48 protein-coding genes (1 of these 48 running past the window's edge) are annotated in these 50,241 nt (G+C 72.5%); 17 read left to right on the forward strand and 31 right to left on the reverse strand.

The features are described from left to right. The 7 genes from PD653B2_RS14815 to PD653B2_RS14845 form a co-directional block, all read right to left on the reverse strand. On the reverse strand, positions 1-745 hold the 5' end (the start) of the coding sequence (locus PD653B2_RS14815; RefSeq protein WP_085873156.1) for an AMP-binding protein. Its footprint begins 875 nt before the window's first position; only the first 745 of its 1,620 coding nucleotides appear in the window; the start codon lies at positions 743-745; its stop codon lies beyond the left edge, outside the window. Between the two features lie 41 nt (positions 746-786). Beyond that, entirely contained in the window at positions 787-1,344 is a 558-nt protein-coding gene (locus PD653B2_RS14820; protein ID WP_085873157.1) for a dihydrofolate reductase family protein, read from the reverse strand. A 77-nt stretch (positions 1,345-1,421) separates the two neighbouring features. After that, positions 1,422-1,829: an SRPBCC family protein gene (locus PD653B2_RS14825; RefSeq protein ID WP_085873158.1), complete on the reverse strand. Its 408-nt coding sequence runs from the start codon at positions 1,827-1,829 to the stop codon at positions 1,422-1,424. Between the two features lie 93 nt (positions 1,830-1,922). After that, positions 1,923-4,295, reverse strand: a complete 2,373-nt coding sequence (locus PD653B2_RS14830) for an immune inhibitor A domain-containing protein (protein ID WP_165763490.1) — start codon at positions 4,293-4,295, stop codon at positions 1,923-1,925. A gap of 222 nt (positions 4,296-4,517) precedes the next feature. After that, complete coding sequence (locus PD653B2_RS14835) at positions 4,518-5,687, reverse strand: RDD family protein (RefSeq protein WP_085873160.1); 1,170 nt, start codon at positions 5,685-5,687, stop codon at positions 4,518-4,520. Continuing rightward, positions 5,684-6,721 carry an FHA domain-containing protein gene (locus PD653B2_RS14840; RefSeq protein WP_085873161.1) on the reverse strand — a complete coding sequence of 346 codons (1,038 nt, stop codon included), beginning with the start codon at positions 6,719-6,721 and terminating at the stop codon, positions 5,684-5,686. The genes PD653B2_RS14835 and PD653B2_RS14840 overlap by 4 nt, the downstream gene beginning before the upstream one ends. Continuing rightward, positions 6,718-7,542 (reverse strand): PP2C family protein-serine/threonine phosphatase, encoded by an 825-nt coding sequence (locus tag PD653B2_RS14845; protein WP_085873162.1) that lies wholly within the window; start codon positions 7,540-7,542, stop codon positions 6,718-6,720. The genes PD653B2_RS14840 and PD653B2_RS14845 overlap by 4 nt, the downstream gene beginning before the upstream one ends. A gap of 39 nt (positions 7,543-7,581) precedes the next feature. Between PD653B2_RS14845 and PD653B2_RS14850 the strand changes: the two genes are divergently transcribed. The 5 genes from PD653B2_RS14850 (at position 7,582) to PD653B2_RS14865 (ending at position 14,120) form a co-directional block, all read left to right on the forward strand. After that, positions 7,582-9,858 (forward strand): helicase C-terminal domain-containing protein, encoded by a 2,277-nt coding sequence (locus tag PD653B2_RS14850; RefSeq protein ID WP_085873163.1) that lies wholly within the window; start codon positions 7,582-7,584, stop codon positions 9,856-9,858. 170 nt (positions 9,859-10,028) lie between these two features. Then, positions 10,029-10,547, forward strand: coding sequence for a CGNR zinc finger domain-containing protein (locus PD653B2_RS14855; protein WP_085873164.1), 519 nt, complete (start codon positions 10,029-10,031; stop codon positions 10,545-10,547). 58 nt (positions 10,548-10,605) lie between these two features. Further along, positions 10,606-12,246, forward strand: coding sequence for a DNA repair helicase XPB (locus tag PD653B2_RS14860; protein WP_085873165.1), 1,641 nt, complete (start codon positions 10,606-10,608; stop codon positions 12,244-12,246). Positions 12,247-12,566: 320 nt separating this feature from the next. Continuing rightward, entirely contained in the window at positions 12,567-12,734 is a 168-nt protein-coding gene (locus PD653B2_RS25050; RefSeq protein WP_165763491.1) for a hypothetical protein, read from the forward strand. 30 nt (positions 12,735-12,764) lie between these two features. After that, complete coding sequence (locus PD653B2_RS14865) at positions 12,765-14,120, forward strand: TrpB-like pyridoxal phosphate-dependent enzyme (protein WP_085873166.1); 1,356 nt, start codon at positions 12,765-12,767, stop codon at positions 14,118-14,120. An 8-nt stretch (positions 14,121-14,128) separates the two neighbouring features. Here the strand turns inward: PD653B2_RS14865 and PD653B2_RS25055 are convergent, their stop codons facing one another. Further along, entirely contained in the window at positions 14,129-16,852 is a 2,724-nt protein-coding gene (locus PD653B2_RS25055) for a hypothetical protein (RefSeq protein WP_165763492.1), read from the reverse strand. Between the two features lie 115 nt (positions 16,853-16,967). On the opposite strand from PD653B2_RS25055, the gene PD653B2_RS14875 reads away from it, so the two are divergent. From PD653B2_RS14875 to PD653B2_RS14895, 5 genes are all read left to right on the forward strand, one after another. Further along, positions 16,968-17,210: a hypothetical protein gene (locus PD653B2_RS14875; protein ID WP_085873168.1), complete on the forward strand. Its 243-nt coding sequence runs from the start codon at positions 16,968-16,970 to the stop codon at positions 17,208-17,210. 77 nt (positions 17,211-17,287) lie between these two features. Then, entirely contained in the window at positions 17,288-18,487 is a 1,200-nt protein-coding gene (serA, locus tag PD653B2_RS14880; protein ID WP_085873169.1) for a phosphoglycerate dehydrogenase, read from the forward strand. Between the two features lie 192 nt (positions 18,488-18,679). Next, a complete protein-coding gene (locus PD653B2_RS14885; RefSeq protein ID WP_085873170.1) occupies positions 18,680-19,534 on the forward strand; it encodes an oxygenase MpaB family protein in 855 nt (284 codons plus the stop codon). Between the two features lie 57 nt (positions 19,535-19,591). Continuing rightward, positions 19,592-20,860, forward strand: a complete 1,269-nt coding sequence (locus tag PD653B2_RS14890; protein ID WP_085873171.1) for an MSCRAMM family protein — start codon at positions 19,592-19,594, stop codon at positions 20,858-20,860. An 88-nt stretch (positions 20,861-20,948) separates the two neighbouring features. Further along, the gene (locus PD653B2_RS14895) at positions 20,949-22,493 is read left to right on the forward strand and encodes a carboxypeptidase-like regulatory domain-containing protein (protein ID WP_133059002.1); all 1,545 of its coding nucleotides are present in this window, start codon (positions 20,949-20,951) and stop codon (positions 22,491-22,493) included. Here the strand turns inward: PD653B2_RS14895 and PD653B2_RS14900 are convergent. Then, positions 22,483-22,857 carry a nuclear transport factor 2 family protein gene (locus PD653B2_RS14900; RefSeq protein ID WP_085873173.1) on the reverse strand — a complete coding sequence of 125 codons (375 nt, stop codon included), beginning with the start codon at positions 22,855-22,857 and terminating at the stop codon, positions 22,483-22,485. The genes PD653B2_RS14895 and PD653B2_RS14900 overlap by 11 nt on opposite strands. Positions 22,858-22,936: 79 nt before the next feature. Here PD653B2_RS14900 and PD653B2_RS14905 point away from each other — a divergent pair, with 79 nt between their 5' ends. Further along, positions 22,937-23,536, forward strand: a complete 600-nt coding sequence (locus PD653B2_RS14905; protein WP_085873174.1) for a hypothetical protein — start codon at positions 22,937-22,939, stop codon at positions 23,534-23,536. 46 nt (positions 23,537-23,582) lie between these two features. Here the strand turns inward: PD653B2_RS14905 and PD653B2_RS14910 are convergent, their stop codons facing one another. Continuing rightward, a complete protein-coding gene (locus tag PD653B2_RS14910; RefSeq protein ID WP_085873175.1) occupies positions 23,583-23,846 on the reverse strand; it encodes a DUF4031 domain-containing protein in 264 nt (87 codons plus the stop codon). Continuing rightward, positions 23,843-24,574, reverse strand: coding sequence for a copper homeostasis protein CutC (locus PD653B2_RS14915; protein ID WP_085873176.1), 732 nt, complete (start codon positions 24,572-24,574; stop codon positions 23,843-23,845). Before PD653B2_RS14915 ends, PD653B2_RS14910 begins: the two co-directional genes overlap by 4 nt. A 63-nt stretch (positions 24,575-24,637) precedes the next feature. Between PD653B2_RS14915 and PD653B2_RS14920 the strand changes: the two genes are divergently transcribed. After that, positions 24,638-24,982, forward strand: a complete 345-nt coding sequence (locus PD653B2_RS14920) for a hypothetical protein (RefSeq protein ID WP_085873177.1) — start codon at positions 24,638-24,640, stop codon at positions 24,980-24,982. 99 nt (positions 24,983-25,081) lie between these two features. On the opposite strand, the gene PD653B2_RS14925 is transcribed toward PD653B2_RS14920, so the two are convergent. The 3 genes from PD653B2_RS14925 to PD653B2_RS14935 form a co-directional block, all read right to left on the reverse strand. Further along, positions 25,082-25,801 (reverse strand): GntR family transcriptional regulator, encoded by a 720-nt coding sequence (locus PD653B2_RS14925; RefSeq protein WP_242665294.1) that lies wholly within the window; start codon positions 25,799-25,801, stop codon positions 25,082-25,084. Between the two features lie 102 nt (positions 25,802-25,903). Beyond that, positions 25,904-28,465: an ABC transporter permease gene (locus PD653B2_RS14930; RefSeq protein WP_085873178.1), complete on the reverse strand. Its 2,562-nt coding sequence runs from the start codon at positions 28,463-28,465 to the stop codon at positions 25,904-25,906. A gap of 70 nt (positions 28,466-28,535) precedes the next feature. After that, entirely contained in the window at positions 28,536-29,282 is a 747-nt protein-coding gene (locus PD653B2_RS14935) for an ABC transporter ATP-binding protein (RefSeq protein WP_085873179.1), read from the reverse strand. 117 nt (positions 29,283-29,399) lie between these two features. Between PD653B2_RS14935 and PD653B2_RS14940 the strand changes: the two genes are divergently transcribed. The 3 genes from PD653B2_RS14940 to PD653B2_RS14950 all read left to right on the forward strand — a co-directional run bounded on the left by PD653B2_RS14940 (position 29,400) and on the right by PD653B2_RS14950 (position 32,425). Then, positions 29,400-30,014, forward strand: a complete 615-nt coding sequence (locus tag PD653B2_RS14940) for an alpha-ketoglutarate-dependent dioxygenase AlkB (RefSeq protein ID WP_085873180.1) — start codon at positions 29,400-29,402, stop codon at positions 30,012-30,014. Between the two features lie 306 nt (positions 30,015-30,320). Further along, on the forward strand, positions 30,321-31,757 hold the full coding sequence (gene gndA, locus PD653B2_RS14945; RefSeq protein WP_085873181.1) for an NADP-dependent phosphogluconate dehydrogenase: 1,437 nt from the start codon (positions 30,321-30,323) through the stop codon (positions 31,755-31,757). A gap of 35 nt (positions 31,758-31,792) precedes the next feature. Continuing rightward, the gene (locus PD653B2_RS14950; protein WP_085873182.1) at positions 31,793-32,425 is read left to right on the forward strand and encodes a methyltransferase; all 633 of its coding nucleotides are present in this window, start codon (positions 31,793-31,795) and stop codon (positions 32,423-32,425) included. Positions 32,426-32,427: 2 nt separating this feature from the next. Here the strand turns inward: PD653B2_RS14950 and PD653B2_RS14955 are convergent, their stop codons facing one another. Beyond that, on the reverse strand, positions 32,428-32,631 hold the full coding sequence (locus PD653B2_RS14955; protein ID WP_089503978.1) for a CDGSH iron-sulfur domain-containing protein: 204 nt from the start codon (positions 32,629-32,631) through the stop codon (positions 32,428-32,430). Beyond that, entirely contained in the window at positions 32,628-33,596 is a 969-nt protein-coding gene (locus PD653B2_RS14960; RefSeq protein WP_085873184.1) for an iron-containing redox enzyme family protein, read from the reverse strand. Before PD653B2_RS14960 ends, PD653B2_RS14955 begins: the two co-directional genes overlap by 4 nt. Positions 33,597-33,663: 67 nt before the next feature. Here PD653B2_RS14960 and PD653B2_RS14965 point away from each other — a divergent pair, with 67 nt between their 5' ends. Then, positions 33,664-34,542 carry an aldo/keto reductase gene (locus tag PD653B2_RS14965; RefSeq protein ID WP_085873185.1) on the forward strand — a complete coding sequence of 293 codons (879 nt, stop codon included), beginning with the start codon at positions 33,664-33,666 and terminating at the stop codon, positions 34,540-34,542. A 248-nt stretch (positions 34,543-34,790) separates the two neighbouring features. On the opposite strand, the gene PD653B2_RS14970 is transcribed toward PD653B2_RS14965, so the two are convergent. Both PD653B2_RS14970 and PD653B2_RS14975 read right to left on the reverse strand, forming a co-directional pair. Next, positions 34,791-35,351: a LemA family protein gene (locus PD653B2_RS14970; RefSeq protein ID WP_085873186.1), complete on the reverse strand. Its 561-nt coding sequence runs from the start codon at positions 35,349-35,351 to the stop codon at positions 34,791-34,793. A 41-nt stretch (positions 35,352-35,392) separates the two neighbouring features. After that, positions 35,393-37,138 carry a DUF2207 domain-containing protein gene (locus PD653B2_RS14975; RefSeq protein ID WP_085873187.1) on the reverse strand — a complete coding sequence of 582 codons (1,746 nt, stop codon included), beginning with the start codon at positions 37,136-37,138 and terminating at the stop codon, positions 35,393-35,395. An 83-nt stretch (positions 37,139-37,221) separates the two neighbouring features. On the opposite strand from PD653B2_RS14975, the gene PD653B2_RS14980 reads away from it, so the two are divergent. Next, positions 37,222-38,547 (forward strand): MFS transporter, encoded by a 1,326-nt coding sequence (locus PD653B2_RS14980; protein WP_085873188.1) that lies wholly within the window; start codon positions 37,222-37,224, stop codon positions 38,545-38,547. Between the two features lies 1 nt (position 38,548). On the opposite strand, the gene PD653B2_RS14985 is transcribed toward PD653B2_RS14980, so the two are convergent. The 13 genes from PD653B2_RS14985 to PD653B2_RS15045 form a co-directional block, all read right to left on the reverse strand. Continuing rightward, positions 38,549-39,256: an SRPBCC family protein gene (locus PD653B2_RS14985; RefSeq protein WP_085873189.1), complete on the reverse strand. Its 708-nt coding sequence runs from the start codon at positions 39,254-39,256 to the stop codon at positions 38,549-38,551. Positions 39,257-39,262: 6 nt separating this feature from the next. After that, entirely contained in the window at positions 39,263-40,117 is an 855-nt protein-coding gene (locus tag PD653B2_RS14990; RefSeq protein WP_085873190.1) for an FAD binding domain-containing protein, read from the reverse strand. Continuing rightward, positions 40,114-42,609: a xanthine dehydrogenase family protein molybdopterin-binding subunit gene (locus PD653B2_RS14995; RefSeq protein ID WP_085873191.1), complete on the reverse strand. Its 2,496-nt coding sequence runs from the start codon at positions 42,607-42,609 to the stop codon at positions 40,114-40,116. The genes PD653B2_RS14990 and PD653B2_RS14995 overlap by 4 nt, the downstream gene beginning before the upstream one ends. Continuing rightward, a complete protein-coding gene (locus PD653B2_RS15000; RefSeq protein ID WP_085873192.1) occupies positions 42,606-43,076 on the reverse strand; it encodes a (2Fe-2S)-binding protein in 471 nt (156 codons plus the stop codon). Before PD653B2_RS15000 ends, PD653B2_RS14995 begins: the two co-directional genes overlap by 4 nt. 189 nt (positions 43,077-43,265) lie before the next feature. Continuing rightward, on the reverse strand, positions 43,266-44,501 hold the full coding sequence (locus tag PD653B2_RS15005) for a transcriptional regulator (protein WP_085873193.1): 1,236 nt from the start codon (positions 44,499-44,501) through the stop codon (positions 43,266-43,268). Between the two features lie 68 nt (positions 44,502-44,569). Continuing rightward, positions 44,570-44,809, reverse strand: a complete 240-nt coding sequence (locus PD653B2_RS15010; RefSeq protein ID WP_085873194.1) for a hypothetical protein — start codon at positions 44,807-44,809, stop codon at positions 44,570-44,572. 14 nt (positions 44,810-44,823) lie between these two features. Next, positions 44,824-45,951 (reverse strand): XdhC family protein, encoded by a 1,128-nt coding sequence (locus tag PD653B2_RS15015; protein WP_085873195.1) that lies wholly within the window; start codon positions 45,949-45,951, stop codon positions 44,824-44,826. Continuing rightward, entirely contained in the window at positions 45,944-47,059 is a 1,116-nt protein-coding gene (locus PD653B2_RS15020) for a vWA domain-containing protein (protein WP_165763493.1), read from the reverse strand. Before PD653B2_RS15020 ends, PD653B2_RS15015 begins: the two co-directional genes overlap by 8 nt. Further along, on the reverse strand, positions 47,059-47,940 hold the full coding sequence (locus PD653B2_RS15025; protein WP_085873197.1) for an AAA family ATPase: 882 nt from the start codon (positions 47,938-47,940) through the stop codon (positions 47,059-47,061). Before PD653B2_RS15025 ends, PD653B2_RS15020 begins: the two co-directional genes overlap by 1 nt. Before the next feature lie 42 nt (positions 47,941-47,982). Then, positions 47,983-48,534: a nucleotidyltransferase family protein gene (locus PD653B2_RS15030; protein ID WP_085873198.1), complete on the reverse strand. Its 552-nt coding sequence runs from the start codon at positions 48,532-48,534 to the stop codon at positions 47,983-47,985. Between the two features lie 36 nt (positions 48,535-48,570). Beyond that, positions 48,571-49,209, reverse strand: a complete 639-nt coding sequence (locus tag PD653B2_RS15035) for a hypothetical protein (RefSeq protein ID WP_085873199.1) — start codon at positions 49,207-49,209, stop codon at positions 48,571-48,573. Next, complete coding sequence (locus PD653B2_RS15040; RefSeq protein WP_085873200.1) at positions 49,206-49,733, reverse strand: RNA polymerase sigma factor; 528 nt, start codon at positions 49,731-49,733, stop codon at positions 49,206-49,208. The genes PD653B2_RS15035 and PD653B2_RS15040 overlap by 4 nt, the downstream gene beginning before the upstream one ends. A 41-nt stretch (positions 49,734-49,774) precedes the next feature. Next, positions 49,775-50,173 carry a RidA family protein gene (locus tag PD653B2_RS15045; protein ID WP_085873201.1) on the reverse strand — a complete coding sequence of 133 codons (399 nt, stop codon included), beginning with the start codon at positions 50,171-50,173 and terminating at the stop codon, positions 49,775-49,777. Positions 50,174-50,241 lie beyond the last annotated feature (68 nt).

Consider the following 50,241-nt stretch of genomic DNA (forward strand, 5'->3'; position numbering starts at 1 on the left):
TGGTGCCGTGGCTGGTGCACCCGAGGTTGGCCATCACCATGCCGAAGCAGTGGTAGAAGGGCACCGGGATGCAGAGCCGGTCGTCGGGGCCGAGGTGGATCAGCTCGGTCGTGAAGTAGCCGTTGTTGAGGATGTTGCGGTGGCTCAGGGTGGCGCCCTTGGGGAAGCCGGTGGTGCCCGACGTGTACTGGATGTTGATCGGGTCGCCCGGCTCGAGCGTCGCCATTCGCTCGGCCAGCGCACCCTCGGGGAGCTGCTCGCCGCCGGCCACCAGCTGCGCCCAGTCGTCGGTGTCGAGGTAGACCGCGCGCTGCAGGGTCGGGCACTCGGCCGCGGTCTCCTCGACCATCGCGCGGTACTGGCTCGTCTTGAAGCTGGTCGCCGCGACGAGCAGCTTCATGCCCGACTGGTTCACGGCATAGGCGAACTCGTGCGTGCGGTAGGCCGGGTTGACGTTCACCAGCACGACGCCGGCCTGGGCGGCGGCGTACTGGGTGATCGTCCACTCCGCGCAGTTCGGCGCCCAGATGCCGACCCGGTCGCCCTTCTCGAGCCCGGCCGCCAGCAGCCCGCGGGCCAGCGCGGTGACGTCGCGGTCGAGCTCGGCCCAGGTCCAGCGCCGCCCGCTGGCCACCTCGACCAGCGCCTCACGGTCGGCGTGCGCCGCGGCGGTGCGCGCGAAGTTGGCGCCGATGGTCTCCTCAAGAAGGGGCGGCTCGAGCTCGCCCTGTGCATAGGCCGTCATGCGCAGCAACCTACGCCGCCCGACGTTGGGCGGGCGTTGGCTCAGTGCCGGGTGCGGAAGACCTGGTACTGCACGCCGTTGGCGTAGGTCGTGCTCTCGACCAGGGTCAGCCGGACCTTGTCGTCGGCGCCGTCCGGGAAGAGCCGCCGGCCGCTGCCGAGGATCACCGGGAAGACCATCAGGCGCATCTCGTCGACCAGTCCGGCCTCGAGCAAGCCCTGGGTGAGGAGCATGCTGCCCTGCACGAAGATCGGGCCGCCCGCGGACTCCTTGAGCGCCGCGACGTCGTCGAGCGAGGAGAGCACGGTGGTGTTGGTCCACTGCGGGTCGGTGAGGGTGGAGGACACGACGTACTTCGGCATCGCGTTCCAGCCGGCGAAGTAGTCCATCCCCGGCCAGACCTCCGCGAAGGCGTCGTACGAGCGCCCGCCCATCACGAAGGCGGTCGCCTCCTCCTGCTCCTGGCCCTTGCGCTCGTACGCCGCGGGGTCGGCCTCGACGTCCATGGTCCAGCCGGCGTGGCGGTAGCCCTGCTCGCCGCCGGGCGCTTCGGCGACGCCGTCCAGGGACACGAAGTGGGTGGTGGTCAGGGTGCGCATGTCAGTCCTCTCGTGGAGTGGGGTCACCCAGGCCACGAACGGGTGACGACGGATACGACAGCGCCCGAGGGGAGATCTCAGCGGCCCTCGGCCAGCGCGGTCAGCGCCTCCAGCGCGAGCGGGGTGTCCTGGGTGACCATCGGCCCGATGTCGGCGGCGCCCGGGCCCGTGATCGTCGTGCGCACGGTGACCTCGGCGCCGTCGCCGGCCGCGCGGACCTCGTGGTCGATCCGGATGACCAGGTCACCCATGGTGAGGCGGTCCAGGAAACGGGCCCCCGGCTCGACGATCTCGAGCATGAACGGCACCTCCGTGCCGCTGGTCAGGACCATGGAGCCGGCGGCGCCCTCGGCGAAGTGCCCCTCGAGCGCGACCTCCTGCACGGCCGGGTCCCAGGCGTGCCAGCTGCCGACGTCGCGCCACAGAGCCCAGACGTCGGCGGGGCTGGCGGACGTCGTCACGGTGCGCTCGTACTCGAAGGTCATGACGGCAAACTACCGCCTACGACGGACCGGGCCCCGCCGCTCCCGGAGGAGCGACGGGGCCCGGCCACGGTCATGCCGATGAGCCGACCGGGGTCAGGACCTCCCGACCCGGACGGTCATCACACCGTTCTTCTGCACCTTGACCACCTTGATGGTGGTGCCGGTCTTCGGGACGTCGACGCTGTACCAGCCGGGCTGGTAGTGGCCGGGGTGCGTGCCCGAGCCGTGCTCGTCGCTGTCGAACCACCAGTCGAGCGTGTCGTCGAACAGCGACACGGCCGGCTGCGACTCGAGCGTGATCGGCTTCCCGAGGTAGTGCATCTTCTGCGCCGGGGTGCGCTTCAGCGAGAACGGCGAGTCCGACGTCACGAGCTTCGTGCGCAGCAGCGTGCCGTCGGGCGCGTGCTGGAACTCCGGGTGGGCGTCGACGGGCAGGATCTCGCCGCCACCGGGGTGGTCGCCGACGTTGTTGTCGTTGTACGACGTGTCCCAGTAGCTGATCAGCGCGCCGGGCTGGAACTCGAAGAAGTCCACCCAGTCCGGCTTCTTCGGGTCACCGGCGAAGTTGTAGACGTGCGCCAGCACCTTGTCGCGACCGACGTACTGCCGGTTGTCGACGAAGTAGGCGTTGAGGAAGTCGCGCGTCTCCGTGCCGGTCGTGGTGGTGAACCCGTCGAACGTCCAGTCGGCGTCGGTCTCGGCGTCACCGATGACGGTGCCGTCGAGGGTGATGTTGTCGACCTGGAAGCCGGGGAACGTCGCCGCGCCGTCGGTCATGTAACGCCAGCGCAGCGCGTTGGTGCCGACGGGGACCGTCGCGGTCAGGTCGACCCAGTCACCGCCGGACGAGCCGGAGATGCCGGTGCCGCTGCCGTTGAAGGAGCCCTGGTCCTCGCCTTCGTAGCTCTGGCTGGTCTCGAGCTGGGTCCAGGTCTCGCCACCGTCGCCGGAGGCCTCGAGGAACGCGTAGTCCCAGCCCTCCTCGATGTCGTAGCGCACCGTGGCGGTCAGGGCACCGCCGCCGGCGACGTCACGCGTCATCGTGTTGTCGAGGTCGTCACCGGAGCCGCTGAAGTAGTACCGCTCGCCGCAGGTCGCGCACGGGTCGCCGTACTGGAAGCTGACCTCCTTGTCGGGCAGCAGCGTGATCAGGCCGTTGGCGGCCGTGCCCGAGGTGGACTGGCCGGGGCGCAGCTTGTAGGTGCCGGGGCGTCCGGCGCGGGCCACGTCGTAGTCGAGCCAGCCGAGCTGGAACTTGTCCCAGGCACCGAAGGGCTGCGGCTCGTCGCCGATGCCGGGGTCGCCCGGGAGGGTGGCCCGCGACTGGGCCATCAGCGACCAGTGCTCGACGCTGTTGGAGGCACCGCCCGAGTTGCCGGAGGTGTCGTACAGGTCGGGGAGGCCCAGGTCGTGGGCGAACTCGTGCGAGAAGACGCTGAGGCCGCCGTTCTCGGGCTGCATCGTGTAGTCGCTCACCCACACACCCGTCGGGTTGTCCGGGATCGTGACGTTGGCGCCGCTCGGGTCGGACACGCCGCCCTCACCGACCTCCACGCCGCCGATGGCGGGGCCGGGGCCGGCGCCGAAGGGCTCGATGCCCACATTGCCGCGGTGGCTCCAGATGGCGTCGCTGCCGTAGACCGGGTCACCGTCGGCCTCGTCGCCGCCCGCGTGCACGATCTGGAAGTGGTCGATGTAGCCGTCCGGCTCGGCGAAGTCGCCGTCGCCGTCGAAGTCGTAGCGGTCCTGCTTGTCGAACGTCGCGAGGTACTCCTGGATCTGGGCCATGGTCATGCCCTCGTCGAGGCGGTCCTGCGTCCACTGGGCGAGGGCGTCGCGCACGAGGAACCAGACGTTGCTGCAGACGATGTCGCCGCAGTAGTCGCTGCCGTAGCGGGCCTGGTTGAAGGGGACCTTCACCCACTCGGTGACGTCACCGTCGACGGAGTACCGGCCGCTCGACTGCTGCTGGTAGAAGCTCTTCATCCGCGTGAAGTACATGTTCTCGAAGTACGGCTGGCTGAAGTTCTTCGTCCACAGCGTGGAGTTGTCCTTCGAGCGGTCCGGCTTCGGGATCTGGTTGTGCATCGGTCCGTCGTAGCGCTGGGCGCCGGACTCCGGGTCGTCGGGGTACGCCGAGTGGCGGGTGTCGCCGAACTCCGCGAGCACGACGAAGATGCGGTCGGTGCCGCTCTGGGCCACCTTGCCGAAGACGCCCTTGGAGAGCTTCTCCTTCGCGCCGGTCCCGCCGGTGCGCAGCCGCTTCTCGAGCGCGGCCTGGCGGATGTCGTCGTACCGCGTCTTCCAGGCCGGGGTGAGGTTGTCGGACGGGGTGGCCGTCCCTCCCCGGGCCGAGGGGTTGGCCGGGGCCGCCACGGCTCCGGCCTGGGGGGTGGTGAGCGACAGCGCTGTTGCCGCCGCCAGCAGTGAAGCGGTCGCCGCTGCGGCGACCCGGGTCCTACGCAAGAGATGCCTCCCGATTGAGTCGAGGCGCGGAGTGCGCCACACGTCCTGGCAGGCAGCGTCGGAACCGGATCACGGCGCCGAGCCACCGGTCAGGAGGAGAGCAGTGCACCCTCCCGGCCGCGCACCAGGGAAGAGGCGCTCCGGTTCGTTATCGGACCGTTACCGCGGGGCCGGAACTCTTGCGGCCGGTGTGACCTGCGCAACACCGGGACCGCAAGATCTTCAGGATTCGCGCGCGACGGTCATCTCGCGGTCGCCGAAACGCACGTGGTCGCCGTCGAGCAGCGTCGCGGCCCGTCCGGCCGTGAGCTCCTTGGCCACGCCCCCGCGGATCAGGATCGAGCCGTTGGTCGACCCACGGTCGACCACGACCAGGCCGGCCTCGGGCGTCACCTGGACCTGGGCATGGGTCTTGGAGAGCGACATGTCGGAGGAGGGCAACGGCACGAGGTGGCGCACCGGCTCCCCCTGGCGCGGCTCGGGGCGTCTGCCGACCAGGGCCAGGCCCTCGACCACGAAGCTCTCCCCGGAGTCGAAGCTGACCCGCCAGCGAACCGACGGCGCCGGGGCGGCCTCGACGACCGCCGGGGCGTCCGGGACGAGCGGGTAGCCCAGCTGCTGGCGCTGCGGGGTCGCCGGCCTCGGGGGCTGGGCGGGCGGCGGGGCCGGCGCTGCGGGCTCGCCGGGTGCGACCGGAGCCGGCGCCGGGGCGGGCGCGACCACCGGTGGGGCCGCCGGGGCGGCCGTCGGTGGGGCGGCCGTCGGTGGCGCGGCCGGCGGCGGCGCGGCCGGCGGCGGCGCGGCGGGCGGCCGGGGCGACCGGGCGGGCGTGGCGACGGGGGCGGCGCGCGGCGCCGGGACCAGCCGCATCGCGGTGAGGTTCACGACGTGGCGCGGACGGACGTCCTCCTCGGGCACCTCCACCGGGACCGGGCGGACGTCGACGACGGCCGAGTGGGCGACGTGGTCGTGCCACCCGCGGCGCCGGCCGCCCGGGTCCATGACCGCGGTCCAGGCCAGGGTGGCCACCCCGAGGCCGAATGTCGGCAGCGTGGCCACGCCGAGGACGAGCTGACGCAGGAGGGCCCGCCCGATCCCGATCGGCCCACCGGTCGTGTCGTCGACCACCCGCAGCCCGACCAGGGCCATGCCCGGGGAGGTGCCGAGCAGGCCGAGGACGACCGCGAACGCGGCGCCGACCACCAGGACCGTCGCGACGATGAGCGCGATCCCCGCGGCGACCTGGCCCGGCTGGATCAGGGTGCGGAAGGCGACATAGGCGACCACGCCGTCCACCGACCAGGCGATGACCCGGTCGAGCGTGAAGGCGTAGAAGCGCCGGTCGAGCTCCGCGACCAGGCGGTCCGGGGAGTCCGGCATCGGCTGGCTCACGGGTTCTCGACCTGGATCGTCACGCCGTCACCGAGGTCGACCACGGCGCCGGGGATGAGCTGGACCGCGATCCCGGCCTTGAGGTCCTCCGGCGGCAGGCCGGGCTGCACCAGGAGCGTGCCGTTGGTGGAGCCGAGGTCGGTGACGACCGCGGAGCCGTGGTCGGCTCCCGAGCCCGGCCGCACCTCGAGGTGGGTCGAGGAGATCTCCTGGTGGGGGCTGGGCACCCTCACCAGGCGCGGCTGCTCGGTCAGGCTGTGGCGGCGCGGCTCGGGAGCCCGGCCGACCAGGACCACCCGGTCGACCTCGACCGCCTCGCCGTTGGAGATGAGGAGCCGGGCGACCGGGCGCGCCGTGACGGGCGGCGCCAGGGGCTGGCCCGGGATGCCGGGCTGCTCGCGGACGAACTCCGCGCGCTCCACGCTGCCGGTCCGGGTCTCGCCGTCGTGGTCGGCGTCCTCCGCGACCTCGGCCACCTCGGCGTCGAGGACGGCCACGGGCTCCGTGGGTGGCTCGGCGGGCGGCTCCGGGTCGGGCTCGGGGGTCGGGGTCGGCTCCGGAGTGGGCTCGGCGTCGGCCCCGGACCGGGGCGGGACCACCGCGGGCGGGTGCTCGACCGTCGCGATCCGGACCAGTCCCCCGGCGACCAGGAGGTCGTCGGACGACTCCTCGTCGGCGACCTCGATCCGCATCCGGACGACGCCGGTCAGGGTGCGCTCCACCCAGGTGGTGCCGCCGTCCCCCTCGACGTGGACCACCTCGTCGGCCGTCGCGAAGTGGGCGGCGGCCGCGCCGCGCAGGACCACCCGGGTCTCGTCGCCGGACTCGCTGACCAGCACGAAGCCCGGCAGGTCGCGCAGGCCCGACGAGATCAGCGCGTCGAGGGTCTCGTCGAAGCCGGCACCGTCGTCGACGAGCTCCCACAGCGCCGCCACCCGGGCCTTCTCCGAGGGGGGCAGCACGACGGTCGCACGCTCGCCGAGGATGCCGAACCAGGGTCCGGCACGGAAGGACCAGGTGCGGTGGTCGCTCACGGCAGTGCTCCCAGCTTCTGTTCGAGACTCGCTCGCTGACGCACGGAGTCGTAGGGGCTGTCGGCGACCAATCCCACCACATCCACGACCACGACCGTCGCGTTGTCCTCGCCACCCGCGGCGAGGGCGGCGGCCACCATCCGGTCGGCCGCGTCGCGGGGGTCGTCCGACTCGGCCAGGATCGCCGCGAGCGTCGTCTCGTCGACCATCCCGCTGATGCCGTTGGAGCAGAGCACCAACCGCTCGACGGACGCCAGCGGGAGCACGAAGAAGTCGGCCTCGGCGCCCGGGGACACCCCGAGGGCGCGGGTGATGACGTGTCGCTCGGGGTGGGTGTCGGCCTCGGCGGGGGTGATCCGGCCGGCGTCGAGCAGCTCCTGGACGACGCTGTGGTCGACGCTCACCTGCTCCAGCACGCTGCCGGCGAAGCGGTAGACCCGGGAGTCGCCCACGTTGGCGACCAGCCACTGCGGCCCGTCGTCGTCCTCGACAAGCAGCGCGACCACGGCCGTCGTGCCGGCCCGGAACCGGCGCCCGACGCCCTCGGCGCCCTGGGTCTCGGCGTACTCCGCGATCCGCTCGCGGCACACCCGCAGCGTGGCCGCGACGACCTCGGCTCCGGCCCGTGGGTCGTAGCCCTCCTCGGCCAGCCGGGCGAACTCCTCGACCACGATGGTGCTCGCGACGTCACCGCCCTGGTGGCCGCCCATCCCGTCGGCGACGACGAAGACCGGCGGCGTGGCGAGGTAGGCGTCCTCGTTGACCTCGCGGACCAGCCCGACGTCGGTGGCGGCCCCGTGGTGCAGCTCGACCCGGCTCACCGGTCGGCCGGCTTCCGTGCGCCCGATAGCGTGGGAGGGATGTCCACGACGGGGTACCGCACGCTCGCCGACCAGCTGCGCAGCTGGCCGGACTCCCGGCTGTCCCGTCTGCTCGTCGACCGACCCGATCTCGCCACTCCGGCCCCTCACGACTCCAGCCAGCTGGCGTCTCGTGCCGCCACCCGGTCCTCACTCCTGCGCGCGCTCGACCACCTCACCCGGCTCGAGCTCTGTGTCCTTGATGCCCTCGTCGTCGTGGGGCAAACCACGCCCGACCAGCTGGCGGAGGTGGTCCGGGCGACACCCCAGTCCGTGACGTCGGCGCTGGACCGGCTGCTCGACCTCGCCCTGGCCTGGGAGACGCCGCAGGGCGTCCGGCCGCTCAGCGCGGTCTCGGAGGCGCTCACCCAGGGCGGCCGGGCCCCCGGCGTCAGCGGCCTGCGGCCGATGTCGCCCGAGCCGCACGACCCCGAGGACGTACGCCGACGCCTCGACGAGCTCTCGGCGCCGGCCCGCGCCCTGCTCGACCACGTCCTCGAGTCGGGGGGCGAGGCCACGACCGGCACCGCCCGCCACACGGTGCTGCCCGAGGACGCCGCGACCCCCGCGGAGGAGCTGCTCGCCCGCAGGCTGCTCGTGCCCCGCGGTGGCGGCACCGTCGTGCTGCCGGGCGAGGTCGGGATCGCGATGCGGGGTGGACGCACCACGACCGAGCCGGTCGACGAGCCACCCGAGCTGGCCACCTCCCCGCGCGGCCAGGACCTGGTCGACCGCGCCGGCGCCGGCGCCGCCTTCGAGGCGGTACGACGCGTCGAGCTGCTGCTCGACCACTGGGGCCTGCACCCGCCGGCCGCGCTGCGCAGCGGTGGCCTCGGCGTCCGCGACCTCCGGGCCACCGCGACCGAGCTGCACGTCGACGCGCCGACCGCCGCCCTCCTCGTCGAGGTCGCGTCGGCGGCGGGGCTGCTGGCCACCGCCGCCGACCCGTCCGGCAACCCGGTCTGGATCCCCACCGACGCCTTCGACCAGTGGACCGCCGCCCCGGTCGCCGGCCGCTGGGTCGCGCTGGTGCGTGCCTGGCTCGAGAGCCCGCGGATCCCGGGCCTGGTCGGCTCCCGCGACCCGCAGGGCAAGGTCTGGAACGCGCTCGCCCCCGAGCTGTCCGGCGTCCACCAGGTCGAGAGCCGGCGGATGGCGCTGGAGCTGCTGCTCGACCTCCCCGAGGGCGAGGTGCTGGCTGCCGGCACCGGCGTGCCGTCCCTGGTGCAGCGGATCGAGTGGCTCCGGCCGCGGCGACCCCGGACCCGCGCCGAGCAGGTCGGCTGGGCGGTCGACGAGGCGGCGCTGCTCGGCGTCGTCGCCCTGGGCGGGCCGGCGTCGTACTCCCGGGCGCTCCTCACCGGCGACGAGGCGGTCGCGATCGCCGGTCTCGACGCGCTGCTGCCGGAGCCGGTCGACCACGTGCTGCTCCAGGCAGACCTGACCGCCGTGGCTCCGGGGCCGCTGGAGTCCCAGCTGGCGCGCAAGCTGCAGCTGGTCGCCGACATCGAGTCGCGCGGCGGGGCGACGGTCTACCGCTTCACGCCCGCCTCGGTGCGCCGCGCGCTCGACACCGGCTGGTCGGCGGTCGAGGTGCACGAGTTCATCGGCTCGGTGTCGCGGACGCCGGTCCCGCAGCCGCTCACCTACCTCGTCGACGACACGGCGCGGACCTTCGGCAGCGTGCGGGTCGGGCACGCCGAGGCGTTCCTGCGGGCCGATGACGAGGCCGCCCTGACCGAGATCCTGCTCAACCCCCAGGCCGCGACCCTGGGCCTGCGCCGGATCGCGCCGACCGTGCTGGTCAGCTCGACGCCGCTCGACGTGCTGCTCCCCCGGCTCCGCGACCTCGGCGCGGCACCCGTCGTGGAGGCCGCCGACGGGACCGTGCACGTCGCGCGACCCGACGTGCTCCGGGCGCGCACGCCGCGCGAGCACCGGGGCCGGGCGGTCCGCTCGGCCCGCCGGACCGCGCAGACCGCGCACGTGGTCACCGCGATCCGGGCCGGCGACCGGGCCGAGTCCAGCCGGCCGGCCGTCCCGGCCCAGTCGCTCACCCCGAGCGGGTCGATGGCGGCGCTGCGCGAGGCGATCGAGGCCGGGGGGTCGGTGCTGATCGGCTACGTCGACAACCAGGGCACCAGCTCGGAGCGGCTGGTCGACCCCATCCGGGTCGAGGGCGGGTCGCTCACCGCGCACGACCACCGCAGCGACGACGTGCGCACCTTTGCCGTGCATCGCATCACCACGGTCCGGCCCGTCACCGACGCTCCGTAGGGGTCGTCGCCACACGGACGGTCGTCGCGAGCGTCGTCCCGCGGGATGCATCGCGGCGGCGGAGGAGGGAAGCGGGACGGAGTCCCGATGACCGACGACAACTCCGCGAGGCGCCCGCGGGGCGGCGCGCAGCAGACCGGCTGTGTGGTGTCGGCCCCTAAGATTGAATCGTGGACTTCCTCCGGTACGCCGAAGCCTCGGCCGCCCTGCTGAACGCGGAGCTGGCCGACGTCGACGCGCTGGAGGCGTACCTCGACGGCCGGGAGTGGCTGCACGAGCGCGCGACCGACCGCGACTGCATGCTGCTGCGCAAGTTCCAGCGTGAGCTGCGCCCGGTCTTCGAGGCCGGCGACATCACGGGCGTGGTCGGCGGGCTCAACGAGCTGATGGCGCGCTACCCCGTCACGCCCCGGATATCCGACCACGACCACCAGGACCTGCACCTCCACGTCGCGACGGCCAACGCCAGCGTGGCCGACCTCCTCGTCGGCGAGTCGCTGCTCGGGCTCGCGACGCTGGTCTGCGACCTCGGCGCCGACCGGCTCGGTGTCTGCTCGGCCGGGAAGTGCACCAACGTCTTCGTCGACACCTCGCCGAACCGCTCCCGTCGGTACTGCTCCGAGCGGTGCTCATCGCGGGCGAACGTCGCGGCGTACCGCGCCCGGCAGAAGGCCGTCGAGCCCGCGTAGCGAGGCGCCACGGCGGATGCGCCGGCGGCCGCCTTCGGCCTCTCCGTAGGCTTGGCGGGTGAATGACGGCCCCCTGATCGTCCAGTCGGACAAGACGCTGCTGCTCGAGGTGGATCACGAGCGCGCCGCTGACTGCCGCAAGGCGATCGCGCCGTTCGCCGAGCTGGAGCGCTCCCCCGAGCACGTGCACACCTACCGGCTCACCCCGCTCGGCCTCTGGAACGCCCGCGCCGCCGGGCACGACGCCGAGCAGGTGGTCGACACGCTGCTGGAGTACAGCCGGTACGCCGTCCCGCACGCGCTGCTCGTCGACGTCGCCGAGACGATGGCGCGCTACGGCCGGCTGCGGCTGGAGAAGAACCCGATCCACGGGCTGGTGCTGGTCTCCACCGACCGCCCGGTGCTCGAGGAGGTGCTGCGCGCCAAGAAGATCGCCGGCATGCTCGGCGAGCGGGTCGACCCCGACACCGTCGTCGTGCACGGCTCCGAGCGCGGCAACCTCAAGCAGGCGCTGCTCAAGCTGGGCTGGCCGGCGGAGGACTTCGCGGGCTACGTCGACGGCGAGGCGCACCCGATCTTCCTCGACGAGACCGAGTGGCAGCTGCGCGCCTACCAGCGCGAGGCCGCGGAGTCCTTCTGGCACGGCGGATCCGGCGTCGTGGTGCTGCCGTGCGGCGCCGGCAAGACGCTGGTCGGCGCGGCCGCGATGGCCGAGGCGAAGGCCACCACGCTGATCCTGGTCACCAACACGGTGAGCGCCCGGCAGTGGAAGGACGAGCTGATCCGTCGGACCTCCCTGACCGAGGAGGAGATCGGCGAGTACTCCGGCTCGGTGAAGGAGGTCCGGCCCGTCACCATCGCGACGTACCAGGTGATGACGACGAAGCGGAAGGGCGTCTACCCCCACCTCGAGCTGCTCGACGCCAAGGACTGGGGCCTGATCGTGTACGACGAGGTGCACCTGCTGCCCGCGCCGATCTTCCGGATGACCGCCAACCTCCAGGCCCGCCGGCGGCTCGGGCTGACCGCGACGCTGGTGCGCGAGGACGGCCGCGAGGGTGACGTCTTCTCGCTGATCGGGCCGAAGCGGTACGACGCGCCCTGGAAGGACATCGAGTCCCAGGGCTGGATCGCGCCCGCCGACTGTGTCGAGGTGCGGGTGACCCTGCCGTCGGCCGAGCGGCTGGCCTATGCGACCGCCGAGCCGGAGGAGCGCTACCGGCTCGCGTCGTGCACCCACCACAAGATCGACGTCGTGCGCGACCTGGTCGCCCAGCACCCCGGCCAGCCCACACTGGTGATCGGGCAGTACATCGACCAGCTCGACGAGCTCGCCGCGGCCCTCGACGCCCCGGTCATCAAGGGCGAGACGTCGGTGAAGGAGCGCCAGCGCCTCTTCGAGGCGTTCCGCTCCGGCGAGGTCGGGCTGCTGGTCGTCTCGAAGGTCGCGAACTTCTCCATCGACCTGCCGTCGGCCGAGGTCGCCATCCAGGTCTCCGGGTCGTTCGGCTCGCGCCAGGAGGAGGCCCAGCGGCTCGGGCGGCTGCTGCGGCCCAAGTCCGAGGGCAAGTCCGCGCACTTCTACACGATCGTCTCCCGCGACACCGTCGACGCCGACTTCGCCCAGAACCGGCAGCGCTTCCTCGCCGAGCAGGGCTACGCCTACCGGATCGTGGACGCGGAGGACCTGCCGGCGTAGGGAGCGGGCGGTTTCCCCCGGTCGGCGGTCCGCCCTGGACAGGCCATACCCAACGACGTACGACGCGGGCCATGCTGGTCCCGTGACCCAGCAGCCGCAGCCGATGCCGTCCGCACCCGGACCGACCGGGTGGATCGCTCTCACCGTCCAGGGCAACGCGTTGACCAGCAACATGATCGCGCCGTCGGTCCGGCTCAAACGGCTACCACGTCCCGGCGAGCTACGGGCCGAACGTCTACCCGGTCCCGCCCGGGCGCTGGCACGTCGACATCCACTGCAGCTGGCTGCGGCACTACGGCGAGGCCGCCCTCGAGTGCGACGTGGCCGAGGGAGACACGGTGCCGGTGTTCTACGCGCCGCCGTACCACATGTTCCGGGGCGGCGAGATCGGCTTCCAACGCCAGAGGCGGCGCGGGGTGCTCGGGCTGCTGCTGAGCCTGGCCCTCGTCCTGGTCGTGGTCGTCGTCGCGATCGTCCTGCAGCTCTGACCCGAGTCCCGACCCCGAGGAGATGTGCCCATGAGCGACCACCAGGTGATGTTCACGCTGGACGATTCCGAGCAGGTCACCCACTGGTACAACATCGTGGCCGACCTGCCGACCCCGCCCCCACCGCCGCTGCACCCGGGCACCCGGGAGCCGGTGGGACCGGACGACCTCGCGCCGCTCTTCCCGATCGAGCTGATCATGCAGGAGGTGACCGGCGAGCGGTACGTCGAGATCCCCGGCCCGGTGCTCGAGGTCTACCAGCAGTACCGGCCCAGCCCGCTCTTCCGGGCCCGGCGCTGGGAGGCGAAGCTCGGCACCCCGGCGCGGATCTACTACAAGTACGAAGGCGTCTCGCCGGCCGGATCCCACAAGACGAACACGTCGGTGCCGCAGGTCTACTACAACTCCCTGCACGGCGTACGCCGGCTGACGACCGAGACCGGGGCCGGCCAGTGGGGCACGGCGCTGGCCTACGCGTGCGCGCTCTTCGACGTCGAGTGCGAGGTGTGGCAGGTCGGGGCGTCGTACGACACGAAGCCCCAGCGGCGCACGCTGATCGAGGTCTTCGGCGGGACCGTGCACCGCTCCCCGAGCCGACTGACCGAGTCGGGCAAGGCGTTCCCCGAGAGCCACCCCGGCTCCCTCGGCATCGCGATCTCTGAGGCCGTGGAGGTCGCCGCCCAGGACCCGACCTCGAAGTACGCCCTCGGCTCCGTGCTCAACCACGTGCTCCTCCACCAGACCGTGATCGGGGAGGAGGCGCTCAAGCAGCTGGCGAAGGCCGGCGAGTCCGGCGCCGACCTGGTGGTCGGCTGCGCAGGCGGCGGCTCCAACTTCGCGGGCCTGGCGTTCCCGTTCCTGCGCGAGAAGCTGGCCGGCAGCCAGAGCCCCCGGATCCTCGCCGTCGAGCCGAGCTCGTGCCCGACCCTGACCCGCGGCGAGTACCGCTACGACTTCGGCGACACCGCGGGCCTCACGCCGCTGATGAAGATGTACACGCTCGGCCACGACTTCGTGCCGTCGCCGATCCATGCCGGCGGGCTGCGCTACCACGGGATGGCGCCGCTGGTGTCGCACGCCGTGCACGAGGGCCTGATCGAGGCGACCGCGCTGCACCAGACCGAGTGCTTCGAGGCCGCGATCGAGTTCGCGCGCACCCAGGGCGTCGTACCGGCACCGGAGTCGTCGCACGCCCTGGCCCAGGTCCGCCGCGAGGCCCTCGCCGCGGCCGAGTCCGGCGAGGAGAAGGTGATCGTCGTCGGGCTCTCGGGCCACGGGCTGCTCGAGCTCGGGGCGTACGACGCGTACCTCGGCGGCCGGCTCGAGGACGACGCACTGTCCGACGACGCCCTCGCCGCCGCGCTGGCGGGGGTGCCGCAGGTCTGACCCCCTGGCTAGGACCGCTTCACGAAGATCGTCTTCGTGTAGGTGTGGCGGTTGATCTCGAGCTTGAGGCGGACCGACTCGCGACCCTCCGCCTCGCCGTCGCGACGAGTCGGGATCCTGATCACGAACGAGCGCTCGCCGGCGTGCAGCTGGTCGTAGACGAACGCGTGCAGCGACCACAGGGTCACGTCGGGGTCCACCTGACCCGCGTGCGCGAGGACCCACGACGTGGGCACGTCACCGGCGGTGAGCGCCGGCGCCGGGCTGCGCACGACGGTGCCGTTGACGAACAGGTCGTAGTCCACCGGCTTCGAGATCGCGACCTTCCACTCCGCCGGTGAGCCCTCGACCACGCTGCGGTGCACCGGCGTCACGGTCAGCCGCGGGGTCGGGTCGTCGTCGAGCACGGTCAGCCGGCCTGCCCACGCGTCGGTCATCACGTTGCGCGTCGCCCAGGCGACCACCTGCGTGACCGACCTCGGGTAGTCGTCACGACGGTCCGGCACGTAGCTGATCGGGATGCTGCCCGAGGTCTGCCCCGGTGCCAGGTCGACCGCGAACCGCTGGACGTCGCCGCGCTGCTGGCCCGAGGTCATCACCGAGATCCGGGCCGGCCGGGTCAGGTCGCCCACGATCTCGAAGGGCAGCTCCGCCGTGGTGGGTCCGCGCCCGTCGCCCTCGTCGATGCGTGCCGTGGCGATGTCGACGGTCGCCAGCCGCACGTCGGGCACGGCGGGCAGCGTCGTCGGCGCGGCGCCCAGGTCGACGACCCACACCCGGCCGCGCGGGCTCTCCGCGACGAGGTCGACCCGGACCACCCGGGTCAGGTCGACGCCGGTTGCGGCGGACGGGTCGACGGCGAGGGTCTGCGCCCAGAGCTTCTTGACCGGCGTGCCGGCGCCCAGCCCGGGCACGGTGCCACCGCCCGCGGGGGCCAGGAGCGCGCTCGCCCCGTCGGCGTCGGTGATGCGCACCCGGAGGTCCGGGTCCGGCTGCAGGGGGTCCACGATCGTCCGGAGCTCGAGCCGCCCGGCGCTCAGGTCGAGCGGGTCGTCGAGCACCATGCCGCCGGTCTGGCCGGCGCCGGTCCACGACATCTCGAAGAACCGCCGGGTGGGAGTGCCCTCGTACTGCTCGGGCCAGTGCGGCCGCACCTCCTCGTAGGTGGTCCCCCGCGCGCAGGAGGCGATCTTCTCCGAGACCACGCCCTGGCAGAAGCGGGTCGTCGCGCCGTCGGGCAGGGAGAGGCCGGCGGTGAGGCCGGGCGTGCGGAGGTCGCGGCCGCCGCCGATCGCGTGGCTGAGCACCTGGGCGTCGCCCGTGGAGGCGACGCGGGCCCGGGAGCCGTCGAACATCGGCAGCAGGTCCTGCTCGTCCTCGGTGAAGAGCCGGACCGCGCCGGCGACGTACGTCGTACCGACGGACTGCTGCTCCTCGGGGGACAGCCGCTCCGGGTTGTCCTCGCCGCACGCGGCCTGCGGGTCGCCGTACCAGTCGTCGTTGGCGGGCGCCTGCGCGATGCCCGGCGTCCACTCGGTGTTGAAGAAGTTGTGGTTGGCACCCATCACCAGGACCGAGCTCTTCAGCGACGTGTCGCCGGCGGTGAGGTCGCGCGCGGTGTCGGTGAAGCGTTGGCCCTGGAGGTCGCTGACGTCGCCGTCGCAGAAGGGCAGCAGCGTCACGGTCGGCACGTACGCCGCGGTCTGGGTGCCGAAGTCGGTCGGCGCGATCAGCACCTGGCCGACGATCCGGTACGGCGCGCTCAGCGGGATCTCGATCGACGCCCGGTCGACGCCCTCGCCGCCCCGGCTGTGCCCGACGAGCACGACGCGGCCGCGGTCGACCTGGTGCGCTGCCGCGATGTCGGCCCAGTGGTCGAGGTGCCGCTCGACGATCGCCGCGCGGGCGTCCGCACCGCCGTCGGCGAACCGGTAGTCCTGGGCGTTGATGCCGTTCACCCGCACCGAGACCGTGGTGAAGCCCTGGGAGGCGAGCACCTGCTGGATGTAGTCGTAGCCGAGCTGGCTCGGGATCTCCTGCAGGGGCGCCTGGCACGGCCAGGCGCCGTCGGCGCCCGAGTCGTTCGGGTCGAAGCAGACGCCGTGCCGTCCGTGGAGGAAGAGCACCAGCGGCCGGGGTCCGGTGACGGCGTCCGCGGCGGGCTCGACCACGTGACCGACCATCTCGATCGGCTCGGGCATGCCGGGCAGCTTCACCGGGTCGAGCTCGTAGTTGCTCGACACCACGTCGAAGTCGCCGGGTGTGGCCGGGTCGACGGGCAGCGTGACGGTGCCGGGGAGGTCGAGCGCCCTGCCCGCACCCCCGGTGACCGGGCGCTGCAGGTCGTGGCCGGCCACGTCGAGCCGGTCGCCCGAGAGCAGCACCCCGAGGGTCGCCGCGGTCGGCCGGGTCGCCGAGGTGAGGACGGTCCGCACGGTGCGCCCGTCGCCGTCGATCGTCGAGACCCCGACCACCGCGCCCTCCGGCCCGACGATCGTCGGGCGGTCGGAGGTGAGCGGGAACCGGGTCGGCGAGGTCCAGGACACCGCGTAGCTGCCCGGCCCGACCTCCCGCACCCGCCAGTCGCCGAGGTCGGCCGGCGCCGCGGGAGCACTCGGGTGCGACGCGCCGCTCCGCGGCGTCGCGGAGACGGGGCCGGAGGCGGCGGTGGCCGTCCCGGTCGCGACCAGCGCGGCGACCACGACCCACCCGAACACACGACGAAGGCTCATCCGGGCATCATGCCGTTCCCACGACCTCGCCGGAGGCAAACGGGCCGGTCCAGTCACCGTCCTCGGGTTCTCCGATAAGCCGACATGTGGCCTGAGACACACCTACGGTCCCGCCATGACCCTCCGGACTCTCAGCGCCGCGCTCGCGATCGCCCTGGCCGGGCTGGTCTCCGCACCCGCCGTCGCCGGCGCCGCTGCGACGCCCCACCACCCGTGCACCCGCACGTCCAGCCACACCTGCATCCGCGGTGGCGAGTTCTGCCCGCAGGCGAGCTACGGCCACAGCGGCTGGGACGCGCGCGGCCACCGCTACGTCTGCAAGGGCGACCGCACGCACCCGCACTGGATGCTGCCCTGACCTGACCCGTCGGTCGGCCGTCCATCGCTTGGCGACGTTTCGGTGACTCGCGCGCTGCCGACCTAGGCTGGTCGATCGTGAAGGCGCTGCTGCTCGAGAACATCCACCCGGTCGCCGTCGAGATCCTGGAGGCCCGGGGCTTCGAGGTCGAGCTCCGTACGGGGTCCCTGTCCGAGGACGAGCTGGTCGACGCGCTGCCCGGCGTGCACCTGCTCGGCATCCGGTCGAACACGCACATCACGCCACGGGTGCTCGACGCCGCGAGCGACCTGCTCGCGGTCGGGTGCTTCTGCATCGGCACCAACCAGGTCGACCTGGTCGACGCCGGCGCGCGGGGCATCGCGGTCTTCAACGCGCCGTACTCCAACACGCGCAGCGTGGTGGAGCTGGTGATCGGCGAGATCATCGCGCTGGCGCGCCGGCTCACCGAGAAGACGCAGAAGATGCACGAGGGCGTCTGGGACAAGTCGGCGAAGGGCAGCCACGAGGTCCGCGGCCGCACGCTCGGCATCGTCGGCTACGGCAACATCGGCACCCAGCTGTCCAACCTCGCCGAGGCGCTCGGGCTGCGCGTGATCTTCTTCGACACCGCCGACCGGCTCGCCCACGGCAACGCCCAGCGGATGCGCACCCTCGACGAGCTCCTCGAGAAGGCCGACGTCGTCAGCCTCCACGTCGACGGACGACCCGGCAACGCCGGCTTCTTCGGCGCCGAGCAGTTCGCGAGGATGAAGCCGCGCAGCATCTTCATCAACGCCGCCCGCGGGATGGTGGTCGACAACGAGTCGCTGCGCGACCACATCCTGTCCGGCCACATCGCGGGCGCCGCGCTCGACGTGTTCCCGGTCGAGCCGAAGGCCCAGGGCGACGAGTTCGAGTCGGTCCTGCGCGGCCTCGACAACGTCATCCTCACGCCGCACGTCGGCGGCTCCACCCAGGAGGCGCAGGAGGAGATCGGCTACTTCGTGGCCGGCAAGCTCGCCAACTTCTCGCTGCAGGGTCGCACCGAGCTCTCGGTGAACCTCCCCGCCGTGATGGCGCCCGCGCTCCAGGCGGGCCACCGGATCGGCTACCTGCACGTCAACGTGCCCGGCGTGCTCGCGGGCGTGAACAGCATCCTGGCCGACTCCGGCGCCAACATCACCGGCCAGTTCCTGTCCACGCGCGGCGAGCAGGGGTACGTCGTCACCGACACCCTCGACCCGCTGCCGCAGGACGCGCTCGCCAAGCTGTCCGAGTCGCCGCACACCATCTGGCTGCGGACCTGGGACGCCTGAGCTGCCCCGGCCCGAGCCGGCGAGGGCCGGGACCCAGCAGCCAGGCCGAGTGGCCGCGCGAGCGAGGAACGAGCTCGCGACCGGCGTACCGAGACTGAGCTGCCCCGGCCCGAGCCGGCGAGGGCCGGGACCCAGCAGCCAGGTCGAGTGGCCGCGCGGCCCGAGCCGGGGAGGGCCCCGTAAGGTCGGGTCATGGGGAGCGTGCGCGAACGTCTCGGTCACGAGCTCTTCCTGCGCGTCGCCGGTCCGGACGGCGCCACCCACGCGGAGCGGATCCACGGCCGGCCCGGCCCGCGCTGGTTCGAGCCGGACAGCCCGATCACCCGCGTGCACGGTGACGCGTCGATGTTCGTGGGCGGCATCCGGGCGCTGCTCCTCCAGACCCTGCACCCGGCCGCGATGCGCGGCGTCGCCGAGCACTCGGGCTACCGCGGCGACATGTGGGGCCGGCTCGCCCGCACCAGCCGCTTCCTCGCGGTCACGACCTTCGGCCACGCCGACGACGCCCAGCAGGCGGTCGACATCGTGCGCGCCATCCACGAGCGGGTGGCCGGCACGATGGACGACGGCACGGCGTACTCCGCGGCCGACCCGCACCTGCTCGGCTGGGTGCACGTCGCCGAGATCGACAGCTTCCTGCGCGCGCACACGGTCTACGGCAAGGAGCCGCTCGTCGGCGCCGACCGGGACGTCTACGTCGCCCAGACCGCCGAGGTCGCCCGCCGGCTCGGCGTGATCGACCCGCCGACGACCGAGGCCGAGCTGGCGGCCGCGCTGGCGGCGTACCGTCCCGAGCTGCGCGGCACCCCGGAGGCGCGCGAGGCCGTCTCCTACCTCCTGCTCCGGCCGCCGCTGCCGCTGCTCGCCAGGGCGCCGTACGGCGTGCTGGTCGCCGCCGCGATCGGCCTGATGCCGCGCTGGACCCGGCGACCGCTGCGGCTGCCCTGGCTGCCGGTCTCGGAGCGCACCGTCGTCCGGGCCCTGGGCGGCCTCGCCACCGGCACGATCCGCTGGGCGATGACGCCGGCCCGCGACCCGCGGTCTTGAGGAAAGCCTGAAGCTGCCTTGCGGGGCACCCCGGGAAGCCCCGCCTACGATGTGGCCATGCTCTCCCCTGTCCGCCGGAGTCTGGCCGCGCTCGTCGCCCTGCTCGCCCTGCTGCTGGGCGCGCTCGTCGGCACGCCGCCGGTCGTCGCGGCGGGCGACACGGGTGTCGCCTTCGGCACGATCAGGTTCCCGCAGCAGGACAACCCGGGCATCAAGGTGCTGTGGTTCACCCAGGACTGGCGCTACCTCGGCACCAAGACCGCGGTCGGCGGCAGCTACTCGCTCAACCTCCCGGCCGGCTCCTACCATCTCCAGTTCGTCGACCAGCGCCCGTCGTACAAGACCGACAAGTACGCGCCGACCGACATCGCCGTCACCGTGCGGGCGGGTGAACCCCGGCAGAAGAACGTCACCATGAAGAAGGGCGCCTTCATCACCGGCACCGTGAAGACGCACGGCAAGACGGCCAAGAAGACCCGCGTGGTCGCGGCCAACCAGGACCAGTCGTCCTTCGAGACCACGGCGAACAACAAGGGCCAGTTCGCGGTCGGCGGGTTGCCGGAGGGCAAGTACTCGCTCTTCACCTACGACCACCGGCACCTCTACGTCGACAAGAGCACCTACGCGGGCAAGCTGCAGCCCGGCGGCTCGGCCAACGTCGCGATCAACCTGACGAAGAAGGCCGGCAGCCTCCGCGTCTACGTCTTCACCTCGGCCAACGGCGTCAAGAAGCGGGCCTCCGGCAACCCGGTCGTCACCGCGGTCAGCAAGGCGACCGGGCAGTTCTGGAGCGCGAAGGTCAGGGCCGGCGACGTCGTCTTCCAGGGCCTCTACCCCGGTAGGTACACGCTCGTGGCCAACGGGTTCGGCGTCTGGTTCGGCCGGACCGGCGTCATCGAGGGCGCGAACGTCCGGGCCGGCAAGGCCGACTTCGGGACGTTCACGTACACGAAGCGCGGCGGGTGGGTGAGCGGCACCGTCGTGGACGGCGGCTCCGACGACGGCAGCGACTTCCCGATGAAGGACTCGGTGGTGAGGCTCTTCGACGCCGGCGGCGCCGAGCTCACGTCGACGACCGCGGACGACAACGGGCACTTCACGCTCAGCGGGCAATTCGGGACGATGGACGGCCTGACCGTCACCGTCGACCCGAACCCCAGCGGCGGCGGCTGGGCGACCGCGGCGCCGCCCGACAACTACTGCCAGTTCGTCCAGGGCTCGGCCGCACCGGTCTCGATCACGCTGGGGCAGGGCACCGACGTCGGCGCGGTGCCGTTGCCGCGATCGACCGCGAGCGGCCAGCCGACCCAGTGCCTCCCGAACTGACCGGGCCCGCTCGCCCTTTCAACAACCTTGAGCGAACCCTCGCGCTTTCTTGAGGGAGACCGAAGGTGGGCTCCCTAGGCTCGTGGCCATGCCCGGAACTGCCCCCCGCACCGCCAGCGTGCTGATCGTCGTCGCGGGCATGCTCGCCTCCCTCCTGATCTCGCTCGGCCAGGCACCCGCGGCCGACGCCGCGGCGTCGGCCGGTCGGGTCCGCGGCTACGTCCTCGCACCGCACGGCGCGAGGCCGCTGCTCAAGGTCTCGTGGTTCACGGCCGACTGGACCTACCTCGGCTCGCGGGCGGTCTCCCGCGGCGGCGCGTACTCGCTGTCGCTGCCGGCGGGGACCTACCGCCTCCAGTTCGCCGACAAGCGGCCGTCGTACGACGTCACGAAGCTCGCGACCACGGACGCGACCGTGGTCGTCCGACCCGCGCGCACCGCGGTCAAGAACGTGCGCATGCAGCGCGGGTCCGCCATCACCGGCACCGTCCGGACCGGCGGCAAGCCCGGGTCCAAGGCCACCGTGATCGCGGCCAGCAAGGACGAGCGGTCGTTCGCGACCGTGGCCAACGCGCAGGGCCAGTTCGCGATCGGCGGGCTGCCCCGGGGCAGCTACTCGGTCTTCACCTACGACCACAAGAAGACCTACGTCGGCAAGAGCACCTTCGTGCGCCGGATCGGGCCCGGGCAGCCGCAGAACGTCGCCGTCCACCTGACGAAGCGCGCCGGCGGCCTGCTGGTCGACCTGTACGCCGGGGACCGGGCGGTCGGCGGCACGGTCGTCGTCACCGCGGTCAGCAAGGTGACCGGCCAGTTCTGGACCACCAAGGCCCGCGGCGGGACGGCCGTCTTCCAGGGCCTCTACCCCGGCCGCTACCGACTCGTGGCGCCCGGCTACGGCGACTTCCTCGGCCGCACCGGCGATGTCGCGAACGGCCAGGTCCGCCCGGGGCGCACCGCCTTCGGCAGCTTCCGGCTGACCCAGCACGGCGGCTCCTTCACGGGCCGACTGGTGGCCGCCGACGACGACTCACCGGTCGGCAGGGCCACCGTCCGGCTGTACGACGCCGGCGGCGCGATCATCGCCGCGGCGACGACCGCCGCGGACGGCACCTTCCGGGTCGGCGGCCGGCTGGCCACCTCGAAGGGGATCAGCCTGGTCGCCTTCGACTCCGCCCACCTGGGCTTGTTCGACACCCTCACGGTGCCGGCCCTGTCGATCAAGGCCGGCCAGACCAAGCGGCTCGGGGACCTCGTGCTGCCGACGTTGCCGTCCGCTGCGGTCTCCGGCTACGTCGTCGACGCGTCCAACAAGGCGATCAGGCTCGCCGGGGCGACCGTGCGGCTGCTCGATGCCAGGGACGTGGTGATCGCGACGACGACGAGCGACGACGACGGCGGGTTCCTGATGGACGAGCGGCTGGCGGCCCAGAGCGGGGTCACGATCCTCGTGCAGCCCGGGGGCACCAGCGACTACCTGGGCGACCCGGCGACCCGCTGCGAGTACACCTCGACCAAGCACGGCGGGATCGTCCTCGAGACCGACGTTGAGCGCGACCTCGGGCCGGTCGGGATGACCCGCAAGGCGCGCGGCACCTGCCTGGCGCCGATCGGGGACCCCGTCACGCACTGACCATGTCGGCGTCGCCCCAGAACGCCTTCATGCTGGTGATCAGGCCGTCGTCGTCGAAGGTCATCACGTCGATCGGCGTCACCGTGTAGGTCTGCTCGCCGACGTGCGTGCCGACCTCGAAGTGGAACGCCGCCGCGCCGCCCGCGATCCGCACGGTCACCAGCCGGGTGTCCTTCTCGAGGCCGTCGAGGCCCGCGTAGAACGCGCGGATCCCGTCGCGGTCGGACAGCACCTCCGACCCGACCGGGTCCTCGACCGTCGCGCCCTCGGCGTACAGCGCCACGATCTCCTCGGACGTGCCGGACCCGACCAGCTCGACGTAGCGGTTCACGACCTCACGGATGCGCTCGGGGTCCGCGGCCATCGTCTCCTCATTTCTGTAACACGTTCTCGTTGTCCGGCCACCGTAGCGGCCCGGGGCCCGGACGGTCTTGAATGTCCGCGTGGACCTGCTGCCCGCCTGGCCCCTGCCCGGCGCCCGCGAGCTCGGCGCGCGTCTCGTCGCCTCCTACGACCACCCCGACCGCGGCTACCACGACACCCAGCACCTGACCGAGGTGCTCGAGCGGATCACCGAGCTGTCCGCGCACGGGGCGGCGTTCGACCGGATGCCCGTGCTGCTCGCCGCGTGGTTCCACGACGGGGTGTACGACGGCCGGTCCGACGCCGAGAAACGGTCGGCCGCCTGGGCCGCGGAGGCGCTGCCGAGCCTGGTCGAGCCGGCGGTCGTCGACGAGGTCGTGCGGCTGGTGCTGCTCACCGAGCACCACCGCCCCGCCGACGACGACGGCAACGGCTGCGTGCTCTCCGACGCCGACCTGGCGATCCTCGCGGCCCCGGCCGAGCGCTACACCGAGTACGTCGCCTCGGTGCGCACCGAGTACGCGCAGGTGCCCGACGACCTGTTCGCGCTGGGTCGCGCGGAGATCCTCCGCGACCTGCTCGCCAAGCCGCACCTCTTCCACACGGAGCACGCCCGGGACGCCTGGGAGGCGGCCGCGCGGGCCAACGTCGAGCGCGAGCTGGCGGCGCTGGCCGGGTAGTCCCTGACGAAAGCGGGGTCGGATCGGTCGGGCGACCCCGCGTTCGTCAGGGACTACCCTTCCGACGCCGCAGACCGGAGGCGATCAGGCGGGACACGATCTCGCGGGAGGAGACCGGGGTGGCGCCGGCGGCGACGACCTGGTCGTACCACTCGGACGGCACGTCGTAGTGGTCCCGGTCGAAGCCGCGCTGGGGGATGCCGAGCGTGGCAGCGAAGGCGTGCAGCTCGTCGTACGACGCGTCGCTCGCCAGGTGGGACCAGAGCCGGCCGTGCCCGGCCGCGTTGGGCGGGTCGATGTAGATCGTCATCCGGCGGGGCGCGCCGCCCGCTCCGTCTCCCTGTCGACGGCGGCGTCGAGCAGCAGCCGCCAGGAGCGCACGTGGCCGGCGTCGACGTAGGCCTTGACGGACCCGCCCGGTCGCGCCTGCGGACCGAGGTGGAACTGCCGGACGCCGGCCCTGACGAACCACGGCACGTGCTCGGCCAGCAGCCCGGCGCCGGGCAGCAGCAGCCGGGCGAACGCCGGGTCGGCGGCTGCGACCGCGAGCAGGTCGTCGTACCCGACCTCGAGGCCTCGCGGCGAGCCGGCGGAGCGGACGCCCACCAGTCCGGGCAGGCCCACCAGGCGGCGCCAGGAGCGCTGCGGCTCGAGGGTGTCGTCGATCGCCGGGCCGAACGTCCACGGGACGCCGGGCAGCCGCGACGCGAGATGCGTGCAGACCTCCACGTCGACCTCGAGGTCGGCGTCGAGGAAGCCGAACGAGACACCCTGGGCGCCGCAGCCCAGGTAGTCCTCGGCCAGTCCGACCAGCCGGGTCAGCTCACCGCCGGTGGTGGTCCAGGAGTCGTTGAGACGCAGCAGCACGAAGACCGGCAGGTCGCTGTCGCGGCAGACGGCCGAGACGATCGCGGGCTCGGGGGACATCTCCACCACCGGTCCCGGTGCGGCGAGGTGCAGACGGTCGGCACCGCCCTCGGTCGCGCCGGGTACGTCACGCGGGTCGAGGACGGCCACCTCGAGCAGCGCCGGGCTCATGAGGGCATCGTAGGACGCGCGGACCGCCCACGGGCGTAGCCGCCCCGGGGGCATGATGGGGGAATGGACGACACCCTGCTGTTCGACGCGCGCGCCCGCGTGCTCTCCGACCTGCAGGCTCGCCACCACGCGACGGCGGCTGCGGTCTCGGTGCTCGAGGACGCGGTCGCGCAGCGCAAGTGGTGGGCGGAGCAGTGGCCGGAGGGCACGGAGTACATCGCCGGCCTGGTCGCCCAGGACGTGCAGGACGCGCTCTTCGAGTCCGTCGGCCGCTGGCCCGTGTGCCAGGACTGCGGGGACGACGCACCCGTCCACGCGCTGTACATCCAGCCCGACCTCGGCGGTCCCGACCCGGTGTGGGTCTGCGAGGAGACCGGCGACGTCGTCGCACCCCTCGGAGGACTGTGACGTCCCAGCCGCTGGGCCTCGACACGCCGGTCGCGGCCTCGCAGGCTCGGTCGCGCGGCTCGCTCGACCACCATCAGCGGATCCGCTGACGCGCCTCCGCTAGCCTTCGGTGCCCACCTGGAGCCACATGGTGAACCGGTCGGCCCGGTAGACCGTGCGCGAGACCTCGACGACCTTCTCCCCCGCCAGACCTCGCCGCGAGTGCCGCAGCACCGGCCCGCCGACCGCGATCTCCAGCAGCTCGGCCTCGTCCCCCGTCGCCACGTCGGCGTTGATGGAGTCCTCGGCCCAGGTGGGCCGCAGGCCACGCGACTCGAGCGCGTCGTACAGGCTGGTCGGCATCCCGCTCTGCAGGAAGCCGGGGATCAGGATCTCGTTGAGATAGGCGTCCTCCACGCACATCGGTGCCCCGTCGGCCCGGCGCAGCCGGCGCCAGTGGATGACGGCGTCCCCCTCGGTCACATTGAGCGCCCGCGCCACCCCCGGACCCGCCTGCTCGCGCCGCGCGAGGAGGGTCTGCGACTCGGCCAGCAAGCCTCGTCGCGCCATCTCCTCGGTGTAGCTCGTCAGTCGGCTCGCGGCACGCCTCGGGCGAGCCACGAACGTGCCCCGCCCCGGAATCCGCTCCAACAGCCCCTCGACCACCAGGGCATCCATCGCTTGCCTCACCGTCATGCGGGCGACCCCGAACCGATGCACCAGCTCACGCTCGGAAGGTGCAGGTGAACCGGGTGCCGCCCCCGTGACGAGAGCGCGCACGTATTCACGCACCTGGACGTGCTTGAGCGCACGCCCCTCAGTCACCAGCAACTCGTCCACGGTTGAACTGTAGGCAGTGAGAGGCCTCCGCGTCCCCAGATCGGCAGGAACGCGCGCACCGGAGTGTCGAATATTCGGATCTGTGGAGGTCGGTGCCGGGCGTCACTCGGTCGCGATCGCCCGCAGCACGTCGAGCCTCGCGGCCCGCCGAGCGGGGAAGATCGCAGCCAGCACACCGATCACGACCGACAGCACCAAGAACACCACCAGCTGGGTGAGCGGCACGCTGATGACCTCGAGCCCCTGGTCGCGGACTGCATACATCAACGCAACCCCGAAGCCGGTCCCGAGCACCACGCCGAGGATCGCGCCGAGCACCGCGATCACCACGGACTCGAGCGTGATCATGGTGCGCAGCTGGGCCCGGCTGACCCCGATCGCCCGCAGCAGCCCCACCTCGCGGGTCCGCTCGATGACCGACAGCGCGAGGGTGTTCACGATGCCGAGCACCGCGATGACCAGCGCCAGCCCGAGCAGCGCGAAGATGATCAGCACGAACTGGTCGATCGGCGCGCGCTGCTCCTGGGCGAACTCCCCCTGGTCCTTCACCGTGACGACGGGCAGGTCGGCGACGACCGCGTCGAGCCGGTCCTGGACGCCCGGGGAGTCGTCGGTGAAGAGGATCAGCACGTTGTCGCTGTCGGGGAAACCGGCGTCCGCGAAGTCGCCGGGCGTCAGCAGCACCGGGGCGAACACGACCGGGTTGTCCTCGACGATGCCGGCGACGTCGTAGGTCCGCTCGCCGGCCGGCATGTCGAAGGTGATCTCGTCGCCGACCCCGAGGTCCTCGTCCCCGGCCCAGGTGCGCTGGAGCAGCACCGACCCGTCGGTGTAGTCGGCGGGGTCGCCGTCGGACACGTCGAGCTCCAGCAGGTCGACGTCGCCGGGGTCGACAGCCGACACGCCCTGCCTGTCGCCGTCGCGCTGCCCGGCCTGGAAGCGCTCGCGCACGACGTGCTCGACGCCCTGGACCTGGGCCATCTGGTCGCCGATGGCCGGCGTGAAGGCCGTCCCGATGACGTTGCTGACGACGTAGTCCCCGACGAAGTTCTCCTCGATCGACTTGTCCACGCTGGCCTTCGCGGAGTCGCCGACGATCGCCATCGTGCAGGCCAGGGTGAGCCCGATCATCAGCGCCGAGGCGGTGGCCGTCGTACGACGGGGGTTGCGCAGCGCGTTCTGCCCGGCCAGGTTGCCGACCGTGCCGAAGAGCCGGGCGTACGTCGCGCGGGAGGCCGCCAGGAACGGCCGGCTGATCACCGGGCTCATCGCGGCGACGCCGAGCAGGATCGCGAGGATGCCGCCGCCGGTCTGCCAGCCTCCGTGCGGCAGGTCGGAGAAGAGTCCCAGCGCGAGCACCACGAGGCCGATCCCGGTGAGCGCGAGTCCCCACCAGAGCCGACGCTGCAGCGACGACTCGGGGAGCGCGACGTCGTCGCGAAGCGCCTGCACCGGGGCGATCCGGGTGGTCCGGCGGGCCGGCAGCCAGGCCGCCGCCATCGTGACCAGGATGCCGACGACGTAGGACGCGAGGAACGTGCGCGGCGCGAAGATCAGCGGCTGGCCGGAGAGGTCGAGACCGAAGTTGGCGAAGAGCGCCCGGATGGCCATCGCGAGCAGCACCCCGAGCCCCAGGCCCAGGGTCGCGCCCAGGAGGCCGAGCACGAACGCCTCGAGCTGCACCGACCACAGGACCTGCCGTTTGGAGGCGCCCAGGGCGCGCAGCAGCGCGAGCTCGCGGCTGCGCTGGGCGACCAGGATCGAGAACGTGTTGACGATGAGGAACGCCCCGACCACCAGCGAGATGCCGGCGAAGATCAGCAGGAACGTCGTGATGAAGGAGATGGCCTGCAGCAGGTCGGTGGCCGCCTCGTCGGCGGCGTCGTCGCCGGTCACCGCCTCGACGCCGTCCGGGAGCAGCGGGGCCACGTCGTCGCGCAGCTGCGCCTGGGAGACGCCGTCGGCGGCGGTCACCCAGACGTCGGTGTAGGCGTCCTGCCCGCCGAGGAAGAGCTTCTGGGCGGTCGGGGTGTCGAAGGCGGCGTACGTCGCCCCGTTGAGCGAGCCGCCGCTGGGGAAGCCGGCGACGCCGACCAGGGTCGGCGTGAGGTGGGTCGGCAGCCCGCCACCCTCGCTCAGCGCCGCCGCGGTCGACGGGATGATGTCGACCCGGTCGCCGACCTCGTAGCCCGCGCGCTCCGCGGTGCGCTCGTCGAACACCACCTCGTCGGGCCCGTGCGGCTCGTGGCCCGAGGTGATGGCGAGGCCCTCGAGCCCGTGGCCGGCCGGCGCGTCGGACCAGTTGCCGCCGATCGCCGGCGGCCCGAAGCCGCTGACCACCTTGCCGTCGGCGCTCACGACGAAGACGCCGAACGCGGTGACGTTGCCGTCGACCCGGGCCGCGCCCGGGACCTCGCGCAGGTCGTCGAGCACGCCGGCCGGGATCGTGACCGTGGACGGCGCCCCGTCGGCCGTCGTCCCCCCGACGGGACGCACGACCACGTCTCCCACCGTGGAGGCGAAGAGCGCCGTGAAGCTGCGGCTGAGGGTGTCGGAGAAGATCAGCGAGCCCGCGACGAACGCGACGCCGAGCACGATCGCGAAGGTGCTCATCACGAGGCGCACCTTGCGCCCGAGCAGGCTCTTCAGAGCGGCCCGGATCATCCGGGGTCCCCGCGGAAGTGTGGGCTGGAGGAGCGAAGCGGGGGAAGCCCGCAGTTTCGTGGGGTGGAGATCATGGGGTCTGCTCGGCCATCCGGTTCATGACCTCCAGCACCTGTTCGCGAGTCGGCGCCCGCAGCTCGTCGACCACCCGGCCGTCGGCGAGGAAGACGACCCGGTCGGTGTAGGCCGCGGCGACCGGGTCGTGGGTGACCATCACGACCGTCTGGCCGTACTCGTCGACGCTGCGCCGCAGCAGCTCGAGCACCTCGGCACCGGAGCGGGAGTCGAGGTTGCCGGTGGGCTCGTCGGCGAAGACGATCCGGGGCCGGCTGGCGAGCGCGCGGGCCACGGCGACGCGCTGCTGCTGGCCGCCCGAGAGCTCGTTGGGCTTGTGCTCGAGCCGGTCGCCGAGCCCGACGGTCGCGACCACGGTGTCGTACCACGCCTGGTCGGCCTTGCGGCCCGCGATCGCCATCGGCAGCTGGATGTTCTCCTCCGCCGTCAGCGTCGGCACCAGGTTGAAGGACTGGAACACGAAGCCGATCTCGTCGCGGCGCAGCCGGGTCAGGCCCTTGTCCTTGAGCTGGGTCAGGTCCTGGTCGCCGATGAACACCGAGCCCGAGTCGGCGGTGTCGAGGGCGGCGCAGCAGTGCATCAGGGTCGACTTGCCGGACCCGCTCGGTCCCATGACCGCGGTGAACTCGCCGGCGGCGATGTCGAGCGTGACGTCGTCCAACGCGCGCACCAGCGCCTGGCCGGTGCCGTAGGTCTTGGTGAGGTTGCGGACGCGCGCGGCCGGGGCGGGGGGCTCGGTCATGGGTCCAGCCTCCCGTGCCGCGCACCTGCCGCGCCACCTGAATCCCGGCCGACCGACCCTGACATCCCCCTGATCCGGCTGTCGAACATCTGTTCGATCTCGGGCTATGCTCGGGACATGGACTTCCAGGGTTCGCTCTTCGCGGCGCCTCCCGCCGAGGTGCCGACCTTCGACGGGCTGGAGCGCCGCACCCTCACCCGCGGTGCGTGGGTGGACGTGCACCCCGCGTGGCTGCCGGAGGCCGACGACGTCTTCGAGCTGATGCTGCGCGACGTCCCCTGGAGGGCCGAGCGGCGGCAGATGTACGACCGTGAGGTCGCCGTACCCCGGCTCCTGCACATGTACGGCGCCGGGGACCCGCTCCCCCACCCGGCGCTGGCCCGGGCGCGGGGCGCCCTGTCCGCGCACTACCGCCCCGTGCTCGGGGAGCCGTTCACGACCGCCGGGTGCTGCTACTACCGCGACGGCCGCGACAGCGTCGCCTGGCACGGCGACACCATCGGCCGCGGCAAGACCCAGGACACGATGGTCGCGATCGTCTCGCTCGGCGACCCGCGGCGCCTGATGCTCCGCCCGCGGGCCGGCGGCGCCTCGATCTCGGTCGAGATGGGCCACGGCGACCTGCTCGTCATGGGCGGCTCCTGCCAGCGCACCTGGGAGCACGCCGTGCCCAAGGTCGCGCACGCGGGGCCGCGGGTGTCGGTGCAGTTCCGTCCGCTCAACGTGTTCTGAGCACCGCCCTGCCCGAGCTCGCGAGGGCAGGGAGCTCGGTGCCAGGTCGAGTAGCGCCCGCGACCGACGGAGGAGGTCGCGACGGCGCGTATCGAGACCCAGGTCTCGATACGCTCGCTGGCGCTCGCTACTCGACCACCGAGGAACACGCGGCCGCGACCGACGGAGGAGGTCGCGACGGCGCGTGTCGAGACCCAGGTCTCGATACGCTCGCTGGCGCTCGCTACTCGACCACCGAGGAACACTCGGCCACCGACTCGTCACTCGACTGAGGGACGATTTGGGGCACCGAGGTTGGGTGGTGCCATGGACGCACGCGCAACGATCGGACTCACCGGCCTGGCCGTCATGGGACGCAACCTGGCCCGCAACATCGCCCGGCACGGGCACACCATCGCGGTGCACAACCGCACCACGGCCAAGATGACCGCCCTGATCGAGGAGTACGGCGACGAGGGCGACTTCGTCGGGTCGGAGTCGCTCGAGGACTTCGTCGCGAGCATCCAGCGGCCGCGAGCGATCGTGATCATGGTGAAGGCCGGCGAGCCGACCGACGCCGTCATCGACGAGCTGGTGCCCTTGCTCGACGAGGGCGACATCGTCGTCGACGGCGGCAACGCCCACTTCACGGACACCCTGCGCCGCGAGCAGGCGCTGGTCGAGAAGGGCCTGCACTTCGTGGGGATGGGCGTCAGCGGTGGCGAGGAGGGCGCTCTCCACGGCCCCTCGATCATGGTCGGGGGCTCCGACGAGGCCTACGAGCGGCTCGCTCCGGTGCTCGAGTCGATCGCGGCCGAGGTCGACGGCACGCCCTGCTGCGCACACGTCGGCCCGGACGCCGCCGGGCACTTCGTGAAGATGGTCCACAACGGCATCGAGTACGCCGACATGCAGCTGATCGCCGAGTCCTACGACCTGCTCCGCCACGTCGCCGGGATCGAGCCGGCCGGCATCGCCGAGGTCTTCCGGGAGTGGAACGGCGGCGACCTGGAGTCGTTCCTCATCGAGATCACTGCGGTCGTGCTCGACCACACCGACGCCGCCACCGGGAGGCCGTTCGTCGACGTCGTGAAGGACGCCGCCGAGCAGAAGGGCACCGGACGCTGGACGGTCCAGAGCGCGCTCGACCTCGGCGTCCCCGTCACCGGCATCGCCGAGGCGACCTTCGCCCGCAGCCTGTCCGGCCACACCGAGCAGCGCGCGGCCGCGAGGAAGGTCTTCGACACCGACCCCGAAGGGGCGCCGCTCGAGGACCGCGACGCGTTCGTGGACGACGTGCGCGCCGCCCTCTACGCGTCCAAGGTCGTGGCCTACGCGCAGGGCTTCGACCAGATCGCGGCCGGCAGCGAGGAGCACGGCTGGGGCGTCGACCTCGGCCTGATGGCGACGACCTGGCGCGGGGGCTGCATCATCCGCGCGCAGTTCCTCGACCGGATCAAGGAGGCGTACGCCGAGGAGCCCGACCTCACCACGCTGCTGACCACGGCGTACTTCGCCGAGGCGGTCGAGCAGGGAGCCGACGCCTGGCGCCGGGTCGTCTCGACGGGCGTCGCGGCCGGCGTGCCGATGCCGGCGTTCTCCTCCTCGCTGGCCTACTTCGACGGCCTGCGACGCGAGCACCTGCCCGCCGCGCTGATCCAGGCGCTGCGCGACAACTTCGGCGCCCACACCTACGCGCGCGTCGACCGGGAGGGCGTCTTCCACACCCACTGGTCCGGCGACCTCGCGGAGTCCGAGGTCTGAGGCTTGCCCGGGCCGCCGCGGGGTACCGCCCTGCCATGACCACCACCACCACGACCGAGCCGGAGGAGACAGACTTCGGCCGGCTTCACATCGCCTTCGACAGCCGCGTGCTGCGACCCCGCTCGTGGACCGAGGCCCAGTCCACCTGGGCGGCGGAGATCCTCGCGACCTCCCCGGCGGGGGACGTGCTCGAGCTGTGCTCCGGCGCCGGCCAGATCGGCCTCCTCGCGGTCGCGGACACCGACCGCCGGCTCGTGTGCGTCGACCTCAACCCGGTGGCGTGCGACTACACCCGCCACAACGCCGCCGCCGCCGGTCTGGCGGACCGGGTCGAGGTCCGCGAGGGCGCCATCGACGAGATGCTCCGCGACAGCGAGCGCTTCGCGCTGGTGGTCGCCGACCCGCCGTGGGTACGACGTACCGAGGTCGGCCGCTACCCCGAGGACCCGCTCCTCGCGATCGACGGTGGTGACGACGGGATGGACGTCGCCTGGATGTGCGTCGACGCCGCGCGCGGGCACCTGCTGCCCGGCGGCTCGCTGCTGCTCCAGATCGGCACCGTCGAGCAGGTCGACGCGCTGCGGGACCGGCTCCGCGGCGACGAGCTCGCCGTGACCGAGGTCCGCTGGCACGAGCGTGGGGTGCTCGTGCGAGCCGACCGGGTCTAGCCCTAGGCCGGCCGGAGGTCGGCGGGCAGCACCTTGTGGGTGCCGTCGCACCACGGGAGCGACGAGGACTTCAGGCAGCGGCACACCGCGGACACGGGCCGGGTGGTCCCGTGCGGGACGCCGTCCGGGTCCTCGACCGCGTGGTTGCCGCGGATCAGCATCGGGCCGCCGGGGCAGAGGATGGCGTCCGGGTGGTCGAAGCTCATGCGACGTCCTGGCATTCGGCGGTCAGCTCGGCGGACAGCCAGCGGTCGAGCATCAGCCGGCCGAACCGGTCCTCCAGGTCGAGGCAGGTGAAGGCCCCGAACCACAGGCTCTCCTCGAGCTGCGGCTCCTCCTCGAGGAGGCTGCCGCAGATCGTGCGCACGGCGAGCTGCTCGTGCACGGCGTCGGCCTCGACGTGCTCGGCGTAGTAGTCGACGAGCTCCGCGGGGAACTCGAGCCGTTCCAGTCCCTGCATCATCCGCCGCGACGGCAGCGAGCTGGTCGCCTCGAACGCCGCGAGGTGACCCAGGGCCGCCCCGCGGAACCGCCGGTGCAGGCCGAAGAGCGACATCGCGTTGTTCTGCTCGAGGATCTCGAGCGGCGCCTCGTCGATGTAGGCGCCGTACGACGCGTCGAGGCCGCTGGCCTCCATGCCGAGGGCGTAGAGGTGGTGGTGCAGGCGGTTGGGGTCGCCGTTGCCGTACTCGTCGTACTGCAGCTCCATCAGGGCGGCTTTGGACCGGACGCCCAGTCGCGGCACGACCCAAGCGGTCGGGTCGGACTCCTGGAGGTGGTAGATCGAGCGCACCCGCAGCAGCTCGAGGACCTGGTCGCGGTCGGCGTCGCGGTGCACGTGTGCTGCCAGCGAGACGCCGTCCTGCTCCGCCACCCAGTCGAAGAAGGTCGCGGTGAAGGCACCGGTCGTGGGCGGCCCGGTCCAGCGCTCGCGCAGCCGGTCCTCGAGGTCACGCTCCAGCTCGGCACGCAGCCGCAGCAGGTCCGGGTCCCACTCGCGCTCGTCGTCGACGTCGTCGAAGCCGTGGTGGTGGAGCTCGTAGAGGACCCACAGGGCCAGGGCGGCGTCGGTGTCGTCGGTGCCCGCCGGCGCGGAGGGGACATCGGATCCGGTCAGCAGGCTCTCGAACAGCACCTCGGTCAGGGCGCCTCGGGGACGGGGGATCTTCATGACCTTCCTGTACCCGCCCCACCCGTCCACAACGCCACCCTTTTGGGTCGGGTGGTACGACGGAGGCATGACTCAGAACACGGCCGAGATCAGCGCCACCCCGTCCGGGACGTTCCAGCTCGGCGGCGACCTGCCCGTCGTCCGTCTCGGCTACGGCACCATGCAATTGCCCGGAGAAGGTGTGTGGGGGCCGCCGCGAGACCACGGCGAGGCGATCCTGGTGCTGCGCCGGGCCGTCGAGCTCGGCATCACGTTCTTCGACACGGCCGACTCCTACGGCCCGGAGGTCGCCGAGGCGCTGCTCAAGGACGCCCTGCACCCGTACGCCGACGACGTGGTGATCGCCACCAAGGCGGGGCTGACCCGCCAGGGCCCGGGCGAGTGGACGCAGCTCGGCTTCCCGCCGTACCTCCGCCAGCAGTGCGAGCTGAGCCTGCGCCGGCTCGGCCTCGACACCATCGACCTCTACCAGCTGCACCGCATCGACGACGCGTACCCGCTCGAGGACCAGGTCGGCGAGCTCAAGGCGCTCCAGGACGAGGGCAAGATCCGGCACATCGGGCTGTCCGAGGTGGACGTCGACCAGCTCGAAGCGGCGCAGAAGGTCGCCACGATCGTGTCGGTGCAGAACCGCTTCAGCCTCGGCACCCGCAACGCCGACGACCTGCTCGCGCACTGCGAGGAGAACGACATCGCGTTCATCCCGTGGCGCCCGCTCGCCGACCACGTCGACGGTGATGACACCATCTCGACGATCGCCGAGGCGCACGACGCGTCCGCTGCTCAGGTCGCCATCGCGTGGCTGCTGCAGCTGTCGCCGGTGATGCTGCCGATCCCGGGCACGTCGAGCGTCGCGCACCTCGAGCAGAACACCGCCGCCGCCGCGATCCGGCTGAGCGACGACGAGATGATGACCCTCAGCGCGCTCTCCTCGTCGGCCGAGTAGGGAGCCTCGCCGGTCGACTAGGGAGTTTCGCCGGTCGAGTAGCGAGCGCCAGCGAGCGTGTCCCCGTCGGTCGAGTAGCGAGCCTCGCCGGTCGAGTAGGGAGTTTCGCCGGTCGAGTAGCGAGCGCCAGCGAGCGTATCGAGACCCGTGTGGGTCTCGATACGCCGGTCGCGAGCTCGTCCCTCGCTCGCGCGGCTACTCGACCTGGCTGCTGCGTCCCAGCCTTCGCGAGCTCAGGCTGGGGCAGCTCAGAAGCTGACGGTCGGGGCGACGTCCTGGCCGTCGGGGGCGTCGTAGAAGTCCCGCTTGTGCACGCCTGCGATGCCCGTGAGGAACATCCACGGGATCGTCTGCGTGAGCTTGTTCAGCGTGGCCACCGCGTCGTTGTAGTACTGGCGGGCGAAGGAGATCTGGTTCTCCGTCTCGGCCAGCTGGGACTGCAGCTCGAGGAAGTTCTGGTTGGCCTTGAGGTCGGGGTAGGCCTCGGCGACCGCGTTGACCTTGACCAGTGCCTGGCTGAGCTCGGCGTCGGCGGCTGCCTTGGCCGGCACGTCGTCGCCCTTCGCGGCGCTCGTCACGGCGGCACGGGCCCGGGTGACCTCCTCGAAGACGCCCTTCTCGTGCGCGGCGTAGCCCTTGACCGTCTCCACCAGGTTGGGGATCAGGTCGGCGCGACGGGTGAGCTGGACGTCGATGCCACCGAGCGCCTCCTGGGCTCCGATGTCGGTGGTGCGCAGCTTGTTGAAGCCGACGATGACGAAGCCGACGACGGCGACGAGCACCACGACGACGATGATGGCGATGAGCATGTGAACTCCTCAGTTCCAGGGATGCAGGGCAAGTATCGGGGTCACCACGAGCCGACGCCTCCGCCGCCGCCACCGCCGCCGCCCGAGAAACCGCCACCACCCCCGCCGCCGGACGACGACTTCTGGGTGGCTTCGTAGGAGGAGACGGCCGAGCTCACGGTGGAGTTGAAGTCGGACACCATCGACGAGACGGCCGAGCCGGCGTACGCACCGGCGTAGGCGTTGCCGAAGTACGACGGGACGGGCGGCTCGGAGCCCATCTCGACGCGGTACTTCTCGGCCCACTCGTCGGCGCACCCGAAGGCGACCGCCCACGGGATGTAGGCGGTGTAGAGCTCCTGGCGGCCGGAGAAGTCGAACCGGTCCTGGGCCGACGGCGTGGCGAGGATCCGACGGAAGCCGCCCGCTCGCGACCAGAGGTCGCGCCCGGCCCTGGTGCGCTTGGTACCGGAGCCCGGCGCGGCGAGGCCGGCGCCGGCGACCGCGAAGGCGCCGGGGATCAGGCCGATCATGGTCATGCCGAACGGGTTCCAGATCGCCGTGGCCACCACCGCCAGCAGGCACGCCCCGACGACCAGCCCGCCGATGCTCCCGAGGCCGCTGGTGACCATCAGGCCGGACGCCGACGCCCACGTCGTGGTGCTCGACTTGAAGTCCTCGATCTCGGTCTTGAGCCGCTTGCCCGCCTCCACGTCCTGCGGTCCTGCGGTGAACGACGTGCCCGGGCCGCCGAGCAGGTGCGCGGTGCCGGACGTGATCGGGTCCAGGCCGGCCCAGCCGTCCGCGCCGTTCTTGTCCGAGATCGTCCACGCGTCGTCGGCGCGGGTGAGGTCGATCGCGCCCTTCTCGGCGGCGTACATGAGCGTCGCGACGTACTGCTCGTCGTCGACCTGCTCGGTGACCAGGTAGGCCGCCTGCGCGGGCCCGATCCCCTCGGGCGGCGCGTACATGAGCGGGAACTGCGGGTTGGCCTCGTAGGCGCGGCGCACCAGGAGGAAGCCGACCACACCGGCGACGACCGAGAGCAGGAGGACCAGGGCCAGGAGGGGGAGGCTGGTGCCGAAGACGCGGTCGAAGCGGGGGGTCCAGGGCAGCTCGTCGCCCGGTGGGGGCGTGGGCAGGTCGAGGCCCGCCTTGACCGTCACCGGGGTGTGCGGGTCGAGGGGGCCGGTCCGCACGTGGAGGGTCGTCGTCTGGTCGCCCTCGACCGTGCAGCCGCCGGTCTCGCCCGAGCCCTGCGCGCAGCGGACGCCGTCGGCGGCCACGGGCAGGTCGACGGTGACGTCGGCCTTGTCGATCTCGGGCCCGTCGGGCACCAGGTTCCAGTAGAACTGGGTCTCGGTGCCGTCGGTGCCGGGCTCGAGGACGCCGTCGATCTCGTAGTGGATGTCGTAGACGTGCACGCCGGGCTCGAGCTCGACCGCCGGGTCGCCGACCTTCGCCACGAGATAGCGGCCCGCGTCCTGGTGGGAGAGCTCGACGGGCACGTCCTTCCCGTCCATCGTGACGGTGACGTCGTGCGGGTTGCGACGGGCGTGCGGTGCGGACGGGTCGGCCCGGTCCCAGAAGCGGAAGATGCCGTGCTTCGGGACGTTGAAGTCGATCTTGAGCGACTCGTCGACGGTCAGGTCGCCGTTGTCGGCGACCTCCATGGTCGCCTTGTAGGACTTGATGGTGAAGTCGGAGTCCGTCGTACCGTCACCGCTGCTGTTCCACAGGACAGCCGGCACCAGCAGGACCAGGACGATCACGACCAGGCCGATCACCGACAGCACGAGTCGCTTCATGCTCGGGAGCCTAGGGGTCGCCGAGGTGGTGGCGTCGGAAAACCACGTGCTGTCTGTCGGTGGCCACTGGAACACTCGTCGCGATGACTTCCCCCGCCGACCGCCCGACCCTCGCCTCCTTCTGGCACGACCTGCCTCGTGAGGGCAAGCTCCTGCTGTCGGTCGTGGTCTTCGAGTTCATCGGCACCGGCCTGGTCCTCCCGTTCCACGTCGTCTACCTCCACGAGGTGCGCGGGTTCGCGCTGAGCGACGTCGGCCTGCTGCTGGGACTGTCGCCCCTGGTCGGCTTCCTCGTCGTGGGCCCCGGCGGGTCGGCGATCGACCGGCTGGGCGCGCGCCGGCTCCTGATGGCCGCGATCTCGCTCCAGGTGGTCTCCAACGTGCTCCTCGCGTACTCGTCGGCCGAGTGGATGGCTGCGGGCGCGCTGATGCTGTCGGGCGTCTCCTTCGGGGTGACCTGGCCGGGCTTCCAGACCTTGATCGCGGCGGTCGTGCCGGCCGAGCTGCGCCAGCGCTACTTCGGGGTCAACTTCACGCTGCTCAACCTGGGCATCGGGATCGGCGGCATCGTCGGCGGCGCCTTCGTCGACGTCGACCGGCTGGTGACCTTCCAGGTGATCTACCTCGGTGACGCGGTCAGCTACCTGCCGGCGCTGTTCCTCATGCTCGTGCCGCTGCGCCACGTCGCGGGTCGTCCCGACCACGGCGACGACGCACCTCCGGCGAAGGTCAGCTACCTGGAGGTCGCCCGGCGGCCCGCGGTGGCTGCGCTGATGCTGCTCAGCTTCGTGTCGTCGTACGTCGGCTACTCCCAGCTCAACGCCGGCATGCCGGCGTTCGCCCGCGCCGTCGGCGAGGTGTCCACGCAGGGCCTGGGTCTCGCCTTCGCCGCCAACACCGTCGTGATCGTGCTGCTCCAGCTGGTGGTCCTCCAGCGGATCGAGGGGCGCCGCCGGACGCGGATCATCGCGGTGATGAGCGTGGTGTGGGCCTGTTCGTGGCTACTGCTCGGCGCCACCGGGCTCGTCTCCGGCACCTGGGGCGCGACGCTCCTGGTCGCCTCGTGCGCGGCGGTCTTCGCGTTCGGCGAGACGCTGCTGCAGCCGACGATCCCGGCGCTGACCAACGAGCTCGCGCCCGACCACCTGCGGGGCCGCTACAACGCGTTGACCTCGGGCGCCTTCCAGCTCGCCGCGATCATCGCGCCACCGATCGCGGGCGTGCTCGTCGGCCACGGGCTCGGGTCCGTCTACATCGGCTCGCTGGTCGCCGGCTGCCTGCTGTGCGGCGTCCTCGCGATCGCCCGGCTCGAGCCGCAACTCTCTCCCGAGGTCAACGGCGTGCGCCCCTCCCCGCCCGAGACCCCGCCGGCGCCGACCCCGAAGACCCTGCCGGCGTCGGTCGACTGAGTCAGTCGCGGCCGGCCAGCCACCAGATGACCAGCGCCACGACCACGACCACGACGGCGGCGTGCTTCCAGTAGGTCTTCGCCAGCACCGGCAGCACCGCGGCGCCCAGGTTGAGCGAGTCGTCCCCGGTCGCCGGCCGAGATGGTGGCGGCGGGGGTGCCGGCGCGGCCGGGACCTCCCCGGGCGCCGCCTGCTCGGATACTCCCTGACGATCCGGGGGTGAACCCGGCTCGGCGACCCCCGTTTCGTCAGGGACTACCGCGCTGGGGCCCGAGAGGCGCTGCTCGAGACAGTCGACGAACTGCCCGAGCAACTTGTCGGAGACGTCCTGCATCACGCCGCGCCCGAACTGGGCCGGCTTGCCGGTGATCGCCAGGTCGGTGATCACCTCGACATCGGTGGCGCCGCTCGCATCGGTCATGGTCACGGTGACCTTGGCGCCCGCCGTACCGTTCCCGCGCTTGTCCTTGCCCTTGGCGTCGACCACGAACCGGTGCGCGGCCTCGTCCTTCTCGACGAACGTGCCGGAGCCGTTGTAGACGAGCGCAATCGGGCCCAGCTTCACCTTCACCGAGCCCGTGAAGGAGTCGCCGTCGAACGACTCGACGGTCGCGCCCGGGAAGCACTCGGCGATGGAGCCGATGTCCTGGAAGACCGCCCAGGTCTCGTCGACCGCGGTGGGGACGGTGAAGCGGTGGGTGAGGTCCATCGTCGGTCAGCCGCCCGTCGCCGCGACGACCGCGCGCCGGGTCAGCACCGTGGCGAGGTGGCGTCGGTAGTCGGCGTCGCCGTTGAGGTCGGACGGCGGGTTGGCGCCGTCCGCGGCCTTCGCGGCGGCGGCGCGTACGACGTCCTCGCTGAGGGACTGTCCGGCCAGCGCCTCCTCGACCGCCCGCGCGCGGATCGGCGTCGAGCCCATGTTGGTCAGCCCGATCCGCGCCTCGGAGATGGTGCCGCCGTCGACCTTCACCGTCGCCGCCACCGCGACGATCGGCCACTGGTGGGCGACCCGGACGAACTTCTCGTAGCAGGCACCCCAGCCGGTGTGCTTGGGGATCCGCACCTCGGTGAGGATCTCGTCCTCGCCGATCGCGGTCTCGAAGAGGTCCACGAAGAAGTCGTCGGCCGCCACGGTGCGGGTGCCACCCGACCCCGCGATCACGAACTGCGCACCGAGCGCCAGCGCGGGCGCCCCGAGATCGCCCGCGGGGTCGGCGTGCGCGAGCGCACCGCCGAAGGTGCCACGGTGGCGCACCTGCGCGTCGGCGAGGTGCTCCACCGCCTTGCTGATCAGCCCGGCGTGCTCCGCGACCAGCGGGTCGGAGCCGACGACGGAGTGCGGCGTCATCGCACCGATCACGATCGCGTCGCCGTCGTCGCGGATACCCCGCAGCGACTCGATCTTGCCGAGATCGATGATCCACTCGGGCGCGTTGAGCCGCATCCGGAGCACCGGCAGCAGGCTCTGCCCGCCGGCGATGATCTTGGCCTCGTCGCCGTACTGCGCGAGCGCGGCGAGGGCGTCCTCGACCGTGGTGGGCGCGACGTAGTCGAACGCTGCGGGGATCACGAGCCTGCTCCTTCCGTGGAGGACTGACCGGGTTGCTCCTGGTTGCCGGCCGCGCCGCCGCTCTCGAAGTGCGGCATCGCCGCGCCCTCGGTCGCGCCGCCGGAGCCGGGTCCGTTGATCGCCTTCCACACCCGCTCGGGCGTGCACGGCATCTGGATGTCGTTGACCCCGAGGTGGCGGACGGCGTCGACGACCGCGTTGACCACGGCCGGCGTCGAGGCGATCGTGCCCGCCTCGCCGACACCCTTGGTGCCGAGCGTGTTCGTCGTCGACGGTGACGTGGTGTGGTCGACCTCGAAGCTGATCGTGTCGGCCGCCGTCGGCAGCAGGTAGTCGACGAACGAGCCGGAGACCAGCGTCCCGGCGTCGTCGTACACCGCCTCCTCCCACAGCGCCTGGGCGATCCCCTGCACCAGCCCGCCGTGCACCTGACCGGCGACGATCAACGGGTTGATGATGTTGCCGATGTCGTCGCAGCAGACGTACTTGCGCATCTTCACCGCGCCCGTCTCGGTGTCGACCTCCATCGCGCACAGGTGGGTGCCGTGCGGGTAGTTGAAGTTGACCGGGTCGTACGTCGCCTCCGCGTCGATCGACGGCTCCACGTCGTCCGGCAGGTTGTGGGCCGTGAAGACCGCGGTCGCGATCTCCCCGATCGCGAGCCCCTGGTCGGTGCCCTTGACCGAGAAGCGGCCGCCGGAGTACTCGAGGTCGTCGACCGACGCCTCCAGCAGGTGTGCCGCGATCGGGCGCGCCTTCTCGATGACCTTGTCGACCGCGCGCACCAGCGCCTCGCCGCCGACCACGAGGGAGCGGGAGCCGTAGGTGTCGAGGCCCTTGTGGGAGATCTGGGTGTCGCCGTGCAGCACCTCGACGTCTTCGAAGGCCACCCCGAGGCGGTCGGCCACGATCTGGCTGAAGGCCGTCTCGTGCCCTTGTCCGTGGGCGGACGCCCCGGTGATCACCTCGACCTTGCCGGTAGCGAGCATCCGCACGCTCGCGTGCTCCCAGCCGCCGGCGCCGTAGTTGAGCTGGCCGAGCACCCGCGACGGCGCGAGGCCGCACATCTCGGTGAACGTCGAGATGCCGAGGCCCAGCTGGACGGTGTCGCCGGACTCGCGGCGCTGCTTCTGCTCGGCGCGCAGCTCGTCGTACCCGAACATCTCCTTGGCCCGCGCGGTGGCGGCCTCGTAGTTGCCGGAGTCGTACTCGAGGCCGGCCACCGTGGTGAACGGGAACTCCTCGTGCTTGATCCAGTTCTTCTCCCGGATCACGAGCGGGTCGACGCCCACCTCGGCGGCGAGCTCGTCCATGATCCGCTCGATGGCGTACGTCGCCTCCGGCCGACCGGCGCCGCGGTAGGCGTCGGTCCAGGTCTTGTTCGTGAGGACCGTCTGGCACGCGAAGTGGTAGGCCGGGAACTTGTAGATCGAGTTGAACATGAACGCCCCGAGCACCGGGACGCCGCCGCCGACGATCGCGACGTACGCGCCGAGGTCGGCGAGCAGCTCGACCTTGAAGCCGGTGACCGAGCCGTCCTTCTCGGCCGCGAGGGTCAGCTTCTGCCACTGGTCGCGGCCGTGGTGGGCGGAGAGCAGTGACTCGGAGCGGGTCTCGGTGTACTTGACCGGCTTGCCGAGCCGACGGCCCACCGCCCAGGCGATCCACTCCTCGGGTGTCACCTGGAGCTTGCCGCCGAAGCCACCGCCGACGTCGGGCGCGACGACTCGGATCTTCGACTCGGGGACGCCGGTGGTCGCGGCGAGGGCGAAGCGCACGATGTGCGGGATCTGGGTGGCCGACCACATCGTGTTCTGCTCACCGGTCGGGTCGACGACGACCGAGCGGGGCTCCATGAAGGCCGGGATCAGCCGCTGCTGGCGGTACTCGCGCTCGATCACGATGCCGTCGGTGCGGGCCTTCGCGATGGCCTCCTCGACGTTGCCGCCGGTGCCCGCCTCGCCGGAGTCGAAGACCCACAGCGCGGACTTGTTGGTGCCGAGGTCGGGGTGCGCGAGCACCTCGTCGGCGGCGGCCTTCTTGAGGTCGAGGGCGGCCGGCAGCTCGTCGTACTCGACGTCCACGAGCTCGGCGGCGTCGCGCGCCTCGGCGGCGGTGCGGGCCACCACGACGGCCACGATCTCTCCCGCGAACGAGACCCGGTCGCTCGGCATCGGCGAGTGGGTGGGCGTGACCTGGTCGGTGGTGATCGCCCAGGCGTTGATGCAGACGCCGAGCTCGTCGCCGAAGTCCGCGCCGGTCAGCACCGCGACGACGTTCGTCGAGGCCTTCGCGGCCGTCGTGTCGATCGAGGTGATCGTGGCGTGCGCGAACGGGCTGCGCACCATCGCGAGGTGCAGCATCCCGGGCAGGGTGATGTTGTCGGTCCAGCGGGTGCGGCCGGTGATCAGCCGCTGGTCCTCCTTGCGGCGCCGGTCGCGGCCGATCTCGCGCTCGACCTCGTCGGCCGGACGCTCCTGGGTGGCGGTCACGAGTTCACCGCCTGACCGGACGCGTGCTGCACGGCGCGCACGATGTTGTGGTAGCCGGTGCACCGGCAGAGGTTGCCCTCGAGGCCGAGCCGGATCTCTTCCTCGCTGGGCGTCGGGTTCTCCTTGAGCAGGTCGACGCTCTGCATGATCATCCCCGGGGTGCAGAAGCCGCACTGGAGCCCGTGGCACTCGCGGAAGGACTCCTGGACCGCGTGCAGCTTCCCGTCCTTCGCCAGCCCCTCGATGGTCGTGACCTCGGCGCCGTCGGCCTGCACGGCGAGCACGTTGCACGACTTCACGCTGGTGCCGTTGAGGTGGACCGTGCACGCGCCGCAGTTGCTGGTGTCGCAGCCGATCACCGTGCCGGTCTTGCCGAGCCGCTCGCGGAGGTACTGCACGAGCAGCATGCGGGGTTCGACGTCGTCGGAGACGGATGCTCCGTCGACGCTGAGGCTGATCCGGGTCATGGACTCTCCCTTGAGACGCGAGGACCTGTGGTCCAGGTCACGCTAGGGAGTCCCGGTTGGGAGATGGTTGGGTCGCCGAGTCGGCGTGAGTTTCCCTCCCCATCCCGCCGAGTCGGCGTGACTTTCCCGGTCTCTGGAAACTGGCGCCGACTCGGCAGGTCTCAGCGGGAAACTGGCGCCGACTCGCGGTCAGCGGCGAGCGGCGGCGAGCCGACCCTTGAGGAGCGGTACGGCGGGGTGCGGCCGGCCGGCCAGTGCGGCCAGGCAGACCTCGACGACCTCGGTGTCGTACGGCGCGTGCTCGCTGTAGCGGACCACGGCATCGGGCTGCGGGTCGGCGAGCAGCGCCTCGCGGACCGCGACGGCGACGTACTCCGCGAGCTCGGTCAGCGCCGGCGAGTTGGTGCCGGGCAGCAGGTCGCCGCCGTAGGCGTCGACCGCCGCGGCCACCCGGCCGGAGCGGAGCAGGCTGAGCACCAGGTCGACGTCGGTGGAGACGGGCATGGTGAGCCGGTAGGGGCGGGAGGCGAGCTGGCCACCGAGCGCCGAGCGCAGGTGGGAGACCTCGGCCTTGAGGGTCGAGAGGGTGACCGCCTGGTCGCCGTACACGAGGGCGTGGAGGTGCTCGAGCGAGAGCCCTTCGGGGTGCATCGCGAGCAGGGCCAACACCTCGGTCTGGCGCCGGTTGAGCAGCAGCCGCTGGCCGTCGAGCCACGTCTCGGCGGTGCCGAGCAGGCTCATCACCAGGCCGGGCTCGCTCATCTCGTCGAACACCCCGGGCGGCGCGTGCTGCGACGACCGCGGCATCGCGGTCTCGATCAGCCGCGCCATCACCCGCGCGGTCGCGAGCCCGATCGGGTGGGTGCGGTCCCAGGTGGTCGAGAGGTCGATGACCCCGAGCTGCTTGCCGCTCGCGGGGTCGTGGACCGGCGCGGCCCAGCACACCCAGTTGTGCACGATCGAGGCGTAGTGCTCGGCGCTGAAGACCATCGCCGGGGTGTCGAGGCGGTTGGCGAGGTCGAGGGCGTTGGTGCCGACGCTCTGGTCGTCCCAGCGGCCGCCGACCACGAAGTTGACGCTCTCGGCCTTGCGGCGCATGACCCGCCCGCCGTACGTCCAGAGGATGCGGGTCTGCGGGTCGGTCACGGCCACGACGAGGTCGCCGTCCTCCGCCGTACGCCGCAGCTCGGCCTCGACCCGCTCGACCGCGGTCTGCAGCGGGGAGTCGCGCCAGTACGCCTCGGTCTCGGACTCGTCGGCCAGCGGCGCCTGGGTGACGTCGGGTGAGATCGCCGCCTCGGAGCGGGTCCAGCTCGTCAGGATCTCGGGGCGCACCAGCGTCTCGGCGCCGTCGCCGCGCTCGACGAACGACGTCCACGCGCGTACGGCGTCCAGCCTGCGGGTCTGCAGCTCGCTGCGGGCCATCTCACCCCCGGGGTGCTCGTTGCCGCCAAGGTAGCACCGGGTGGGTGACGGGGGTCACAGTTGCAGCGTCACTCCGCGAGCCGGTTCGCGACGGTGAGGAGGACGGCTGCGTCCTCGAGCGCGGTGAGGTCGTGCCGGCGCGGCGGGATCAGCACGTAGTCGCCGGGCGCGCCCTCCCAGGCGTCGTCCCCCGCGTGCAGCCGGACCCGACCGTGCAGCACCTGGAGGGTGGCCTCCCCGGGGCTGCCGTGCTCACGCGCGATCGCCAGGTGCTCCTCGACGAGCGCTGCCAGGGACAGTCCGTCCATCCTCCCGTGCTCGGTCAGACCAGGTCGCGGTGGATCCGGCCGTCGACCGCGGCGAGCCGCTTCCCGCTGCCGCCCCACCGTCCGGCGACGATCTCGGCCGCGATGCTGATCGCGGTCTCCTCGGGCGTCCGGGCGCCGAGGTCGAGGCCGATCGGCGACGACAGCCGCTCGATCTCCTTGTCGTCGACCCCGGCCTCGCGCAGCCGGGCCAGCCGGTCCTCGTGGGTGCGCCGCGAGCCCATCGCGCCGACGTACGCGACGTCGGGCAGGCGCAGCGCCACCTCGAGCAGGGGGACGTCGAACTTGGGGTCGTGGGTCAGCACGGTGATGACGGTGCGCCCGTCGACCCGGCCGGCCTCGGCCTCGCCCGCCAGGTAGCGGTGCGGCCAGTCCACGACGACCTCGTCGGCCTCCGGGAAGCGGGAGCGGGTGGCGAAGACGGGCCGGGCGTCGCAGACGGTCACGTGGTAGCCCAGGAAGCTGCCGACCTTGGCGACCGCGGCCGCGAAGTCGATCGCGCCGAACACCAGCATCCGCGGCTTCGGGGCGAACCCCCACACGAACACCCGCATGCCCTCGCCGCGCCGTTCGCCGTCCGGCCCGTAGGTCAGCGTCGCGTTGGACCCCGACGCCAGCAGGCCGAGCGCGTCGTCGTGGACGGCGGCGTCCGCACGCGGCGAGCCGAGGGTGGACTCGATCGGGGTGTCGGGTCGTACGACGATCCGCCGGCCCAGCCAGGACGGGTCGGGGTGCTCGATGACGGTGGCGAGGGCGACCGGCCGACCCGCCTCGATGTCGGCGGCGACCTCCTCCAGCTCGGGGAACGTCTCGCGGCTGACCTTCTCGACGAAGACGTCCAGGATGCCGCCGCAGGTCAGGCCGACGGCGAACGCGTCGTCGTCGGAGACGCCGTAGCGCTCCAGGACCGGCGCGCCCGACTCGACGACCGACTGGGCCAGCTCGTAGACCGCGCCCTCGACGCAGCCGCCGGAGACCGAGCCGACGGCGGTCTCGTCGGGGCCGACGAGCATCGAGGCCCCCGGCGGGCGCGGCGCGGACTGGAAGGTCGCGACCACGGTCCCGACGCCGATCGTCTCGCCGGCACGCCACCAGGCGAGCAGCTCGGGCAGCACCTCACGCACGCGAAACCACCTCCACGAGCTCGGCGAACGTCGCGAGCGAGTGGCCCGCCACGAAGTCGTCGCAGTGCGGCAGCGCCGCGACCACGCCCTGCTGGACGGGCTCGTAGCCGGTCTTGCCGCGGTGCGGGTTCACCCAGACCACCCGGTGCGCGACCCGCTGGAGCCGCGCCATCTGCTCGCCGAGGAGGGTGGGGTCGCCGCGCTCCCAGCCGTCGCTGAACACCACGACCACCGCGCCGCGCGCCATCCCGCGCTGGCCCCAGCGGTCGAGGAAGAACCGCAGCGTCTCGCCGAGCCGGGTGCCGCCGGACCAGTCCGGCACCGTCTCGCCCGCGGCCACCAGGGCCCGCTCGGGGTCGCGGATCCGCATCGCCCGGGTCAGGTGGGTCAGCCGGGTGCCGACGGTGAACGTCTCGACCACACCCCCGCTCTCGCGCCCGGTCTGCGTGAAGCGGTGGGCGAGCCGGAGCAGCGCGTCGGCGTACCCGCTCATCGAGCCCGACACGTCGACCAGCAGCACCACCCGGCGCGGTCGGACGCCGCGGCGGCGCCACGCGATGTCGGCGGGCTCGCCCATCCGGCGCAGCGAGGCGCGCAGGGTGCGGGAGGCGTCGACCTGGCCGCGGTGCCAGCGCTGGTGCCGGGCGGTACGGCGGAGCGGCGGCCGCGGGCGCAGGGTGGCGAACATGGCGTCGAGGCGGCGCTTCTCGCCCGCGGACAGCCCGGCGACGTCGCGGTGCCGCAGCACCTCGAGCTCGCTGGCCATCGCACGGACGACGTCGGGGTCCTCGTCTCCTTCACCGGCGCCGGTGCCGTCGGTCGTCGGCAGGTCGGAGAGGACCGAGACCGACGGCTGCGCCGGGCGGGAGCGCGGGAGTCCGTCTCGCGAGTTGAAGTACGCCGCGAAGACCTGGTCGTAGCGCTCGAGGTCGTCGGGACCGGCGCACAGGGTGGCCCGGCCGGCGAGGTAGGCCGCGCGCTGGTCGTCGAGCCCCAGCAGGCCGGTCGCGGCGAGGTAGCCCTGGGCGCGGTCCTGCGTCACGGGCACCCCGGCAGCCCGCAGCGCCCGGGTGAACCCGAGGAGGATCTCGTCGCCGCCGCGGTCCATCAGGCCCGGAGCATCTGGTCGAGGGCATGCCGGACGCGGTCGGCGTCCTCGCGGTACTTCACCAGCGCGCCCAGCGTCGCCGACGCCGACTCGAGGTCGATCTCGGCGCTGCCGAGGTAGTGCAGGGCGCGGGCCCAGTCGAGCGTCTCGGCCACCCCGGGCGGCTTCTGGAGGTCGTCGCGGCTGCGCAGCTGCTGGACGACCGTCACGACCTGGCGGCGCAGCGTCTCGGAGACCTCGGGCGCCCGCGAGCGCAGGATCTCGACCTCACGCTCGAGGCCCGGGTGGTCGATCCAGTGGTAGAGGCAGCGCCGCTTGAGCGCGTCGTGCAGCTCGCGGGTCCGGTTGGAGGTCAGCACGACGATCGGCGGCGTCGCGGCGCGCACCGTGCCGAGCTCGGGGATCGTCACCTGGTAGGTCGAGAGCACCTCGAGCAGGAACGCCTCGAACTCGTCGTCGGCCCGGTCGACCTCGTCGACGAGCAGCACCGCGGGGCTCTCCTGGAGCGCCCTCAGCACCGGGCGCGCGAGCAGGAACCGCGCGTCGTACAGGCTCTTCTCGGCCTCCTCGACACTCTGGTCATCGGCTCCGCCGGCCGCCTCGAGCGCCCGCAGGTGCAGGATCTGGCGTGGGAAGTCCCAGTCGTAGAGCGCCTGGGTCGCGTCGATGCCCTCGTAGCACTGCAGCCGCACCAGCGGCAGGTCCATGCTCTCCGCGATCGCCTCCGCGAGCGCGGTCTTGCCGGTGCCGGGCTCGCCCTCGAGCAGCAGCGGTCGCTGCATCCTCATCGCCAGGAACGTCACCGTCGCCAGGGCGTCGTCGCACAGGTAGCCGGTCCCGCCGAGGCGGGCGGCCACGGCACTGGCGGACTCGGGCTCCATGTCCTCAAGGTTACCCAGCCCGCGTTGGCGCGAGGTTGGGGCTCAGCGCCGGTCGACGTCCCGGCCGGTGGCGAGGTCACCGCACTCGACCAGCTCGGCGTCGTGGCCCTCGAGGTAGGCCCGCGCGCCGCGGTCACCCGAGGCCTCCTCCGCGACCGCGGCCCAGTGCTCGCGCCCGATCACGACCGGGTGGCCCGGGCGCCCGCCGTACGACGCCCGGCGCAGCGTGGCGGGTCCGGGCAGCGGCTCGAGCAGGCGCCGTACGACGTCCGCCCCGACGTCGGGCACGTCCACCAGCGAGACGACCACCGCGTCGGCGTCGGTGCCGGTCGCCGCGGTGAGGCCGGCGCGCAGCGACGCCGACATGCCGTCCGCCCAGTCGGCCGCGACGACCGCGGTGGCCCCGGTCCCGGCGAGCAGCGGCAGCGCCTCCTCGGCGGCGGCGCCGAGGACCACGGTCACCTGCGTGCAGCCGCCGTCGGTCAGCGACCGCACCCCACGGACGAGCCAGGCCTCGCCGTCGTCGTCGCGCACCAGCGCCTTGGGCATCCCCATCCGGGTCCCGGCCCCCGCGGCGAGCAACAGTCCGTGCACCTGCTCAGCATGTCAGGCTCCGGCGCCGAGGCGACGTCAGCCGGGGAACGCCTCGGCGTAGACCGCCGCGAGGTCGGCGGAATACGGCGCGCTGAAGCCGCACACCGTGACCTGACCGTCGGTCGCGGAGACCAGGTAGCGGCCGCCCTCCTCGAACTCCACGGCGCCGACCAGCTGCTGCATGTCCTGCGCGGGCGCCTGCACCCGCACCAGGTCGGTCTCGGCGCCGGCGTACCAGTGGCTCGGCGCGAGGGTCACGACGCCGTCGGCCAGCATCGTGACGGTGCCGTCGAAGGCGAGGGTCTGCTGGGAAACGATCTCGGCGTTGGGCACCATGCACTTCGCGTTGTACGCCGCGACGCCCGGGGCACTCAGCTCGGTGACGGTCTTGTCGTCGACGGCCGTCGGCGGCGCGGCGGGGTCGTCGTCGTGGCTGAGGACACCGAAGAGGCCGACGCCCGCGATGATCAGGACGGCGGCCGCGGCGACCAGCCAGGTCAGCGGGCCACGGTCGTGGGTGCCGGTCTCGCGGTTCTCGGTGGTGAGCTCGGTGCTCATGACGTCCTCCAGGAGTCGGGCCACCCGGGTCGGGTCGGCCGGCGGGAGGGAGGCAGCCGGGTCGGACGCCCGCAGGCGGGCGCGCAGCTCGTCGTCGGCGTCGAACGGTGCGGTCATGGCCTTCTCCCCTCTCTCGTCTCCTCATGTCCGGCGGCGGCCTCGACCTTTCGCAGCTGGGCCTTCAGCTTCTCGCGGGCCCGGTGCAGCCGGATGCTCGCGGCGTTGGCCGTGATGTCCAGGACGACCGCGATCTCGGCCGGCGTCAGCTGCTCCCACGCCCAGAGGCGGAGCAGCTCGGCGTCGTCGGGCCGCAGCGCCGCGAGCGCCGCGGCGAGGTCGTCGTCCGGTTCGTCGGGGGCCGGCGCCGCCTCCGGGGGCGGGTCCACGGTCGCGATCCGCGAGGCCAGCCGCTGCCGGCGGCGGGCGGCGCGGTCGGCGTTCCGGAGGCAGTGCCGGGCCACGCCGTACACCCAGGGCAGCGGCTCCGCGGGCAGGTCGTCGACCCGGCGCCAGCACACCAGCAGGGTCTCGGCGAGCACGTCGTCCACGGTCGCGGGGTCGGTACGGCGCGCCAGGAACCGGCGCACCGGCTCGATCAGGCCCGGCGCGATCTCCTCGAAGCGATCCCGTCGGCTGTCCACGCACTCCACGCTGTCACATGTCCGGCACGGGCCCGAAACCGTCACGCGGGACGGACGGCGACGGCCTCGACCTCGACCAGCTGGTCGGGGTAGCCGAGCTGGGCGACCCCGAGCAGCGTGCTCGGCGCGTCGTGGTCGCCGAACCTCGCGCGGACCACCCGCCAGGCCGCCACCAGGTCCGCGCGGTCGCCGGAGGCGACGTACACCGTGGACTTCGCGACGTCGGTCAGGGCGCACCCGGCCGCGGCGAGCGCGACGACGAGGTTGTCCATGACCATCTCCGCCTGGCCGGCGACGTCGCCGGCGCGGGCCACGGCACCGTCGGCGTCGAGCGGGCACGCACCGGCGGTGAACACCAGGCTGCCGGGACCGACCACGGCGGCGTAGGCGTACGGCGCCGTGTCGGCGAGGGCGGGCGCGCGGACCAGCTCGACACTCATGCTCGCGATCCTGCCTGCTCACCCGTGGTCGCGCCCACCGGTCTTCGGGTAGTCCCTGACGTTCGAGG

It is taken from the genome of Nocardioides sp. PD653-B2, from assembly GCF_002117935.1.
Taxonomy (GTDB): domain Bacteria; phylum Actinomycetota; class Actinomycetes; order Propionibacteriales; family Nocardioidaceae; genus Nocardioides.

Coding starts and splice junctions, on each gene's coding strand:
- PD653B2_RS14985 (WP_085873189.1), bottom strand. CDS start 39,256: ATGGACCTCACCCACCGCTTCACCGTCCCCACCGCGGTCGACGAGACC.
- PD653B2_RS15005 (WP_085873193.1), bottom strand. CDS start 44,501: ATGGCCCGCAGCGAGCTGCAGACCCGCAGGCTGGACGCCGTACGCGCG.
- PD653B2_RS14900 (WP_085873173.1), bottom strand. CDS start 22,857: ATGGCCGCGGACCCCGAGCGCATCCGTGAGGTCGTGAACCGCTACGTC.
- PD653B2_RS14825 (WP_085873158.1), bottom strand. CDS start 1,829: ATGACCTTCGAGTACGAGCGCACCGTGACGACGTCCGCCAGCCCCGCC.
- PD653B2_RS14935 (WP_085873179.1), bottom strand. CDS start 29,282: ATGACCGAGCCCCCCGCCCCGGCCGCGCGCGTCCGCAACCTCACCAAG.
- PD653B2_RS14910 (WP_085873175.1), bottom strand. CDS start 23,846: ATGACGATCTACATCGACCCGCCCAACGCGGCCGGGCACGGCCGGCTC.
- PD653B2_RS14895 (WP_133059002.1), top strand. CDS start 20,949: ATGCCCGGAACTGCCCCCCGCACCGCCAGCGTGCTGATCGTCGTCGCG.
- PD653B2_RS14850 (WP_085873163.1), top strand. CDS start 7,582: ATGTCCACGACGGGGTACCGCACGCTCGCCGACCAGCTGCGCAGCTGG.
- PD653B2_RS14930 (WP_085873178.1), bottom strand. CDS start 28,465: ATGATCCGGGCCGCTCTGAAGAGCCTGCTCGGGCGCAAGGTGCGCCTC.
- PD653B2_RS25055 (WP_165763492.1), bottom strand. CDS start 16,852: ATGAGCCTTCGTCGTGTGTTCGGGTGGGTCGTGGTCGCCGCGCTGGTC.
- PD653B2_RS14950 (WP_085873182.1), top strand. CDS start 31,793: ATGACCACCACCACCACGACCGAGCCGGAGGAGACAGACTTCGGCCGG.
- PD653B2_RS14975 (WP_085873187.1), bottom strand. CDS start 37,138: ATGAAGCGACTCGTGCTGTCGGTGATCGGCCTGGTCGTGATCGTCCTG.
- PD653B2_RS15010 (WP_085873194.1), bottom strand. CDS start 44,809: ATGGACGGACTGTCCCTGGCAGCGCTCGTCGAGGAGCACCTGGCGATC.
- PD653B2_RS14875 (WP_085873168.1), top strand. CDS start 16,968: ATGACCCTCCGGACTCTCAGCGCCGCGCTCGCGATCGCCCTGGCCGGG.
- PD653B2_RS15000 (WP_085873192.1), bottom strand. CDS start 43,076: ATGACCCGGATCAGCCTCAGCGTCGACGGAGCATCCGTCTCCGACGAC.
- PD653B2_RS15020 (WP_165763493.1), bottom strand. CDS start 47,059: ATGGACCGCGGCGGCGACGAGATCCTCCTCGGGTTCACCCGGGCGCTG.
- PD653B2_RS14960 (WP_085873184.1), bottom strand. CDS start 33,596: ATGAAGATCCCCCGTCCCCGAGGCGCCCTGACCGAGGTGCTGTTCGAG.
- PD653B2_RS14890 (WP_085873171.1), top strand. CDS start 19,592: ATGCTCTCCCCTGTCCGCCGGAGTCTGGCCGCGCTCGTCGCCCTGCTC.
- PD653B2_RS14865 (WP_085873166.1), top strand. CDS start 12,765: ATGAGCGACCACCAGGTGATGTTCACGCTGGACGATTCCGAGCAGGTC.
- PD653B2_RS14970 (WP_085873186.1), bottom strand. CDS start 35,351: ATGCTCATCGCCATCATCGTCGTCGTGGTGCTCGTCGCCGTCGTCGGC.
- PD653B2_RS14820 (WP_085873157.1), bottom strand. CDS start 1,344: ATGCGCACCCTGACCACCACCCACTTCGTGTCCCTGGACGGCGTCGCC.
- gndA (WP_085873181.1), top strand. CDS start 30,321: ATGGACGCACGCGCAACGATCGGACTCACCGGCCTGGCCGTCATGGGA.
- PD653B2_RS14965 (WP_085873185.1), top strand. CDS start 33,664: ATGACTCAGAACACGGCCGAGATCAGCGCCACCCCGTCCGGGACGTTC.
- PD653B2_RS14885 (WP_085873170.1), top strand. CDS start 18,680: ATGGGGAGCGTGCGCGAACGTCTCGGTCACGAGCTCTTCCTGCGCGTC.
- PD653B2_RS15035 (WP_085873199.1), bottom strand. CDS start 49,209: ATGACCGCACCGTTCGACGCCGACGACGAGCTGCGCGCCCGCCTGCGG.
- PD653B2_RS14915 (WP_085873176.1), bottom strand. CDS start 24,574: ATGAGCCCGGCGCTGCTCGAGGTGGCCGTCCTCGACCCGCGTGACGTA.
- PD653B2_RS14980 (WP_085873188.1), top strand. CDS start 37,222: ATGACTTCCCCCGCCGACCGCCCGACCCTCGCCTCCTTCTGGCACGAC.
- PD653B2_RS14955 (WP_089503978.1), bottom strand. CDS start 32,631: ATGAGCTTCGACCACCCGGACGCCATCCTCTGCCCCGGCGGCCCGATG.
- PD653B2_RS14940 (WP_085873180.1), top strand. CDS start 29,400: ATGGACTTCCAGGGTTCGCTCTTCGCGGCGCCTCCCGCCGAGGTGCCG.
- PD653B2_RS14920 (WP_085873177.1), top strand. CDS start 24,638: ATGGACGACACCCTGCTGTTCGACGCGCGCGCCCGCGTGCTCTCCGAC.
- PD653B2_RS15045 (WP_085873201.1), bottom strand. CDS start 50,173: ATGAGTGTCGAGCTGGTCCGCGCGCCCGCCCTCGCCGACACGGCGCCG.
- PD653B2_RS15025 (WP_085873197.1), bottom strand. CDS start 47,940: ATGGAGCCCGAGTCCGCCAGTGCCGTGGCCGCCCGCCTCGGCGGGACC.